At 61.2% G+C, this 55,077-nt stretch carries 56 protein-coding genes and 1 pseudogene (2 of these 57 cut by a window edge); 33 read left to right on the plus strand and 24 right to left on the minus strand.

Annotated elements, in window-relative coordinates:
• From ACZ5C7_RS12320 to ACZ5C7_RS12330, 3 genes are all read left to right on the plus strand, one after another.
• Nucleotides 1-726, plus strand: partial view of an oligosaccharyl transferase, archaeosortase A system-associated gene (locus ACZ5C7_RS12320; protein ID WP_464376603.1) — the 3' portion only. It extends 2,334 nt beyond the left edge of the window; 726 of the gene's 3,060 nt are visible here — the last part of the coding sequence; its start codon lies beyond the left edge, outside the window; it ends in the stop codon at nucleotides 724-726.
• A gap of 92 nt (nucleotides 727-818) precedes the next feature.
• Nucleotides 819-1,748 (plus strand): DUF368 domain-containing protein, encoded by a 930-nt coding sequence (locus ACZ5C7_RS12325; protein ID WP_464376604.1) that lies wholly within the window; start codon nucleotides 819-821, stop codon nucleotides 1,746-1,748.
• 234 nt (nucleotides 1,749-1,982) lie between these two features.
• A complete protein-coding gene (locus ACZ5C7_RS12330) occupies nucleotides 1,983-2,117 on the plus strand; it encodes a DUF7503 family protein (protein ID WP_464376605.1) in 135 nt (44 codons plus the stop codon).
• A 115-nt stretch (nucleotides 2,118-2,232) separates the two neighbouring features.
• On the opposite strand, the gene ACZ5C7_RS12335 is transcribed toward ACZ5C7_RS12330, so the two are convergent.
• From ACZ5C7_RS12335 to glpA, 5 genes are all read right to left on the minus strand, one after another.
• Nucleotides 2,233-4,314, minus strand: coding sequence for a hypothetical protein (locus ACZ5C7_RS12335; RefSeq protein WP_464376606.1), 2,082 nt, complete (start codon nucleotides 4,312-4,314; stop codon nucleotides 2,233-2,235).
• A 62-nt stretch (nucleotides 4,315-4,376) separates the two neighbouring features.
• Nucleotides 4,377-5,525 (minus strand): Cdc6/Cdc18 family protein, encoded by a 1,149-nt coding sequence (locus tag ACZ5C7_RS12340; protein WP_464376607.1) that lies wholly within the window; start codon nucleotides 5,523-5,525, stop codon nucleotides 4,377-4,379.
• Nucleotides 5,525-6,910, minus strand: a complete 1,386-nt coding sequence (locus tag ACZ5C7_RS12345) for an anaerobic glycerol-3-phosphate dehydrogenase subunit C (RefSeq protein WP_464376608.1) — start codon at nucleotides 6,908-6,910, stop codon at nucleotides 5,525-5,527. The genes ACZ5C7_RS12340 and ACZ5C7_RS12345 overlap by 1 nt, the downstream gene beginning before the upstream one ends.
• 109 nt (nucleotides 6,911-7,019) lie before the next feature.
• Nucleotides 7,020-8,378 carry a glycerol-3-phosphate dehydrogenase subunit GlpB gene (gene glpB, locus ACZ5C7_RS12350; protein WP_464378442.1) on the minus strand — a complete coding sequence of 453 codons (1,359 nt, stop codon included), beginning with the start codon at nucleotides 8,376-8,378 and terminating at the stop codon, nucleotides 7,020-7,022.
• 1 nt (nucleotide 8,379) lies between these two features.
• Complete coding sequence (gene glpA / locus ACZ5C7_RS12355; RefSeq protein ID WP_464376609.1) at nucleotides 8,380-10,227, minus strand: anaerobic glycerol-3-phosphate dehydrogenase subunit GlpA; 1,848 nt, start codon at nucleotides 10,225-10,227, stop codon at nucleotides 8,380-8,382.
• A 315-nt stretch (nucleotides 10,228-10,542) separates the two neighbouring features.
• Between glpA and glpK the strand changes: the two genes are divergently transcribed.
• The 8 genes from glpK to ACZ5C7_RS12395 all read left to right on the plus strand — a co-directional run bounded on the left by glpK (nucleotide 10,543) and on the right by ACZ5C7_RS12395 (nucleotide 18,494).
• A complete protein-coding gene (glpK, locus tag ACZ5C7_RS12360) occupies nucleotides 10,543-12,087 on the plus strand; it encodes a glycerol kinase GlpK (RefSeq protein ID WP_464376610.1) in 1,545 nt (514 codons plus the stop codon).
• Nucleotides 12,084-13,151 (plus strand): DUF7973 family transport facilitator, encoded by a 1,068-nt coding sequence (locus ACZ5C7_RS12365; protein ID WP_464376611.1) that lies wholly within the window; start codon nucleotides 12,084-12,086, stop codon nucleotides 13,149-13,151. The genes glpK and ACZ5C7_RS12365 overlap by 4 nt, the downstream gene beginning before the upstream one ends.
• 92 nt (nucleotides 13,152-13,243) lie before the next feature.
• Complete coding sequence (locus ACZ5C7_RS12370; RefSeq protein ID WP_464376612.1) at nucleotides 13,244-13,924, plus strand: HAD-IIB family hydrolase; 681 nt, start codon at nucleotides 13,244-13,246, stop codon at nucleotides 13,922-13,924.
• 435 nt (nucleotides 13,925-14,359) lie between these two features.
• Nucleotides 14,360-14,686 (plus strand): hypothetical protein, encoded by a 327-nt coding sequence (locus tag ACZ5C7_RS12375; protein ID WP_464376613.1) that lies wholly within the window; start codon nucleotides 14,360-14,362, stop codon nucleotides 14,684-14,686.
• A gap of 176 nt (nucleotides 14,687-14,862) precedes the next feature.
• On the plus strand, nucleotides 14,863-15,840 hold the full coding sequence (twy1, locus tag ACZ5C7_RS12380; RefSeq protein ID WP_464376614.1) for a 4-demethylwyosine synthase TYW1: 978 nt from the start codon (nucleotides 14,863-14,865) through the stop codon (nucleotides 15,838-15,840).
• A gap of 192 nt (nucleotides 15,841-16,032) precedes the next feature.
• Nucleotides 16,033-16,737, plus strand: coding sequence for a DUF120 domain-containing protein (locus tag ACZ5C7_RS12385; protein WP_464376615.1), 705 nt, complete (start codon nucleotides 16,033-16,035; stop codon nucleotides 16,735-16,737).
• Entirely contained in the window at nucleotides 16,737-17,432 is a 696-nt protein-coding gene (gene ribB / locus ACZ5C7_RS12390; RefSeq protein ID WP_464376616.1) for a 3,4-dihydroxy-2-butanone-4-phosphate synthase, read from the plus strand. The genes ACZ5C7_RS12385 and ribB overlap by 1 nt, the downstream gene beginning before the upstream one ends.
• A 132-nt stretch (nucleotides 17,433-17,564) precedes the next feature.
• Nucleotides 17,565-18,494 carry a branched-chain amino acid transaminase gene (locus ACZ5C7_RS12395; protein ID WP_464376617.1) on the plus strand — a complete coding sequence of 310 codons (930 nt, stop codon included), beginning with the start codon at nucleotides 17,565-17,567 and terminating at the stop codon, nucleotides 18,492-18,494.
• A 299-nt stretch (nucleotides 18,495-18,793) separates the two neighbouring features.
• On the opposite strand, the pseudogene ACZ5C7_RS12400 reads toward ACZ5C7_RS12395, so the two are convergent.
• A pseudogene (locus ACZ5C7_RS12400) lies at nucleotides 18,794-19,456 on the minus strand (DUF502 domain-containing protein); the annotation flags it as partial.
• A 109-nt stretch (nucleotides 19,457-19,565) separates the two neighbouring features.
• On the opposite strand from ACZ5C7_RS12400, the gene ACZ5C7_RS12405 reads away from it, so the two are divergent.
• From ACZ5C7_RS12405 to ACZ5C7_RS12415, 3 genes are all read left to right on the plus strand, one after another.
• Nucleotides 19,566-19,913 carry a hypothetical protein gene (locus ACZ5C7_RS12405; RefSeq protein WP_464376618.1) on the plus strand — a complete coding sequence of 116 codons (348 nt, stop codon included), beginning with the start codon at nucleotides 19,566-19,568 and terminating at the stop codon, nucleotides 19,911-19,913.
• A gap of 13 nt (nucleotides 19,914-19,926) precedes the next feature.
• A complete protein-coding gene (locus tag ACZ5C7_RS12410) occupies nucleotides 19,927-20,133 on the plus strand; it encodes a hypothetical protein (protein WP_464376619.1) in 207 nt (68 codons plus the stop codon).
• Between the two features lie 70 nt (nucleotides 20,134-20,203).
• Complete coding sequence (locus ACZ5C7_RS12415) at nucleotides 20,204-20,749, plus strand: CDP-2,3-bis-(O-geranylgeranyl)-sn-glycerol synthase (RefSeq protein ID WP_464376620.1); 546 nt, start codon at nucleotides 20,204-20,206, stop codon at nucleotides 20,747-20,749.
• Nucleotides 20,750-20,806: 57 nt separating this feature from the next.
• On the opposite strand, the gene ACZ5C7_RS12420 is transcribed toward ACZ5C7_RS12415, so the two are convergent.
• Nucleotides 20,807-21,436 (minus strand): aminopeptidase, encoded by a 630-nt coding sequence (locus tag ACZ5C7_RS12420; protein ID WP_464376621.1) that lies wholly within the window; start codon nucleotides 21,434-21,436, stop codon nucleotides 20,807-20,809.
• 181 nt (nucleotides 21,437-21,617) lie between these two features.
• On the opposite strand from ACZ5C7_RS12420, the gene ACZ5C7_RS12425 reads away from it, so the two are divergent.
• Nucleotides 21,618-22,052: an ArsR family transcriptional regulator gene (locus tag ACZ5C7_RS12425; RefSeq protein WP_464376622.1), complete on the plus strand. Its 435-nt coding sequence runs from the start codon at nucleotides 21,618-21,620 to the stop codon at nucleotides 22,050-22,052.
• A 30-nt stretch (nucleotides 22,053-22,082) separates the two neighbouring features.
• Here the strand turns inward: ACZ5C7_RS12425 and ACZ5C7_RS12430 are convergent, their stop codons facing one another.
• Nucleotides 22,083-23,054 (minus strand): alpha/beta hydrolase, encoded by a 972-nt coding sequence (locus ACZ5C7_RS12430; protein WP_464376623.1) that lies wholly within the window; start codon nucleotides 23,052-23,054, stop codon nucleotides 22,083-22,085.
• Nucleotides 23,055-23,184: 130 nt separating this feature from the next.
• Between ACZ5C7_RS12430 and pyrE the strand changes: the two genes are divergently transcribed.
• On the plus strand, nucleotides 23,185-23,709 hold the full coding sequence (gene pyrE / locus ACZ5C7_RS12435; RefSeq protein WP_464376624.1) for an orotate phosphoribosyltransferase: 525 nt from the start codon (nucleotides 23,185-23,187) through the stop codon (nucleotides 23,707-23,709).
• 137 nt (nucleotides 23,710-23,846) lie between these two features.
• Here the strand turns inward: pyrE and ACZ5C7_RS12440 are convergent, their stop codons facing one another.
• Complete coding sequence (locus tag ACZ5C7_RS12440) at nucleotides 23,847-24,140, minus strand: DUF7322 domain-containing protein (RefSeq protein ID WP_464376625.1); 294 nt, start codon at nucleotides 24,138-24,140, stop codon at nucleotides 23,847-23,849.
• A gap of 327 nt (nucleotides 24,141-24,467) precedes the next feature.
• Here ACZ5C7_RS12440 and thrS point away from each other — a divergent pair, with 327 nt between their 5' ends.
• From thrS to glmS, 3 genes are all read left to right on the plus strand, one after another.
• Nucleotides 24,468-26,423, plus strand: coding sequence for a threonine--tRNA ligase (thrS, locus tag ACZ5C7_RS12445; protein ID WP_464376626.1), 1,956 nt, complete (start codon nucleotides 24,468-24,470; stop codon nucleotides 26,421-26,423).
• A gap of 99 nt (nucleotides 26,424-26,522) precedes the next feature.
• Nucleotides 26,523-27,239, plus strand: coding sequence for a phosphoribosyltransferase family protein (locus ACZ5C7_RS12450; RefSeq protein WP_464376627.1), 717 nt, complete (start codon nucleotides 26,523-26,525; stop codon nucleotides 27,237-27,239).
• 222 nt (nucleotides 27,240-27,461) lie between these two features.
• On the plus strand, nucleotides 27,462-27,920 hold the full coding sequence (gene glmS, locus ACZ5C7_RS12455; RefSeq protein WP_464376628.1) for a methylaspartate mutase subunit S: 459 nt from the start codon (nucleotides 27,462-27,464) through the stop codon (nucleotides 27,918-27,920).
• A 126-nt stretch (nucleotides 27,921-28,046) separates the two neighbouring features.
• On the opposite strand, the gene ACZ5C7_RS12460 is transcribed toward glmS, so the two are convergent.
• From ACZ5C7_RS12460 to ACZ5C7_RS12470, 3 genes are all read right to left on the minus strand, one after another.
• The gene (locus tag ACZ5C7_RS12460; protein WP_464376629.1) at nucleotides 28,047-28,475 is read right to left on the minus strand and encodes an arsenate-mycothiol transferase ArsC; all 429 of its coding nucleotides are present in this window, start codon (nucleotides 28,473-28,475) and stop codon (nucleotides 28,047-28,049) included.
• Nucleotides 28,476-28,732: 257 nt separating this feature from the next.
• Nucleotides 28,733-29,167 (minus strand): universal stress protein, encoded by a 435-nt coding sequence (locus ACZ5C7_RS12465; protein ID WP_464376630.1) that lies wholly within the window; start codon nucleotides 29,165-29,167, stop codon nucleotides 28,733-28,735.
• Nucleotides 29,168-29,368: 201 nt separating this feature from the next.
• A complete protein-coding gene (locus ACZ5C7_RS12470; RefSeq protein ID WP_464376631.1) occupies nucleotides 29,369-29,959 on the minus strand; it encodes a 50S ribosomal protein L15e in 591 nt (196 codons plus the stop codon).
• Nucleotides 29,960-30,270: 311 nt separating this feature from the next.
• Between ACZ5C7_RS12470 and ACZ5C7_RS12475 the strand changes: the two genes are divergently transcribed.
• Nucleotides 30,271-30,477 carry a hypothetical protein gene (locus tag ACZ5C7_RS12475; protein ID WP_464376632.1) on the plus strand — a complete coding sequence of 69 codons (207 nt, stop codon included), beginning with the start codon at nucleotides 30,271-30,273 and terminating at the stop codon, nucleotides 30,475-30,477.
• A gap of 98 nt (nucleotides 30,478-30,575) precedes the next feature.
• Here ACZ5C7_RS12475 and ftsZ read toward each other — a convergent pair whose 3' ends face one another.
• The 3 genes from ftsZ to ACZ5C7_RS12490 form a co-directional block, all read right to left on the minus strand.
• Complete coding sequence (ftsZ, locus tag ACZ5C7_RS12480) at nucleotides 30,576-31,721, minus strand: cell division protein FtsZ (protein ID WP_283834430.1); 1,146 nt, start codon at nucleotides 31,719-31,721, stop codon at nucleotides 30,576-30,578.
• 156 nt (nucleotides 31,722-31,877) lie between these two features.
• Nucleotides 31,878-33,308: a D-aminoacyl-tRNA deacylase gene (locus ACZ5C7_RS12485; protein ID WP_464376633.1), complete on the minus strand. Its 1,431-nt coding sequence runs from the start codon at nucleotides 33,306-33,308 to the stop codon at nucleotides 31,878-31,880.
• Between the two features lie 29 nt (nucleotides 33,309-33,337).
• A complete protein-coding gene (locus tag ACZ5C7_RS12490; RefSeq protein ID WP_464376634.1) occupies nucleotides 33,338-34,288 on the minus strand; it encodes a calcium/sodium antiporter in 951 nt (316 codons plus the stop codon).
• A gap of 191 nt (nucleotides 34,289-34,479) precedes the next feature.
• On the opposite strand from ACZ5C7_RS12490, the gene ACZ5C7_RS12495 reads away from it, so the two are divergent.
• The 5 genes from ACZ5C7_RS12495 to ACZ5C7_RS12515 all read left to right on the plus strand — a co-directional run bounded on the left by ACZ5C7_RS12495 (nucleotide 34,480) and on the right by ACZ5C7_RS12515 (nucleotide 39,765).
• On the plus strand, nucleotides 34,480-35,280 hold the full coding sequence (locus ACZ5C7_RS12495) for a shikimate dehydrogenase (RefSeq protein WP_464376635.1): 801 nt from the start codon (nucleotides 34,480-34,482) through the stop codon (nucleotides 35,278-35,280).
• Nucleotides 35,281-35,340: 60 nt separating this feature from the next.
• Entirely contained in the window at nucleotides 35,341-36,249 is a 909-nt protein-coding gene (locus tag ACZ5C7_RS12500; RefSeq protein ID WP_464376636.1) for a DUF4332 domain-containing protein, read from the plus strand.
• A gap of 328 nt (nucleotides 36,250-36,577) precedes the next feature.
• Nucleotides 36,578-38,173, plus strand: coding sequence for an aminodeoxychorismate synthase, component I (gene pabB, locus ACZ5C7_RS12505; RefSeq protein ID WP_464378443.1), 1,596 nt, complete (start codon nucleotides 36,578-36,580; stop codon nucleotides 38,171-38,173).
• Nucleotides 38,166-38,882, plus strand: coding sequence for an anthranilate synthase component II (locus ACZ5C7_RS12510; RefSeq protein WP_464376637.1), 717 nt, complete (start codon nucleotides 38,166-38,168; stop codon nucleotides 38,880-38,882). Before pabB ends, ACZ5C7_RS12510 begins: the two co-directional genes overlap by 8 nt.
• A gap of 4 nt (nucleotides 38,883-38,886) precedes the next feature.
• Nucleotides 38,887-39,765 (plus strand): aminotransferase class IV, encoded by an 879-nt coding sequence (locus ACZ5C7_RS12515; protein ID WP_464376638.1) that lies wholly within the window; start codon nucleotides 38,887-38,889, stop codon nucleotides 39,763-39,765.
• A gap of 49 nt (nucleotides 39,766-39,814) precedes the next feature.
• Here ACZ5C7_RS12515 and ACZ5C7_RS12520 read toward each other — a convergent pair whose 3' ends face one another.
• Nucleotides 39,815-40,912 (minus strand): saccharopine dehydrogenase family protein, encoded by a 1,098-nt coding sequence (locus ACZ5C7_RS12520; RefSeq protein WP_464376639.1) that lies wholly within the window; start codon nucleotides 40,910-40,912, stop codon nucleotides 39,815-39,817.
• Between the two features lie 676 nt (nucleotides 40,913-41,588).
• On the opposite strand from ACZ5C7_RS12520, the gene trkA reads away from it, so the two are divergent.
• The 3 genes from trkA to ACZ5C7_RS12535 all read left to right on the plus strand — a co-directional run bounded on the left by trkA (nucleotide 41,589) and on the right by ACZ5C7_RS12535 (nucleotide 45,243).
• The gene (gene trkA, locus ACZ5C7_RS12525; protein WP_464376640.1) at nucleotides 41,589-42,923 is read left to right on the plus strand and encodes a Trk system potassium transporter TrkA; all 1,335 of its coding nucleotides are present in this window, start codon (nucleotides 41,589-41,591) and stop codon (nucleotides 42,921-42,923) included.
• The gene (locus ACZ5C7_RS12530) at nucleotides 42,923-44,461 is read left to right on the plus strand and encodes a TrkH family potassium uptake protein (protein WP_464376641.1); all 1,539 of its coding nucleotides are present in this window, start codon (nucleotides 42,923-42,925) and stop codon (nucleotides 44,459-44,461) included. The genes trkA and ACZ5C7_RS12530 overlap by 1 nt, the downstream gene beginning before the upstream one ends.
• Nucleotides 44,462-44,817: 356 nt before the next feature.
• A complete protein-coding gene (locus ACZ5C7_RS12535; protein WP_464376642.1) occupies nucleotides 44,818-45,243 on the plus strand; it encodes a Rieske (2Fe-2S) protein in 426 nt (141 codons plus the stop codon).
• Between the two features lie 88 nt (nucleotides 45,244-45,331).
• Here ACZ5C7_RS12535 and ACZ5C7_RS12540 read toward each other — a convergent pair whose 3' ends face one another.
• Nucleotides 45,332-45,703: a DUF7344 domain-containing protein gene (locus ACZ5C7_RS12540; protein WP_464376643.1), complete on the minus strand. Its 372-nt coding sequence runs from the start codon at nucleotides 45,701-45,703 to the stop codon at nucleotides 45,332-45,334.
• Between the two features lie 139 nt (nucleotides 45,704-45,842).
• Nucleotides 45,843-46,133, minus strand: a complete 291-nt coding sequence (locus ACZ5C7_RS12545) for a transcriptional regulator (RefSeq protein ID WP_464376644.1) — start codon at nucleotides 46,131-46,133, stop codon at nucleotides 45,843-45,845.
• A gap of 107 nt (nucleotides 46,134-46,240) precedes the next feature.
• Here ACZ5C7_RS12545 and ACZ5C7_RS12550 point away from each other — a divergent pair, with 107 nt between their 5' ends.
• Nucleotides 46,241-47,224: a sugar phosphate nucleotidyltransferase gene (locus ACZ5C7_RS12550; protein WP_464376645.1), complete on the plus strand. Its 984-nt coding sequence runs from the start codon at nucleotides 46,241-46,243 to the stop codon at nucleotides 47,222-47,224.
• A gap of 193 nt (nucleotides 47,225-47,417) precedes the next feature.
• Complete coding sequence (locus ACZ5C7_RS12555; RefSeq protein WP_464376646.1) at nucleotides 47,418-48,101, plus strand: SAM domain-containing protein; 684 nt, start codon at nucleotides 47,418-47,420, stop codon at nucleotides 48,099-48,101.
• Between the two features lie 77 nt (nucleotides 48,102-48,178).
• Here the strand turns inward: ACZ5C7_RS12555 and ACZ5C7_RS12560 are convergent, their stop codons facing one another.
• The 6 genes from ACZ5C7_RS12560 to ACZ5C7_RS12585 form a co-directional block, all read right to left on the minus strand.
• On the minus strand, nucleotides 48,179-49,120 hold the full coding sequence (locus ACZ5C7_RS12560; RefSeq protein WP_464376647.1) for a class I SAM-dependent methyltransferase: 942 nt from the start codon (nucleotides 49,118-49,120) through the stop codon (nucleotides 48,179-48,181).
• A gap of 21 nt (nucleotides 49,121-49,141) precedes the next feature.
• Nucleotides 49,142-50,266 (minus strand): glycosyltransferase family 4 protein, encoded by a 1,125-nt coding sequence (locus tag ACZ5C7_RS12565; RefSeq protein ID WP_464376648.1) that lies wholly within the window; start codon nucleotides 50,264-50,266, stop codon nucleotides 49,142-49,144.
• A 6-nt stretch (nucleotides 50,267-50,272) separates the two neighbouring features.
• Complete coding sequence (locus tag ACZ5C7_RS12570; RefSeq protein ID WP_464376649.1) at nucleotides 50,273-50,755, minus strand: 6-pyruvoyl trahydropterin synthase family protein; 483 nt, start codon at nucleotides 50,753-50,755, stop codon at nucleotides 50,273-50,275.
• A gap of 68 nt (nucleotides 50,756-50,823) precedes the next feature.
• On the minus strand, nucleotides 50,824-51,852 hold the full coding sequence (locus ACZ5C7_RS12575) for a zinc-dependent alcohol dehydrogenase (RefSeq protein WP_464376650.1): 1,029 nt from the start codon (nucleotides 51,850-51,852) through the stop codon (nucleotides 50,824-50,826).
• Nucleotides 51,853-52,044: 192 nt separating this feature from the next.
• Nucleotides 52,045-52,818: a CDP-alcohol phosphatidyltransferase family protein gene (locus ACZ5C7_RS12580; RefSeq protein WP_464376651.1), complete on the minus strand. Its 774-nt coding sequence runs from the start codon at nucleotides 52,816-52,818 to the stop codon at nucleotides 52,045-52,047.
• A gap of 38 nt (nucleotides 52,819-52,856) precedes the next feature.
• Nucleotides 52,857-53,252 carry a DUF7475 family protein gene (locus ACZ5C7_RS12585; protein ID WP_464376652.1) on the minus strand — a complete coding sequence of 132 codons (396 nt, stop codon included), beginning with the start codon at nucleotides 53,250-53,252 and terminating at the stop codon, nucleotides 52,857-52,859.
• Nucleotides 53,253-53,369: 117 nt separating this feature from the next.
• Here ACZ5C7_RS12585 and ACZ5C7_RS12590 point away from each other — a divergent pair, with 117 nt between their 5' ends.
• The 3 genes from ACZ5C7_RS12590 to ACZ5C7_RS12600 form a co-directional block, all read left to right on the plus strand.
• Complete coding sequence (locus ACZ5C7_RS12590; RefSeq protein ID WP_464376653.1) at nucleotides 53,370-53,825, plus strand: ferritin-like domain-containing protein; 456 nt, start codon at nucleotides 53,370-53,372, stop codon at nucleotides 53,823-53,825.
• A 259-nt stretch (nucleotides 53,826-54,084) separates the two neighbouring features.
• Nucleotides 54,085-54,378 (plus strand): DUF5779 family protein, encoded by a 294-nt coding sequence (locus tag ACZ5C7_RS12595; protein ID WP_283834402.1) that lies wholly within the window; start codon nucleotides 54,085-54,087, stop codon nucleotides 54,376-54,378.
• 271 nt (nucleotides 54,379-54,649) lie between these two features.
• A protein-coding gene (locus ACZ5C7_RS12600; RefSeq protein WP_464376654.1) for a methyl-accepting chemotaxis protein crosses the window boundary here: on the plus strand, nucleotides 54,650-55,077 show its start. Its footprint extends 559 nt past the window's final position; the window shows 428 of its 987 coding nt (coding positions 1-428); its start codon is at nucleotides 54,650-54,652; its stop codon lies beyond the right edge, outside the window.

Here is a 55,077-nt window from a genome sequence, read left to right on the forward strand (position 1 = left end):
GACAACGAACTCAATCAGATTCACCAGCAATCGCCGTACGACGTCGAGACCTTCGGCGGGCAGATCGGTTCCGGCGTCAAAACCTTCGAGCGCGTCGAAGGTGCGACGATCACCGGAAACATCGACGACGACGAGCTCGCCGGCGACGATAGCGCGATGATCACCGCGACGCTCGAGCTCGAGACCGAAGGCGAGCGAACCGTCGGCTACGCGCAGGAAGCCGATATCGAAGACGACGGAAGCTTCGAGCTGACGGTGCCGTACGCGACCGAAGAGGAACTCGACGTCGACGACGGCTACACCGACAGCAGCGTCGAGGCGCTCGACGACTACAACCTCACCGTGACGTCCACCGAAGGCAATCTGGATTACGTCCACCAGTACTACGGAGAAATCGACGTCTCCGAAACGGCTGTCGTCGAAGGCGGAGAAGTCGACGGCGTGGAATTCGAACCGGCCGAAGACGACGAGGACGGCGATCCAGCCGACGACGTAGAGGACGGCGAAGAAGCTGACGACGACGAAGAAGTTGACGACGAAGAAGGCGAGGACGCGGATGACGACCTTCCAGAAGAAGATGACGGCGACGAATCCGCAGGTGACGAAGACGAAACTGACGAGGCTGAAGCCGACGCCGAGGACGACGCCGAAGCCGACGCCGACGCCGAAGCCGGTGCAGAGGACGATGAAGCCGAGGACGACGAGACTGACGGTAACGAGGAGTAATCCCGGCCCGCGGTAGTTGATCCGCTTTTGCGTTTGACACGTCCGAAGGCGAGTGAGAACGCTTTTGCCGACACCTAGAATACCCTCGAGCGATGCGTGAATTTCTCCTCGTCTACTGCAAGGGGTTCTCGATGGGTGCGGCGGATGTCGTTCCGGGGGTTTCTGGCGCAACGATCGCGCTGATCGTCGGCATCTACGATCGGATGATCCGGGCGATCACGGCGATCGATCCGCGGGAGTTCGGTCCGGCGGCTCGCGTTCACACTCAGGAGGGACGCGAGGCGTTGCTCGAGTTGGTCGAGCGAACGGATGCGGTGTTTTTGCTAGCGCTCGGACTCGGTATCTCGACGGCGATCGTGGTTCTCTCCCGAGTGATGAATTACGCGGTGAACTCGTTACCGGTGCCAACCTACGGCTTTTTCTTCGGACTGATCGCCGCGTCGGCGATCGTCCTCTACGGGAATATCGAGACGTGGACGCCGAAGCGAGTCGGCGTCGGTGCGGTCGCAATCTTGATCGCGCTCGCCGTTACTGGGGTCACCGGAACTGATGCGTCTCACGGCCTACCGATGGTATTCCTCGCAGGTGCCGTCGCGATCTGTGCGATGGTGTTGCCCGGTGTGTCGGGTGCTTTCTTCCTCCTCATCCTCGGCCAGTACGAGTACATGACCGGCGTGTTGAGCACGTTCGTCGACGGCGTCCTCGGACTGGTCAACGGCGAGTCGCTCGCACCCGTCGTCGATGCTGGCGGTATCGTCGCCGTCTTCGGTGTCGGTGCCGTCATCGGTCTGTTTTCGATGGCTCACCTCGTTCGCCACGCGCTTGATCGGTACCGCGCCGCGACGCTCGTCTTTCTCGTCAGTTTGATGGTCGGAGCGCTTCGACTGCCGCTCGAGGAGGTGCTGACTAACCTCGGCGAGACGACTGCTGGATCGCCAACCGCCGCTGTGCTCGCCGCGGTAATCGGCGGATTCGCGGTACTGCTCGTCGATCGGCACACTGACGACCTCGAGTATTCGTGAACGAAGCGACGAGGTAGCTTACTACTCTCTGTTGTGCGAGCGCGCCCGATTCACTCGTTTCCCTCGCATTCGAAGTACGAATCTGATGGAAATGAGGCGAGGCAATCGCCTCTCTGCTGGCATTTGTCTTCTCGCAACGCGCTGAACTTATATTTTTAGGGATGTATTTTACATAAAAAATCTCTGGTAACATAAGATAAATTTATTACCAATGGTAACTATGTACAGAATGCAATGTCCGCAACAGAATCCATGAAAAGTTACCTCGCATCGCACCCACGAATGATCGGCGCGCTGTTCACGCTCGTGTTGTTCCTCAGCCAGGTTGGGACGGTGGCCGCTGGAACGTACACGCAAGTTGGTCCGTAATACTTCAGTATAACAAACAATTTGAGAAGTGCAGATGTTTCGTTGCCGGTTCAGAAGTTCCTGTGGATCTTTCTATACTCTCGCCAATTCCATATAAGCCGTAATAATATCGCCTTCAGTTAATCGGGAGCGGCCCAATACCGTCATTCCACCGTAAGTCGCCGTCGATTAGAACGGGTAATTCCGTCCAGGTGAGGTATTCTTCTAACGGCGGTTTTTCAACTCTTGAAGCTGGTGGATGGCCAGGACTCAGGTGCAAATCATCGACAACTTCGAGAGAAGATGCTGTTACCGATCCGAGTTTGAATTCCTTCGTCGAATACGACCGTAATGCGAACCCGAACTCGGAATCGTCGTGTTCTTCGAGCGTAATAATCGATGGAGCACCGCCCTCCGTTTGAGCGATATCTACGGACCCGTCGCCGACGATGAGGTACTCGTCACCGAGCGTCGAGTTCTCTCGCGTGATTTCGAGCGCGCCTCGGAGAGAAAACCCTCGGTTGAGCAATCGAGCCATCATTTCGCCAGTTTCGACGGCATACTCATTTATGACATCGTTATACGTACTCACGCCGCCGTATGCGCCACGTTGAGTGAGTGCAAGTCCCTGTTCGTACGAGCGACAGGCGTTCAGGAAGAAAACCCCGACATCAACCGACTCGAGTGTTCTCACGTCGAGATCCCCGTCAAGGCATTTGATGCCATCCTCGGTGGCGTGGCCAATGTAATGGACGAAATCGTACCCACCGTCAGTCAACAGCTCTGCGAGCCGATCCGTACTGACACCGAACTCGGAGTCGATATCGAATGGAAGCGTTTCGCGGTTCCCGTAGGTTTGATCCAGAAAGTCATGTTCGTCTGTCATCCGTGCATCGTTACAGACGAGTAAAATTTCGATCGATTCGCGTAGTGACCCGCGAGATAATTGACTACGGTATGCCTCGATCGACGCTTTTGAGGCACTGACTGGAATATCCTCACCGAACCACGCGTGTTCGATGGATTCCTCGGTGACGGCTGGTGCAATGAAGGATTCGCCGCTCCTAGACAGGTCTGGATTTTCAGTCCTGTACTCGCTCGCCGAACGGACGAATTGAGTGTTTGTCGGATCCTGATGGGGTATTCCCTGTCTCGAATTTCCTCGAGTTTCCCGGACGATTCCAAGCTCGTTGACGATAAACGGAAGCAGTTCGACGTTAGAAGGGGTAGATGGGAGATGGGCGGTCAGTGGCCATCGGGGGATATACTGTTCGATCCAGTTGTACGGAATATCGAGATACCGTTCGAGTTGTTCGGACAGGGACAGCGAGTATGTTTCGGCGAGATCGAATGGAATCTCTCCCTCCAGCGTCGTTCGCTCGTGAAGTTTGTTTCCGAAAATCCCCTCAGTTCGGGTCAAACAGTCGAGGAAGAAAACCTGTTTTAACAGTTGAGCGAACTCGTCTTCTAATTCGCGCTCCGGTCCGAGTGAATAGTTGAACTCGTTTGTTTCCAGTGTAGGCTCGGATCCTGGCCGAACTGTTGCTCCGAGATAGAACGCGAGCGGGGCGGCGTAGAACAAGTTCCGGTAGTCCGGTGGAACGGTTATACAAATGTCGTGGTCGGGTTGTTCGATCCCGTCCGGTATCTGTAGTTCGTCTCCGAGTTTGATGAGTGGAGGGTGTCCTCGGAGTGTTGGCCATGCCCGCTCTGGACTCGTCGTTTTCAACGCTGAAGGAAACGCAGACACCGCTTTCATCATCGGTTCTATCTCACGGGGAGTCGTGATCGTCTCGGCAGGGTGTTCGTGGAGGGATCTCATACCGAGCCCGACGGCCGTTTCGGTATCGATGGATATTCGAATCGACTTCATTCCCACTTGTATCGTTGCCGAGCAATCAAGTTGCACGTACAGTCTAATTGGTCCACTCAGACCGACGAACTGCGTCCCGTCACCGAAACTGATCGAATCACCCGCGTCTAAATTCTGTTTTGCTCGACCCGTTTCATCGTGAGTTGTGACAGAATAGAGTTGATCAAAAACGAGTTCGGTAGTTTCAAATTTACAAGATTTGTCTACGGGAAAATGAAAATTTTCCGTCGGTACTGGTGTTGGAGAGATAGGTTTGGAGGTCTTAATCTGTAGTCGCCTTTGCTCGATCGAATCATATACTTCGAGCCCGGTTGGTTCTGTCGTGTCTTCAAATTCAATACTCATGCTACCTCTTCACTATCTATCAAATGTATGCAGACTACAAAAAATAACCGCTAGTTGTGCCGTCATCGCGCCGTGACGAGTGACCGAAACGCGATGGGGGAAAACCGCGGTTCGACCGTGCTCGGACGACGCCCGGATCCCGTCGACGTCAGTCCAACACGCTCGAGAACTCCCCGATCGGCGAGTTCGTACAGGAATCGCGTGGCCGTACTGGCGGTTACATCTGACTCCGATTCGATAGCGTGTGCGACCTCGCGAATCGGCTCTGATCCGTCCGAAACGGACAACAGATCGAGTAGTACCTGTTGACGGCTACTTGACAATGCTAGCGCTCGATCGATATGGATACCGTCTCTTGGCACGTCCACCATCGCCGCCTCGAGGTTCAGATCCCGGATCTGCGTTGCGTCGTCTTCGTTTGCGAGGACCGCTGCGACGAACAGGGCCGCGAGCGCATCGTGAGCGTTTCCGTCCGCCCAATCGGCGAGGTTGCGGATCGAATCGTGATCCACCGCGCTGGCGGCGAGTCCGGCCGATGCCCGATCGGCCAGTATATCGACGAGTTCGTGCCGGTGATACGCCGGAACTGTTATCGTCGAACCGTGCCAGTCGTCGGGCTCGCACGTGCCGACCACGGCGGTTCCGACGTGGTCGCTGACGGGTTCGAGCAGTTCGAGTACGCGATCGTACTCGAGGGTTTCGGGCTCGTCGTGGTGATCAATGGCGACGACCGCGCGGTGGTTGGGTCGGTCGAGTTTCGCCACAAAGCGTTCTCGAAGTTCGTCGGTTCCAATTCCGCTTTCGGGAACCGCCTCGTCGGTGACCGTCGAAAGGGCTTCGCGATAGAACGCGAACGGCGTCTTGACCCGACGGCCGTCGATATAGAGGAACCACGTCGTCGGTCCGGTTCGCTCCATTCGCGTCGACGTTCCGATTACCCGGCCGGAGTCGCCGAAGGTGTCGTTCAGTTCCGCGAACAACGCTGTAACGACCGCGGAGGTCCCCGACCCCGCCGGCCCGACGACTGCGACCGGTGGCGGTAACTCGCCGTCGAACACCGGCTCGAGAACGTCCAGACAGCGCTCGAGGACGGAGCCCCGACCGACGGGTTCCGGCGAGTGGACGGCGGGGCTGAGATACGCTCGATCGACGACGAGCTGGCCGCCGTTGTGTGCGGACTGTCTTCTGGCGACGCGTTCGTGCAGATCCATTACGCCGCTTCTCCTCCGCCCGCTTGGGCCCCTTCGGAGTCGACCAGCGCCGCCGAAAGCACCTCGAGCGGGTGTTTGATCTCGTAGCCGGTCCCGTGTTCCATCTGCATCGCACAGGTCGGACACTCCGTCATCCCGGACTCGGCGTCGGCTCCCTCCATGTGCTCGAACATCTCCTCGCCGATTTTCATCGACGTTTCGTAGTTCTCCTCCTTCCAGCCGTAGGTGCCGGAGATGCCCGAACACGAGTCTCCGACGTCGTGTGCGTCGACGCCGTCGATGGCTGAGAGCACTTCGACGGTCTGGCCGTCGAGGCCCTGATTTCGTGCATGACACGGTGCGTGGTAGGCAAAGTTCGACGTGTCGACGCTCGCGGTCTCGAGTTCGCTCTCGAGGTCCTCGTGAATCCGGAGGAACTCGAGGGCCTCCCAGGTGTGTTCGGCGACCGTTTCGGTGTCCTCGAAGTCGAAGAGTTCGGGGTACTCCTGGCGGAGCGACATCGAACACGACGTACAGGAGGCGATGATGTCAGCGCCGTCTTTGATCGCCGAGGCGAGTTCCTCGACGTTCGTCTCGGCGGCGCGTTCGGCGTCGCCGAGCATTCCGTTCGCGTACATCGGGGTCCCCGAACACCGTTGCTCCGGAACCAGCACCTCGTAGCCGAAGTGTTCGAACACCCGAACCATCGCCTTCCCGACCTCGGGCGTGTTGTAGTTCGAGTAACAGCCGTGGAAGTACGCGACGCGTTTGCTTTCGTCGGCGCTCGAGTCGTCTCGTCGCTCCCTGGCGTCTCGAGCGTTCTCCCTCGAGGCCTCGTTCCTGCCTCGTTTTTCCCACCACTCGCGGAACGTCTCCGTCGCGAACGACGGAAACTCCCGTTCGCTCGTGATCCCCAGTAGCTTCTCGTTTATGACCTGTGTCACTGTCAACCCCATCACGAAGTTTGTGAGGCGGGGTACTTTACTTCCGATGCGAGCCATCGCTCCGTAGTTCGAGAGGAGCCGATTTCGCCAGTATTCCCGAGAGAATTTGCTCATGTTCTCCTCGACATACTCGCCTCGAGCGGTGTTGTGCATCTGCGAGAGGGGTACTTCGGAGGGGCAGGCGTTATCACAGCGCATGCAGTTCGAACACTTCATCACCGATTCGTCGATGTCGTGGTCGTCCTGTCGCTTGAGCCGCCATTGCTCCGGTCCCTGAAACTTCGGCCCGGGGAACTCGTCGTCGACCTCGGCGACGGGACAGTTCGTATCGCAGGTCGAGCACTTGTAACAGTCGTCGGCCCCCGGTCGGAGATCCATCTCCTCGGAGTCCGGAAATATCTGTACTGGTTCGAACTCGTCGCTTCCCGATCCGTCGTCCGTTGGCTGTTGTGCATCGCTCATCGAATCACCGTCGTGTGTCCGTCGGTCGCCGACGACTGTGGCCGGCGTTTGGTTCGTCGGTTCCGTTGGCCGCACCGCTCGAACGACTCGTTCGTTGATCGAAGTACCATCATTCGCTCGCCTCCCGGCCCGCACGGCTCCCGGCGGCGTATCCGGTCGCCAGCGAAACTCCGCTGGCGGATTTTTCCGCGGCGGCGTCGAACCCGCCCAGTATCGCGCCCGCGGCCCGGAGGTTCGAAAACTCGACCTCGCCTGACGTTGCCCCGTCGATTCTCTCGACCGGTCGTAACTTCCGATCGACCGAGACCCCAAATTGAGCGAAGGGCTGTTCGCCGAAGGCGTCCTCGACGAACCAGTCGTAGCGATCCGCGCTGTGGGCAACGTGACAGTCGAAAATCGGTTCGTAGACTCGATCCCGATCCGATTGGACGCCTTTGCCGACCAGTCCGCCCGTCGCGAGCACGTACTGGTCTGCGTGGTAGGGGACTCGCTGTCCCTTCCGATCGACGATCACGTGATCAATTTTCGGGTCGGATCTCGACTCGCCGTCGGACGCGGCTTCGTAATCGACGACGGGAACGCCCGTCGTTACCCGAACCCCCGCCTCCTCGAGTGCGTCGTACAGCAGTTCCTCGAGTCGAACGCCGGGGAGGCTCGGCGGCCCCATGGGGACCTCGAAGACGTCGACGCCGAGTCGTTCCTCGAGATCGCGGCGAACGGTGTTCGCGTGTTCGTCTCCCAGAATCGCCGGGAGTCCGACCCGAGATTCGTCCTCGAGTTCCCTCCCGATCGCGTGAGCGAGCGCTGCCCGCGCTGGACCGTCTCCGGCACCCGTATCGACCGGTTCGTCCCGCTCGAGGATGTGTGCGTACCGAGTGATTTTCGCATCCGACCGCTTAATTCCGGGGAACGAAAGCGTAACGCCTCGGCTCTCGAAGGGGACCCCGGCCGCCTGGAGGTGGTCCGAAGCAAGCGGAGCGTCGAAGTCGGGGAGGGTCTCGAAGCCGACCAGGAGGGCGTCTCGAGGGTCGCTCGCGATGCCCGCGGCGGTCGTCGTCGGATACCGCGCGGTCGGCTTGACGGTGCCGCCATGAGTCGGAACGAGCGCGTTCGCGTCGGTGTGTTCGCCCGCGTAGGCGTCGCCGGTTATCGAATCGAAAAACAACAGGGCCTCGCGAACCGTCTCGAGGCCGACTCGTTGGTACGGATGGCCGTCGGGGAGGGACGGGATGGTCTCGAACGGGTCGACCAGCGGTTCGTTCGTTTCAGACTCCTCCCGTCCGCCGTCAGTCTCGGCGACGCCCGCTGGCAGATAGCCCAGCACGTCGATGAGGCCGCTGGCGTGACGGAGCGTGCTCTGTTTGTAACTGACGAGGCGAACCGTCGCGTCGTGTTCGGCCGCCGAAAGCGCGGCCGTCGCACCGGCCAGTCCGCCGCCGATGACGAGCACGTCGTCTTCGATCGCCATTTCAGCGATCGCCCCCTTCTGTGCGGCGGTTGCCCTCGTTGGTGTAGCGGCCGCCGCCGTCGGTGTCGCAGTCACCACCGTCGGTGTATCGGTCGCCCCCGTTGGCGTGGCGGTCACCCCCATCGGTGTACGCGGAGTCGCCCGAAACACCGCCGGGACCGCTACTTGAGGTCCCCGTATCCGGCCCGCTGTCGAACGCGCCGTAGGCAACCTGCTCGTCGTTACCCGCCGGATCCCTATCTCGGTTCATCGTCGTCGCGTGCAGGGAGTAGTTGAGCATCGCCTGGGAGAGTTGCTCTCCCCAGAGGGCGTGGCGTTCGCCCTTCCAGCGTTCCTGAAAGAGTTCGTCGAGGGCCGCCCGGGTCGTCTCCTCGTCGTACTCGGGGTGGAGCTCGCAGGCCATCTGCTGGCAGCAAAAGCCGCCCTGACAGTTCCCCATCGAGGCTCGAGTCCGGATTCGAACGGCGTTGAGGTCCGAGCCGGATTGGGTTATCGCGTCCTGTATCTCCGCTCGCGTCACGCCTTCGCAGTTACAGATCACCGGGTTTGGATCGTCGGTCTCGAGAACGTCCGCGGACCGACTTCCGAGTCGCTGTTTGCTCCGACGGGCGACCGGCGACCGGAGGCCGAAGTCGTCCATCGCGTCCTCGAGTTCCGCGTGGTTCTCGCTACCCGGAAGCGCCTCGTCGGCGGTGTCACAGGAAGCGCGTACGCCGAGTTTTTCGCAGACGTGATCGGAGATTTCCTCGGCCATCGCCCGGTAGGTGGTGAACTTACCGCCGACGATGGTCGACATGCCGGAAACGCCGTCCCTGTCGGCGTGATCGAGCAGGAAGAAGTCCCGCGTGATGTCCGTCGGATCCTGCGTTCCGGTACCCGGCGGCTCGTAGAGCGGTCGAACGCCCCAGAACGAGCGGATCGTTCGCGATCCCTCGAGTATCGGGAGCAGTTCCGAGAGCGTGTCGATCATCATGTCGACCTCCCAGTCTTCTTCGGGGTAGTCGTCGGGATCGTCGACTTCCTCGTCGGTCGTCCCCAGAATTGCCGTCGTCTCGTGGGGGACGACGATGTCCGCGTCTCCCTTCGGTCGGCACCGGTTGATGACGGTGTCGACTTGCCGCACGTTCATGATCGTCATCACACCCTTGGAGGGCCGAACCGCGACCTCGAGGTTCGCCATCTCGCCGATCTGTCCGGCCCACGCGCCGGTCGCGTTGACGACGTAGTCGGCCGTGATCTCCTCGGTCGTTCCGGGGGAGCTGTGAACCCGTTTTCCGGGTCCCGAGTCGTGTTTCACCTCGACGCCGTAGATGTCGTCGCCGTCCCGGAGAAGGTCGACGACTTCGGCGTGCGTTTCGACGCGCGCGCCGTGTCTTTCGGCGTCGAGCGCGTTCGCGACGCAGAGCCTGAACGGATCCACGGCCCCGTCCGGAACTTTGATCGCGCGTTTGACGTCGCTCGCGAGATACGGCTCGACCTCGCGGGCTTCTCGACCCGAGAGAACTTCCGCGGGGATACCGCACTCGCGACACCCCTCGAGTTTTTCTCGAAAGTACTCGTCGGGATCCTCCGGTCGCTGGACGAACAGGCCGTCGGTCATCTCGACGCAGTGGCCCGCGATGTCTTGCAAGATTTCGTTTTCTTCGATACACTCCGTCGCGCTGGCCTGATCCGAAACCGCGTACCGGCCCCCGCTGTGTAAGAGTCCGTGCATTCGACCGGTCGTTCCGCCGGTCAGATTTCCTCGCTCGACGAGGGTTACCTCGAGTCCGCGCCGAGCCAGATCCCTGGCGATCCCACAGCCGGTCGAGCCGCCGCCGAGAACGAGAACCGCCGTATTGCGTGCCATCCCTTCACCAACAAGTTGGGCCGGGGCCTCTTTATTTTATCGACGCTCCGGTACCGCCCATAACGAACTTCGTAGGTGCGATAGATTCGCGATAGCTTTCGAAGTCGAAACACGCCTGGATCGATACCGCGAGAACTATCCTCCGAATAAAATCGGCTTATAGCCCATTAACGGGGTTTAGCAGGTGTGTAAATCCGTTGTCGACTACCGAACGAACAGTATGTACGGAAACATTTATCACGATCGTAGATATTGTTTACCAGTAACACGCGATCGGCAGTAAACAAATCGCGTGCCGATTCAGGGTGACAACAAGTGACAGACTCAACATACGTCGGCGCAGTCGATCAGGGGACGACCGGGACACGGTTTATCGTCTTTGACCACGGCGGACAGGTCGTTACGAACGCATACGAGAAACACGAACAGATCTATCCGGAACCCGGCTGGGTCGAACACGACCCGATGGAAATCTGGGAAACGACCAAGAGCGTCATTACCACGGCACTCGGCCAAGCGGGGATCAGTCCGGAGCAACTCGAGGCCATCGGCGTGACGAACCAGCGAGAGACGACGGTCCTCTGGAACGCCGACTCCGGCAAACCGGTTCACAACGCCATCGTCTGGCAGGACCGCCGAACCACGGATCGTGTCGAGCAACTCGAGGAAGACGGCATGGTCGAGGAAATCCGCACGAAAACCGGTCTCGAGGCAGACGCCTACTTCTCCGCGACGAAAGCCGAGTGGCTCCTCGAGAACGCGGATCCGATCAAACTCGAGCGAAGCCGGCCGGAAGACATCCGCGACCGGGCCGAAAACGGCGAAGTGCTGTTCGGAACGATCGATAGCTGGCTCATTTACAACCTCACCGGGAATCACGTGACCGAGGTCACGAACGCCTCGCGCACGATGCTGTACAACATTCACGACCTCGAGTGGGACGATGACCTCCTCGCGGAGTTCGACGTGCCACGCGAGATGTTGCCCGAGGTCCGGCCCTCGAGCGACGACGAGACGTACGGAACGACGGATCCCGACGGATTCCTCGAGGCGGAGATTCCGGTCGCCGGCGCGCTCGGCGACCAGCAGGCCGCCCTCTTCGGCCAGACGTGTTTCGAGGCGGGCGAAGCGAAGAACACCTACGGCACGGGCTCGTTCTTCCTGATGAACACCGGTAGCGAAGCGGTCGAGAGCGACCACGGGCTGCTCACGACGATCGGCTTCCAGCGCTCGGGCGAACCCGTCCAGTACGCGCTCGAGGGGTCGATCTTTATCACCGGCGCGGCGATTGAGTGGCTCGAGGACATCTCCCTGATCGACGATCCCTCTGAAACCGCCGAACTCGCACGGAGCGTCGACTCCACTGACGGCGTCTACGTCGTGCCCGCGTTCACGGGACTGGGCGCGCCTCACTGGGATCAGCGCGCGCGTGGAACCATCCTCGGAATGACCCGCGGAACGCGAAAGGAACACATCGTCCGGGCGACCCTCGAGTCGATCGCCTACCAGACCAGAGACGTCGCGGAGGCGATGGAGGCCGATTCGGGGATCGAAATGACCTCGTTGAAAGTCGACGGCGGCGCGGTGAAGAACAACTACCTCTGTCAGCTCCAGTCGGATATCATCGGCTCGGAGATTTCGCGACCGGTCGTCGACGAGACGACGGCGCTCGGATCGGCTTACGCGGCCGGGCTCGCCGTCGGCTACTGGAGCGACGTCGAGGGCCTTCGGGACAACTGGCAAATCGATAGGCAGTTCGAACCAGAGATGGACGCCGAGGACGCCGACGACATGTACAGCCGATGGTCCGACGCTGTTGACCGGTCGCTCGATTGGGCGACGGACGGTGTGGATGAATGATCGACGCGCTGTTCGATCTCGCGAACATGATCGCCGCCCTCGGTGGCGGTGCGTTCGGCGCGGCGTTCGGTCCGCTTCCGGCGTTCGTCTTCACCGGCTTCATGGTGATCGCCGGCGAGGCGTCCGCGCTCGCTGGCGGCGACGGGATGATCACCGACCAGATCGCCTTCGGACCTGCGTTCTCTCCGGCGGTCAGTTTCGCCGGCGGCGTGGCGGCGACGGCCTACGCCGCGAGACGGGGCTACATGGACGGCTTCCCGAGCGATTATCATCAGGCGAAAAACATCTCTCAGGCGCTCGGAACGAAGCCTGACGTGCTCGTCGTCGGTGCCGCATTCGGCTTGCTCGGCTGGTGGTTACAGGTGGCCTCTGACACGCTCGCGCTACCCTACGATCCCATCGCGATGGGTGTCGTGCTCTCGGCGATCTTCCACCGATTGATCCTGGGCTACAGCATCATCGGAACTGTTCGCGGGAGCAATATCCTCGATATGAGCCCGTTCGAGCGCGGAGAGCGACGAACGGCCACGGACGGCGGAGAAGTCATCGCCGCAGATGAACCAGCCAACGGCGCCGCGAAAACGGCCACGGAGCCCGGACGGTTCGCCGTCGAACCGTGGCTCCCACACCAGTACCAGTGGGGCCACGTCGCGACCATCGGTGCGTTCGCCGGCATCCTCGGTGGGTGGATCGCCATCGCAAGTCAGAGCCCGTTCCTGGCGTTCGGGATCAGCGCGGCGTCGCTTTTGTTCCTCAACCTCGGAATCGAGAAGGTGCCGGTAACCCATCACATCACGCTACCCGCCGGAACGGCTGCACTCGCCGTGATGGCCAGCGGAGACGCGGTTATCGCCGGGCTCGGCCAATCGGGTGCGCTGATCGTCGCGCTGATCTTCGGCGTGCTCTGTGCGCTGTTCGGCGAACTCTTCCAGCGCGTCTTCTTCGCTCACGGCGACACCCACGTCGACCCGCCAGCGGCCGCGATCGTCTTCGGGACGCTGCTGGTCGCGGTTCTGTACTTCGCGGGGGTCTTCCCCGACGCGTCGTGGGTCCCGACGTTCTAGAACCCTTCTAATTTTCGAACGTTCTTGCTTCGAGGGTGACCGGAATCGTGCTATCGTGAGCTACTATATGTGCCACACTCCTTTTGACGGGTATGAAACGCGACCCGCCGCTCGTCCTCGACATCGATGGCACGCTGACCCGTCCCGAAGGCTGGGGAATCGACCCCCGGATTTTCGACCCGCTTCTCGAGTGGGAGGCTCCCGTCGTCATCGCAACCGGGAAGGCGTTCCCCTACCCCGTTGCACTCTGTCACTTCGCCGGCATTCCGGAACTGGTCGTCGCCGAAAACGGCGGCGTGGTCTACACCGGCGACGACGTCTTCTTCACCGCCGACCGCGAGGCCGCGGAAGCTGTGGCCGCGGAATACCAAGCTGCGGGCTACGATCTCGGCTGGGGTCCCGAGGACACCGTCAATCGCTGGCGGGAAACCGAAATCGCGGTCCAGCACGATCAGCCGGTCGATCCCCTCCGAGAGATCGCCGGCGAGTACGGACTCGAGGTCGTCGACACCGGCTACGCCTACCACGTCAAAGATTCAGCGCCGAACAAAGGCGACGGCGTTCGAACCATCGCCGAACGCACGAATTTCGATTTCGAGCAAGCTGTCGCCATCGGCGACTCCGAAAACGACGTCTCGACGTTCGAGGTCGTCGACAAATCGTTCGCCGTGGCCAACGCCGACGACGCCGCTCGAGCAGCCGCAGACGAAGTGCTCGAGGAAGCCCACGCGGATGGAACGTTGGAGGTGCTCGAGCGGATTCGGTCCGCGTAAACCGCTTTTTGCACGACTGATTCCGAGCCCGACTGCTTCTCGGTCAGATTGATTTTCGAAGCCGACGTAATGACGTCGAAAGAGACGCCGAACACTCGAGTAATACGTTATTGAACGCGATCACTCCGAGATTGACTCGTTGGAACGATCGAAACAGCGACGAATAGTTGAATATGCGAACGGTTCGAGCCGCGATGACGTGTTCGTCGCGCGAGTGAACGGCCCCGCTCGAGCGCGCGATGAGTGCTCGAGAGAGCGTAGTAGTTCCATGTGCAGGATGGGACAACGACCCATTGATAACCGTGTGGGATTCGGCGGATGCAGGCGTTAGCAAGCGCTCTCCGGCCGAAACAGTCAATATTCATTGAATATATTTACAACGAACACCTTCTGAATCAAAGGCTATATTTACGCGCCATCCAGTACGTTGATTCGATGATGTGGCAAGACTTCGTGTTCATGCTCGGAAGCTCACTTTCGATCGTTTTCCTCGCGCCAACGTTGCGTGACGTAAGCGCTCGTGTCCCGCTGGGAACGAGCCTGCCGTCGATGCTCGTCGGTCTCGCGTACGCGTTTACCTTCTCCACGCTCGGGATGACGTTCTCGGCGATGGGCGCGGCCGCGACGACGATCATGTGGTCGTTAATCGCGACGTATCGCTCGCCCGGCGACACCTCGCCAGTGACTGGATCGGTTACCAAAGCGACCGTGTTCGCTCGAGACGTCTGGCACGAGGCGAAACACCGCAGTCTCATGCCATAAGACAGCAATAGGCTATTGATTGGCAAGGTGGATGCGTTCGGCGACAATCGTATTTTCCAGCCCGGAAACGACGGCCGTTTCTCGGGTCTTTCACCCCACTCCCCTCGAGTGACAACCACCTCACATCCCCGCGCTGTCACCACACGTCTTTTGTCTCGCCACTGCGATGCTCGTCTATGAGCGATTCAGACGAGACCTTGCAGGTCTCCGACCCCGACTACCACAGCGAGAACCACACGGCCGCCCAGACGTGTGGTTGGACCGCGAACGCCCTGCGCGGGGAGGGCAAGTGTTACAAGAACATCTACTACGGTATCGAGTCCCACCGGTGTATCCAGATGACGCCCGTCGTCCGCTGTAACGAACGTTGTGTCTTTTGCTGGCGCGACCACGCGGGCCACGCCTACGAACTCGACGGCGTCGAGTGGGACGACCCCGAGGCCGTCGTCGACGCGTCGATTTCCCTCCAGAAGAAGCTCCTTTCGGGCTTTGGCGGTAACGAAAAGGTCCCCGACGACGTGTTCGAGCAGGCGATGGAACCGCGCCACGTCGCGATTTCCCTCGACGGCGAACCGTCGTTGTATCCCTACCTGGCGGAACTCATAGAGGAGTTCCACGAGCGGGATATCACCACGTTCCTGGTCTCGAACGGCACCCGTCCGGAGGTCATCCGGGAATGCGACCCGACGCAGTTGTACATCAGCGTCGACGCCCCCGAGCGCCACACCTTCGATCAGGTCGTCAAGGCGATGGAAGAGGACGCCTGGGAGAAGCTCCTCGAGACGATGGACGTTCTCGCCGAGAAAGACGAGACTCGAACGGTGCTCCGGACGACGCTGATCAACGGCGAGAACATGCACAGTCCGGATCTCTACGCGGCGTACTATCAGCGAGCGGATCCGGACTTTATCGAACTCAAATCCTACATGCACGTCGGCCACTCTCGAGGCCGACTCGATCGCTCGTCGATGCCCGACCACGAGGACGTCGTCGAGTTCGCCGAGGAGGTCAAAACGTACATGCCGGAGTTTACGGAGTGCAAAGACGTTCCCGCCTCGAACGTCGCGTTGCTCTCGAAGACGAAGGACACCTGGGTGCCAAAGCTGAAGAAAGATAGCGAGTTCTGGGCGGACGACCCGGTCGTCGGCGACTAATCAGCTGGTACCGACCGATTCGCTACGAGTGAGCCGATCCCCGCTCGGGCGGACCGTTCTCGCATCGGTGACTTTTTGCCCGCAGTGTCCAAGCATCTGGTACTGCGGATAAACGCCAACAAAATCCATCACAGTTTTGAGATGCGTTCCACATCCGGTATGCTTATACGTCGCCCAATCGAAGCCGCTGGTATGTCACTGACAACCGAGTCCGCCGTCGGGCACGACGAACTCGCCGTGCTCAAGCTTCTTGCCCTCGAAGGTGGGCTCTCCGGCGACGTGAAAATCTCCTGTTCTGCACTTGCCGATCGGCTCGGCGCGTCGAATCAGACTGCCTCGCGACGGCTGCAACGACTCGAGAGCGGCGGGCTCCTCGAACGTGAAACGGTGAGCGACGGCCAGTGGGTGGAGATCACCGACGACGGCGAAGGGATGCTCCGTGCGGAGTACGAAGAGTATCGTCGCGTCTTCGAGACGGGTGCGGAGATCGAACTCGAGGGAACTATCACCGGCGGGATGGGGGAAGGTCGCCACTACATCTCGCTGCCGGGATACAAGCGTCAGTTCGAAGACCGACTCGGGTACGATCCGTTCCCGGGGACGCTCAACGTCGATCTTCGCGAAGACAGCGTTCGCCGCCGAAGCGCGATGTCTTCGCTCGAGCCGGTTCCGATCGACGGCTGGGAGGACGACGAGCGAACCTACGGCCCGGCGGTCTGCTATCCGGCAACGGTCGAGACGGCCGACGGCGACACCTACGAGAACGCTCACACGATCGCGCCGGAACGAACGCACCACGACGACGACCAGCTCGAAGTCATCGCACCCGACAAGCTCCGCGAGGAACTCGGCCTCGAGGACGACGATCACGTGACCGTGTACGTGGGTGATCACTGATGCGGACGGAAACGGGATCGGGAACGGATGCTCGAGAAGCGACGACCGGCGAAAGCGAGTTCCGGCGTGCACTCGAGTCGCTCCGGTCGGGAGAGCCGGTTCTCGTTCACGACGCGGCGGATCGGGAAGGCGAGACGGATCTGATCTATCACGCCGACGCCGTGACTCCGGATGCCGTCGCCCGGATGCGAAACGACGCTGGCGGACTCGTCTGCGTCGCCCTCTCTCACGACGTCGCCGAGACGTTCGACCTGCCGTTTTACACCGAGGAAGTCGATCACCCCGCGGCGGCCGATCACGAACTCGGCTACGACGAACGAGCCTCGTTCTCCTTTACCGTCAACCATCGAGATACCTACACGGGAATTACGGACGACGACCGCTCGAGGACGATCCAGGCGCTCGGCGAGGCCGCCGCCGACCCCGCGACGCTCGACTTCGCCGAAGAATTTCGCATTCCCGGTCACGTTCACCTCCTCAAAGGCGCTCCCGACCTCCTCGAGCAACGGGAAGGCCACACCGAACTCGGTCTGGCGCTCGCAGATGCCGCCGAGTTGCCGCCGGCGGTCGTCGTCTGTGAGATGCTCGACGACGAGACGGGTGCGGAACTGACACCCGCTGACGCCCGTGCGTACGCCGACCGCTACGGCTTCGCGTATCTCGAGGGCCGGGACGTTCTCGAACGATTAACCTAGTTCGTCACTGCCCAGCTTATCGATCGATCCTGATTTTCCTCCGAATCTGCTTGCCGGTTTTGAAACCCGCTGACGAGTCGCCACCGACCGAAACCGCGAACGTTCATTACGGAGGGTTCCGTCTCCCTGCATATGGGATTCGACGAGATGGACGTCGACACGATCTGGATGGACGGCGAGTTTGTCGACTGGGACGACGCACAGATTCACGTGCTGACACACGGCCTTCACTACGGCAGTGGCGTCTTCGAGGGAGCACGCTGTTATGACACCGAGGAAGGGCCTGCAATTTTCCGCTGGGACGAACACTTAGAGCGGCTCTATCAGTCGTGTAAACCCTACGAGATGGAGATCGATCACACGCGCGAGGAACTTACCGAAGCGACTGTCGAACTCATCCAGCGCCAGGAGCTTCCCTCGTGTTACATCCGCCCGATCGCGTTCTACGGGTACAATTCACTGGGCGTGAGTCCCGAAGACTGCCCGACCAGAACCGCGGTCGCCGTCTGGCCGTGGGGAGCGTACCTCGGCGAAGACGCCCTCGAAAACGGCATCGAAGTGATGATATCCTCGTGGCGAAAACACGCCTCGAGCCAGATTCCGACGAACGCGAAGACGACGGGGCTGTACGTCAACAGCATGCTCGCCGGCGAGGAAGCCCGCCGTAACGGCTACGCCGAAGCGATCGTCCTCAACAAGGAAGGGGCCGTCGCCGAGGGGCCGGGCGAGAACCTCTTTATGGTTCGTGACGGCGAGATCTTCACGCCGGGGCTTTCGGAATCGATTCTCGACGGCATCACGCGCGATACGGTTATCACGCTCGCCGAAGATCTCGGCTACACCGTCCACGACAACGTCTCGATCTCTCGAGGGGAGCTCAACACGGCGGACGAACTGTTCTTTACCGGCTCCGCCGCGGAAGTGACCCCGATTCGGAAAGTCGATAACGTCGTTATCGGAAGCGGCTCTCGAGGCCCCGTGACGGAGGAACTGCAGGCCAAATTCTTCGAAGTTGTCGAGCGCCGGACCGACGAGTACGACGAGTGGTTCGACTACATCTAGTCGTCTATCGCCAGTCTACGTATCAGATATCGGGAACGCTCGACGGCAATAATTAGCACTGATCTGGCTATTTACTGCTCTGACTACTCACTAGATTGTGGCGAGCCGTCGCTATCTCCGGATTCTGTTTGATCGTCAGTAACAGCATCTTTAACCTCCGAGGTCTGTTCACTGACAGTTCCCTTGACCTCCGAAGCCTGTTCACTGACGGTCTCTTTGACCTCCGAGGTTTGTTCGCTCACGGTTTCCTTGACTTCCGACGTCTGCTCGTTGACCGATTTTTTGACTTCCGACATTCGTTCGTCGACGACGTCGATGGGGACGCCTGCGTCGATACTACGATCTTTCTCGGCGTCACCGAACCCGGCGCTCAGCACTCGAGTGAGCGCGTCTTCGACGTCTTCGTCGAGTTCCGTCAAGCGGTCCGGCTCGACTTCGATGACGAAGCCAGTCGTGATGTTCGGAGAGGTCGGCAAAAAGAGCACGATGCGACCGTCGTCGGTCTCCTTTCCGGTCTTGAATGCCGTCATCCGAAGCCCGTCCCACGTCTCGAGTTTGACCGGTTTCTGGAGCGATTCTTGTTCGCCGAAGGCAGTTTCTGCGGCCATCTTCGAGGCGTTGTAGACGACCCGCATCACCGGGACGCGGTTCGCGATATCGTCGACGATTCGTTCGAACAGTCCGCCGACGGTGGTTCGCATGAGATAACCGACCGAGAACGTCAAGATCGTAAAGACGGTCAACACGACGAGGACGCGAAGCAACTGGGCGAGCTGTTCGCGGGTCTGTACGGCCTCCGCGCTGTCGCCCGGAATCAACGGCTCGAGGGCGGACGGCTCGAGAATCAGTCCGGGAACGAGCCCGGCGATAAGACCGTAAATCCAATAGATGACATAGAGCGTGACGAGGATCGGGCCGAGAACGATGAGCCCGCTCGCGAAGTCCCGTTTCCACGAAGCCATGTAGTGAAGCTCACACTAGGGGATTAAGAGCCCTTCCCTTTGCCGACCGAGCGGGAATCGAGGGTGCGCGGAGCCAACGCTTATGTTATCGAACAGACATACGTCTCGTATGTACAGCGCACTCGTCGCGATCATTTCGTGTCTTTTTCTCCTCGCCGGTATCGTCGGCGTGTACGAGACGCGGTTGTACGATGCTGCAGATCTCGCTGAGGCACCGCGTCTCTTCGTTCTGTACTCCCTCACAATGGGACTCGTCGGCCTCGCGGGCGCGGCATGTCTGTTGTGGCTGCTCAGCGGGCGGAGTCTGGACGCGGGGGTGTTCACGCCGATCGTCATCCTTTCTGCGTTACCCACCGTCGTTCAGTATTGGATGCACCGCAAGATGGGACGGGACTCGAGTCCGTTGCCCGACCACGTGAGCACCCGGCTCCACGAGCGATACGGCGACGGGAGCTGAGGGATGCCCGAATATGGGGAAGTCAGAACCCAAGAATCCCACGATCGTCGCGATCGAACTCGTTTTGCTCGCGCTCGCCCCGCCGCTCGTGTTCGGGCTGGGTGTCGCTGCGGTGGGCGGGTGGGACACGTTCGTCGCGGGCGCACTCGTCGGCGGGATCGTCGGCATTTCCGCGGCCTCGATCCGTCGCGAACTTCACGGAATGGACGGCGGAGATTAACGTCGAAGTGAGCGTCGTGTCTCGAGACGAATCACCAGCGGTTAAGACACGCTGGTTCCTTCCGGGAAATATGGGTATACTCGAGACAGTTGCTATCGCGTTCTGGGTCATGTTGCCCGCTTACGTTCCGAACAACGTTGCCGTGTTAGCCGGCGGCGGACGGCCGATCGACGGCGGCCGAACCTGGGGTGACAAACGCGTTCTGGGGGACGGCAAATCCTGGCGCGGGACGGCCGCCGGCGTGATCGCTGGGATCGCACTTGCGGGGATTCTAACGTTCTTTGCGTCCGATGTTAGCAGTGCGGTCGGGTTCGACCTACCGGAGTTCACCCCGCTCGCCGCGCTCGGACTCGCCGGCGGTGCGATGCTCGGCGACATCCTCGCCTCGTTCGCGAAACGGCGGACGGGACGCCAGCGCGGGGCGATGTTCCCCGGCGTCGACCAGCTCGATTTTGTCGTCGTCTCGCTACCGCTGACGGCGTTGCTCGCACCCGAGTGGTTCTTCGACTGGTTCACTCTGGGCGTTATTCTCGTCGTCGTCGTCCTCACGCCGGTGCTTCACGTGACGACGAACATGATCGCGTACAAACTGGAACTGAAGAACGAACCCTGGTAGCCTCGAGCGAACGATCGGATATCGTCTGAGTCCTCTTTTCGACACTGGTTGTCGGGGTTATTCGGGCGTCGCGGGAATCTCCCTCACTGCATCCGGAAGGTCTTCAGGGGCCGACCACGGAATAACGCGATCACTGGCGGCCTCCTCGAGTGCGGCGAGATGGGACGCGGCCATGCCGTTATCGTACTGTTCGCGTCGTTTCGATTCCGTTTCGTAGACGCGCTTTAGCAACCAGAGAACGTCCCGGATGCGAGACTGCTGGTGGTATAGGTATCCGAGCTCCCAGACGTGTCCGCCGTCGTAATCCTCGAGGACGCCGACGACGTGGGTCGCCATTCCAGAGAGGATATCGAACGCCGGGGCCCACAGTTCCAGTTCCTCGCCGGTGAAGCCGAAATCCTCGAGTCGGAACGCGGTCGCCGACCGGCGCTCCTCGAGTAGGTCACAGACTGTCCGTCGCCGTTTTCCCGGGCCGTCGTCGCCACCGCGTCCGATCACTAGATACCGCCGGTCGGCGCGTCTGATGTCCGCAAACCGTTCCCCGTGGAGGCGGTTTTTGAGCCGTTCGTGCTGGGCCGGTGTCGGAGAAAGCGTGTTTCCGCCCGCCTCGGCTAACTCACCGGGTTCAACGCCGTCGATATACCCGTCGTCGGGGTCCGTCGGCGGAGCGTCATCAGGGTTCGACATACGCCGACAACGAACGAAGAATAAATCAATGTTCCGATCAGTTGGGTTACCACCTGGGTTAGTATTTAGGAACCGATTGAGCGCCTCCCGAGAACCATTCTCGAATTACTCGAGAAATACTTGACAAACAGTCGGTCTCAGCAACCAAGTGTTTATGCCGGATGAACCAGTAGTAGTCGGTATGCACCCGCAAACGACGCAGCCCAACGGCGGTGGCGGGAACGTAGGACCGGGGACGGAGTTCAACACGTGGAAGGCGCTCCAGAAGGCCACGGACAAAAGCCGCGCGAATCTCATCGCCGACGTGATCGGCCACCCGAAGGGCGCTCCGAGCGTCGACGAACTCGATTACATGAATCCGAGCCTCGAGAAAGACGCCATCAGAAATCACCTGAAAACCCTTCAGAGCGTCGGCGTCGTCGAAGTACTCGAGATCGAAGCGGGGGAACGAACTCGAGGGTTTCCCTACAAGTTCTACCGAATCACGGACGACGCACGGGAGCTGTTCGACGAGAACGGGTTGTTCCCGCGGGACCCGTGGCGACGACAGTACGATCGCGTCGAAAAGACGGGGGAGATCGAAGAACTGCAGGAGATGCCGCGTCCGAACCCGTAGCCCACTCTATTCGCGTTCGTTTCACCGGTTTTACTCGTTCGTCTCCACTCTCGAGCGGAGATCCGCGATCGCGTCGTCGTAGGCTTCGTGTGCCCGCTCGAAGTTCGTCGGCTCCTGGATCATTCCGAAGAAGCCGTGGATCATGTCGTCGTAGTTGTGGTAGGTGACGGGAACGCCCGCTCCCTCGAGCCGATCGGCGTATGCCGCGCCGTCGTCGCGAAGTGGATCGAACCCGGCGGTGAGGATCGTCGCCGGCGGGAGCCCCGAGAGATCGGCCGCGAGCCGCGGGGCGGCGTAGACGTTCCCCCGTTGAATTTCGTTCTCGAAGTAGTGGTCCTCGAACCACGTCATCTCGTCTGCGGTCAGGAAGTAGCCGTCGCCGTTTTCCTCGTAGGAATCCGTCTCGGTGATGTCTCCCGTCGCGGGGTAGACGAGCAGTTGCGCGGCAACGTCAGGGCCGTTCTGATCGCGTGCGAGCAGCGCCGTTCCCGCGGCGAGGTTTCCGCCGGCGCTGTCGCCCGCGAGAACGATTCGTGACGAGTCTGCCTCGAGGTCGGGAGCGGCGTCTGCGGCCCACTCGAGGGCGGCGTAACAGTCCCGCAGTCCGGCGGGGAACGGGTGTTCCGGCGCGAGTCGGTAATCGACGCTGACGACGGGATAACCGGATTCCGCGGCGAGCTTTCGACAGGTTCCGTCGTGGGTGTCGATGCTGCCGATGACCCACCCGCCACCGTGGAAGTACAGGAGCAGCGGCCGATCGGATTCGGGCTCGTCGCTCGGCTCGTAGATTCTGATCGGGAGGTCGCCGCCGGGGCCGTCGATACTGCGGTTCTCGATCGACGCGAGTTCGATCGGCGAGTCGCCGCGATCGATCATGTCCTCGAAGAGCCCTCGAGCAGCCTTCGGCGAGAGATCGCTAAAGTCCGGCGCGTCGATCGATTCGTAGACCTCGAGAAACGCCTGGACGTCGGGATGGGGCTCGTCGGCGCGGGACGGTGTCATTGTTCGACATACTTGGCTCCGAGATAAAAAACTACGTCCGCCGGAAGTACGGTCGTTCTGGTCGTCGAATCGACGACAAAAGCGGGCGCGTTCCACACCGCTTATTTCGCCTCGGGTCACTGCTTCGAGCATGACCAATCAGGACCTCATCGAGTCGCTCAGCGCGGCCGATGCAGTTCGGTTCGGCGAGTTCGAACTTTCCCACGGCGGAACCAGCGAGTACTACGTCGACAAGTACCTCTTCGAAACCGATCCCGACTGTCTCGAGGCCATCGCCGAGGCCTTCGCGGACCGACTCGATGAGGACGACAAACTCGGCGGCGTCGCGCTCGGAGGCGTGCCACTGGCCGCTGCGACCAGCGTTGCCGGGGGCGTTCCCTACGTCATCGCGCGCAAGCAACGAAAGGACTACGGAACCGCGAATCTGGTCGAGGGCCGACTCGAGGAGGGGGAGGAAGTAGTCGTCGTCGAGGATATCGTCACGACTGGAACGAGTCTCGTCGACGCCGTCGAGGCGCTCCGGGAGGCGGGAGCGACGGTCGAACGGGCGCTCGTCGTCGTCGACCGCGAGGAAGGAGGTCGGGAGAACGTCGAAGGGGCGGGCGTGGAGATGGAATCGCTCGTGACCGCGAGCGAGTTGCTGGAGTCTCGATGATTGCGTTGGAATCCCGCTGATCGCGTTGGAAGCCCGATAATCGTGTTGGGGTCTCGACACACGTGGTATCGCCCCGTGATCGACGGGAACAAACCGCTCAACACCAGAAAGCTGGATTCACTCCTCGGCTCCCCAGTTTATTCTTTATGGCTGTAATACCGGTACACCGCGAGCGCGAACGCGAGGACGCCGACGACGGCGAGCCCGCCGCCGACGAGCACCTGCCCTTGGATTGCCAAAAGCATCAACCCGAGACTTCCCGCCAGTAGGCCAGCCTGGACGAGCACCAAAATATAGACGAACGTCATCAGCCGCTCCCGAGGAATGTTCTGAATGTCCTCCTCGAACGCGGCGTCGTCAGACGACGACTCGTCCCCGAGCGGAAACGAATCCTCGTCGTCCTCCTCGAACGGGAACGGATCGAACACCATGGGTGAACGGAGTGTCCGAGCCCTGAAAACAGTTCAGCCTACGCTGGCTCGTAACAACGAGGTATCCGTCGACGGCCACCGTCGTAACCGCTCTCCGGAGCTTTCGAGGGCCCGTTCGCCGCTTCACCATCACAACGCTTTTAACCTACTCGAGACTACGCGTAATCACGATGGTAGGTGTCCGTTTTACAGGGCCGTTCGCCCGCTTTTAACACTCACCTACCGTTCGTCGTCTCGAATTCGGTCGTTCGACGAACGGCGCGTGCGCGACACCACCGGACTTCTCGACGGAGTCCCACCACTTACTCATAAGACACAGCCACAGCCATGTCAGAACCAGACTCACAAGCGGAATCACAGGAACAGATCGTCGTCGTCCTCCCGGACGGCTCGGAGCTCGAGGTCGACGCCGGCGCAACGGTCGAAGACTGCGCCTACGAGATCGGTCCCGGACTCGGACGGGATACCGTCGCCGGGAAACTCGACGGCGACCTCGTCGCGAAAGAAGCACCCGCCTACGACGGCGCGGCACTCGAGATCATCACGGAGGGATCGGACGAATCCCTGCGAGTCATGCGCCACTCGGCGGCTCATTGCCTCGCACAGGCGGTCGAACGTCTCTACGACGACCCGAAACTCGCGATCGGGCCGCCGACGGACGACGGCTTCTACTACGACTTCGACGACCTCGATATCGACGAATCGGATCTGGAAGCGATCGAGGCGGAGATAGAGGAGATCATCGAAGAGGACTACGAGATCGAACGCGAGGAGGTCTCGATCGAGGACGCCGAGCAACGACTCGCCGACGAGCCGTACAAACTCGAACTCCTCTCCGAACTCGCCGCCGAGGGCGAGCAAGTAACCTTCTACAGCCAGGGCGAGTGGGAGGACCTCTGTGCCGGCCCCCACGTCGAGTCGACCGGTGAAATCGGAGCCGTAAAACTCCTCGAGATCGCCGGCGCGTACTGGCGCGGCGACGAGGACAACACGATGCAAACGCGCATCTACGGCACGGCCTTCGAAGACCAGTCGGACCTCGAGGACTACCTCAATCGCCTCGAGGAAGCCGAGGAGCGAGACCACCGCAAGATCGGCAACGAAATGGATCTGTTCTCGATCCAGGACGTTACGGGTCCCGGTCTCCCGCTGTATCACCCGCCGGGAAAGACGGTCCTCCGGGAACTCGAGTCCTTCGTCGAGGAGCTGAACGAGGACGCGGGCTACGACTACGTCGAGACGCCTCACGTGTTCAAGACGGACCTCTGGCACCGCTCGGGTCACTACGAGAACTACGAGGACGACATGTTCATCTTCGACGTCGGCGACGACGAGTTCGGTTTGAAGCCGATGAACTGTCCCGGCCACGCCGCGATTTTCCAGGATCACTCCTGGAGTTATCGGGACATGCCGGTTCGGTACGCGGAAAACGGGAAGGTGTACCGGAAGGAACAGCGGGGCGAACTCTCCGGGCTCTCCCGCGTCTGGGCCTTTACCATCGACGACGGCCACCTGTTCGTCAAGCCCCAGGGGATCGAACACGAGGTCGAGACGATCATCAACATGATCACGGACGTCCTCGAGACGTTCGACTTAGAGTTCGAGATGGCGCTCGCGACGCGACCCGAGAAGAGCGTCGGGAGCGACGAGATCTGGGAGAAGGCCGAATCTCAGCTTCGATCGGTGCTCGAGAAGCGAAACCTCGAGTACGACGTCGAGGAGGGCGACGGGGCGTTCTACGGACCGAAGATCGACTTCGCGTTCGAGGATGCCATCGGCCGCAACTGGGACGGGCCGACGGTCCAACTCGACTTCAACATGCCCGAGCGCTTCGACCTCTCCTACGTCGGCGAGGACAACGAAGAGCACCGCCCGGTCATGATCCACCGCGCACTCTACGGCTCTTACGAACGGTTCTTCATGATGCTCATCGAGCACTACGAGGGGAACTTCCCGTTCTGGCTCGCGCCGGAACAGATCCGCGTGCTCCCGATTTCGGATTCGAACCTCGGTTACGCCCACCGCGTCGCCAACGAGTTCGAGGCGTTCCGCGTCGAGGTCGACGACCGAGATTCGACCCTCGAGCGGAAGATTCGCGCGTCCCACGACGACCGCGTGCCCTACCAGATCATCGTCGGCGACAACGAGGAAGACGACGGCACGATTTCGGTGCGAGACCGATTCGAGGACCAGAAGTACGACGTCGAAATCGACGCGTTCCGAGCGCACCTCGAGACCGAGCGCGACGAGAAACGACCGGAACCCGACTTCCTCGAGGAGTAAGCTGCTGGAACCGAACACAGCCACTCCTCACATCTTCGTGCTGATTCTCCCGTTCGGCTCTTTCGAAATATCCATGGTTGTGGGATCGTGCATATCTATATGAACAGAGCTGAGAAAGCAGCCCTCCAGTTGCGCGCCGTCGACGTGTTGTGCATGCTCAAGGAAACCCGCACCTACGACGAACTCGAGGCCAAGACCGGCCTTCCGGCGGGCGATCTCAACCGGTACGTCAACGGGCACGTGCTTCCGGGAACCGACCGCGCTCGAGCGGTCGTCGAGGACCTCGGCAAGGAGGCCCTCGCCGAGGAGCTCGAGGCGCGGATCCAGGTCGACGGCGAAGGATACGTCGATAACTCCGGCGTCGTCTTCGATCAGCCGTTTTTGAACCTCGCGGCCCCCGTCGTCGCGGACAGCTTCGGCTTCGATCGACCGGATGTCGTCCTCACGGCCGCAACTGACGGCATCACGCTCGCGGCATCGCTCGCGAGCTACTACGGAACGCGGTGTGCGTACGCGAAGAAACGAAAGGAGACGGCCGTCGAGGAGTTCATCGAGGCTCGCGAGCGGCTCGATTCGGGAATCGAGATCACTTACTACCTGCCCGAATCATCGATCGGCGAGGGGGAATCCGTCCTCGTCGTCGACGATCTTATCCGCTCGGGAGAGACGCAGGAACTCCTCCTCGATATCGTCGAAACGGCGGACGCGAACGTCGCCGGCGTCTTTGCACTGATCGCGGCCGGCAACGACGGTATCGAACGCGCCCGCGGACGGACCGATTCGGTCGTCGACGCACTCACAACCGTTCAGGCCTGAGCGTGGCCGAACGGCAGCGGAGCGCCCGCTCAAGTCGATCCGCTGGAATTTAACATTCACAACCGTTTAGGCCGAACGGTGTTGTACCCCAAGAATCAGTATGAACTTTCAGTATATTCTCTGAGAAATGACCTCTGATCTCCGAAATACGCCGTACGTGAGTATATGACATGATGAATCATTAGGTTTATGTGCGTCCCCGCTGACCATCGAAGTACGACAATGACGAAGACAGTTATCCTCGGCGTGATCGGCTCCGACGCACACGTCGTCGGCATTACGATCCTCGAGCAGGCGCTGAACGCGGCCGGATTCGACGTCGTCAACCTCGGCGTCCAGAGCTCCCAGCAGGAGTTCGTCGACGCCGCGACGGATCACGACGCCGAAGCTGTACTCGTCTCCTCGCTTTACGGCCACGCCGAACAGGACTGTCAGGGATTCCACGAACGGGTCGCGGACGCGGACCTCGAGGACGTGACGACCTACATCGGCGGCAACCTCTCGGTCGGTCAGAACGACTTCGAGGAAACCGAAGAGAAGTTCCGCGCAATGGGCTTCGATCGCGTCTTCAACTCCGAGACGGACCCGGAGGATGCAATCGAAGCGCTCCGAGCGGATTTGGATATTCGGCCGCCGGAGTCCGAATCCGAGCGTGAAGGGACGCAGACCGTTTCAGTGTAGTGTCCTAACGCACCGGGTTAAGACACGAAAAGGAGATTCGCTCGTCTCCGACGCGGTTACGTTTTCGCCGGCTTCCGTCACGCTCCTCGATCACTCTCCGTCATCGATCAGGCGTCGGGTATTACGCTAGCTCAGCTCGGCTTCCTCGAGTTCGTCGAACAACCCTTCGACCCGTCCTCGAACCTCGTCGCGAATCTCGTGGACCGCCTCGAGCTCTCGTCCGTGAGGGTCCGTCAAATCCCAGTCGCGAACGTCCGTCTCGGCGTCGATCTCGAGGGTCGAACAGCCCATGGTCGCGACGTACGCACACGATTCGAGTTCCGCCTCGGAGATTTCCCGGGGTTTACGATCCGTAAGGTCGATACTATCCTCACTCATCGCCTCGAGAACGATATCGTGAACGGAGTCGGCCGGGTGGGTTCCGCCGGATCGGATCTCGATGTCGTCCTCGAGATTCCGTCGCTCGCGCTCGCGTTCCGCGTACGCGGTCGCCATCTGACTTCGACCGGCGTTCTGGACGCAGACGAATCCGATTCGAACTGGATCTGCGGACATGGTCGACCGCAGGGAGTCGACCACCGTAATCGTTCGTATGAGTCCTACTGTGTGAAACGTAGTCGTCTTGACGTCGATCGCGACGGATCGAACGAGATCGCGCGAACGGTTATTTTTTCGATAGTTCCTCAGATATTAGTGGTTGACGAGGTATCCGGTGTCGCCGAAACGTCCGTGCAGCCGTCGAACCTTTCGGCCGGCCGGTCCGTTGTCCGATGATGGGGCGATTCTGCTCTGCGGTTGGATCTGCTCTGCGGTTACCTGACGATCGTTACCGGAACGGGCGATCGGCGGGCGACCGTCTCGGCGACGCTTCCGAGGAGGATCCGACTCGCACCGGTTCGGCCGTGGCTGCCGACGATGATCTGATCGGCCTCGTGTTCCTCGACGTAGTCGACGATGGAGCGTGAGATACCGCCGATGACGCGGTCCGTGTCGATCTCGACGCCGCGTTCGGCGGCGAGTTCGGTCGCGTTTTCTAAGATCTGGTCGGCCTGATTCTCGTGGTGCTGTTGGATCTGGTCGTAGTTGGCCATCGCGCCGCCTTCCATGCCGGTCGCCGCGTAGAAGTCCCCCGGATCGAGGACGTGCAGCGCCGTAATATCGGCGTCGGGGAACTCTGCGACGGCGAACTCGAGTGCGTCCGTCGAGCGATCCGAGTTGTCAACTGGAACGACAATCCGTTTGCTCATACGCGAAAATACGGTCGGGAACAAAATAAGTGTCTGCCCGATTCCCGGCTAGTTGTCTTTCTCGGTGTCTCTATGTATCTTGCGTGGCATCGAGATACGGCTCGAGTGAAACCGCTGCGGCCGTTGGGTGGTGTCGGGCACTCGAGAGACAGAACTCTCTCGAGACGACGTGTCGAAATCGAGAAAACGTAAATCGACGGCTTACTTCGCGTCGGTGCTACCGCCGTTGTTCGACGGTCGAACGTTCTCTGCGCCCTTACCACGGGTGTGAAGTCCGCGGTTCGATTTACCCGCGTTGGTGAGGCCACGGAACGCACGGTTGGTGTGGTTGTCGTTGCAGATCCAGCCGAGGTCGTCGTCGTTCTCGATGGCGGGGTGGTTCGGATCGACGAGGATCACTTCGAACCACTTCTGGCTGCCGTCTTCCCCGACCCAGTAGCTGTTGAGCACCCGCATGTTGGGGTACTTCCGGGAGACGCGTTCTTCACCCATGCGCTGGATGTTCTTGCGTCGACCGATCCGGTTGACACCCTGTCGTTTCGTTCGGCGACCGGCTTTGTGTCGCTGCTTCCGAGCGGTTCCTTTGCGGACTGAGACGCGCGTGACGATGATCCCCTGTTTGGCCTTGTAGCCGAGTTCGCGCGCCTTGTCCAGTCGCGTCGGGCGATCGATGCGCTCGATTGCGCCCTGGTCGCGCCAGTCCTGTTTTCGCTGCCACTGCAGTTCGCCGAGCTTTCCGTCGCCCGGACTTTTCCATGCCTCCTTGATGTGGGAGTAAAAGCTTCGTGCCATTGTCTGTATCTGCGGGCGTTTCCTGGTTCAGAACCCAGCGAGAGGACCTCGTGTGTTCCACATCCCGACCTGTGACGTTCGTCGAACAGGTGCCCGCTGTCGCCCGCGGACCAGCGAGTCACTTGCAACTATCCAACTTGCGAGTATAAGAGCTTCGAAGCGCCACGCCTCGAGTCGTGGGCTCGAGGCACACGCACCAGCCCGTCCGGGAGGTGAATCCGTAGTTCGAACTTTCATTCCGCGCTTCGAGCCGCTCTACGCTCCCCAGAGACACCAAAGTACATATACATGTCTGTGAAAAACAAGATGCAATGACGACTGAACCCGAGCGGCAAAAAGACATCCTCCTCATGCTCTTTGCCGTGCAGTTCTCCCTGCTCGTCCTCGTGCTGGCGGCGTGGATGTGGCCCCTATTGTTATTTCCAGTTCTGCTCACGTTTCACGTGATGAAAGCCGAATATACCCGTCGACTCGAGGAATATCACGGCCGAGCCGAAGCCGATCCGGCCGACGATTAAGCGACCGGTTCATATCGGCTCGAGACCGAAACGACGAAGCCGCAACTACGTTACTCGGTTCTGGATGCACGCTGTAAACCGAATCCGATTTCGAAGAATCAGTCGACGAAGTCGATATCTTCTTCTTCTGCACTCGCACCCTGTGGCTGGACGGATTCGCCGTTGGGTTGTCCGTAGATCTGTGGCGATTCGACGCCGGTCACGACGATCATGGTTCGCATGCTGCCCTCGAGGCTCTCGTCGATCGAGGTCCCCCAAATGATGCGCGCGTCGGGATCGATCCGGTCGTAGATCTCCTCGACGACACCTTCCGCCTCTTCGATGGACATGTCGTTGCCACCGGTGACGTTAACGAGCGCGGAGCTGGCGCCCGAAATGTCGACGTCGAGAAGCGGCGAGCGGAGGGCGGTCTTGACCGAGTCTTCGGCCTTGGCTTCGGAGTCGGATTCGCCGAGTCCGATCATCGCGACGCCGCCCCGTTCCATCACGGTGCGAACGTCGGCGAAGTCCAGGTTGACGAGACCGGGTTTCGTGATGAGTTCCGTGATGCCCTTGACCGAGCGCATCAGGACCTCGTCGCTGACCTTGAACGCCTGTTTGACCGGCAGTTTGCCGACCGAATCGAGCAGGCGGTCGTTCGGAACGACGATGACCGTATCGGAAACGTCTCGAAGTCGCTCGAGGCCCGCTTCGGCGTTCGTTCGCCGAACCTCGCCTTCGGCCGTAAACGGAGTCGTGACGATCGAAATCGTGAGCGCGCCGGATTCGCGGGCCGCTTTCGCGACAACGGGGGCTGAGCCGGTCCCCGTGCCGCCGCCGAGTCCCGCCGTGACGAACACCATATCGGAGCCGTCGATCGCGTCGTAGATATCCTGTTGGCTCTCGAGGGCGGCCTCCTCGCCGACCTGCGGGAGTGAGCCTGCCCCGCGGCCGCCGGTCTTTTGCTCGCCCATCAGGATCTTCGTGTCGGCTTCGATTTCGACGAGATGCTGGACATCCGTGTTCGCGGCGACCAGCTTCGCGCCGTGAATTCCCTCTTCCCCCATCCGGTTGACGGTGTTTCCGCCGGCACCGCCACAGCCGACGACTGTGATATCAGTCTGGAGATCGTCGAGTACGTCGAGTAGTTCGTCGTCGGTCATCGTCCCCGAAGTATTGCCGTCGACCGCTTCGGCCTCGTCGGGGAGGTGCTCAGGCTCCCCCTCCTCGGCCTCGTCGATGGCATCGTCGATTATAGAGTCCATCCTTGCCCTTGACTTAACGATGGAGCATAATTACCTTTCCCCTACACGTCAGACGACTGTCTGACACGGTAATACCCTATTACGTCTCGGATCGCTGATCCCGAAAATCCCGTCTCAGTCGCGCTGTAAGATGATCTTACCGTCGTAGTAATCGATTTACACTGGAAACCGACGTATCCGATCAGTCCGAACGTCTTCAGGATTGATAGCTTTTCCGTCGACGGTGACAGTGGACCCGTTCGCGAGCGCGCCGAACTTCGGTCCCTCGGGGACGCCCGCTTCGGCTGCGAGGGCCGGATCGAACGCTCGTTCCTCGGCGACGACGGCGTCGCCCTCGAGTCGAACCCGTTCGTACTTCTCCGCTAAGACGTCCGCGAGCGCTTCGATCAGCGACGGCGGAACCGTCTCCGAGGGAAACGCCGCGGTCGATCCGACTCGACTGCCCCCGTTCTCGGTCGTGAACGCGATGGCGTTCGCCTCCACGCTCTCGCGGACCCGATCGGGGTCGATCCCTTCCGCGGTGTCGAGTAATTCCGTCGGAAGCCCAACCGCTGAAAACGCCTCAGCGGCCGCCCCGCTATCCTCGAGATTCACTCGTTCGTCACCGAATCTGGTTCCCTCGTCGACGACACCAAGTTCCGATTCGATTGCGCGGACGAGTTCGAGCGGCCGGTCGCCGACCTCTCGGAGCCAGGTTTCACTCACGATTTCGTAGCCGAGGTCCTCGATGACGACCTCGAGCGCTGGCCACGTTCCTTCGATGACGGCCAATTCGGCTCCGCTGGTTTCGAAGGCGGCGTCGATCACGTTGCGGTGTTCCTCGGGAGCGCCCATGGCCTCGAGTGCCCACTCCGAGGCGATGTGGCCGACCGCCCACGACGTTTCCTCGACGATGCGCTGGTATCGCGGCACATAGTGATTGCCGCCGAACCCCACGACCTGTCTTTCGCGGTGTGGTTCGACGGCACGATTTTTGCGACCTCCCAGCTCGAGGATAGCGCGGGCGACTGCTCGGGCTCCGTCGGGATCATCCCACTGCGGTTCGTCGCTGCCGAGCTCGGCGAACAACGAGGGACAGCCGACGTCCGTCGGACCGTGGTGTGTACACTCCATTCCAACCTCGTAGTTCTCGGGTGCGTGTTCGTCGAACGCCTCGAGGAGCCACGCGTGGGCGTTCGGACACGTTTCTGCGAGCGCGTGGTCCTCGCCGCCGTACTCCGCGGGGCCGAAGTTGCCGGTGAAGTGTGCGGTCAACAACGCACCCGTGTCTCCGGCGTGTTTGGAGGCGAACACCAGCAGATCGGGGTCGCAATCGAAGACGTCGACGGGCTGCTCGAGATCCAGATGGCGCTCCTCGAACGAACGGAGTTCGAAATCCTCGGTACGGTAGTAGGTACCGCCGCCGTCGGCGTCCGGCCGCGAGTCGTCCTCGAGGGTCTCCCACTCTCCCTCCTCGCGGAGAAACGAGCAGATGTGAGTCGACGCGCGGTCGGCCCGGCTTTCGACGATAGCGATCACGGCACGTGATCGGTCGGGCTCGATTGAATACGTGACGCTTTCGGTCCCCGTGTGGTGCAACTTCTCCATCGGCGGAATCGTCCGAAATCGTCGAGGCCTCACGGAAGCAGCAGATAGACGAAGATCCCGTACCCGACGACCAGCGCGCCGCCGTCGAGCCGCGACAGTCGTCGACCGTACCCCATCATCGCGACCAGCACGAGGGTGAATGCGACCAGAATCGGAAACTCGAACAGGAGCGTGCTTTCGGAGACCTGAATCGGCGTGATAAGGGCGAGAATACCAAGTACGGCCAGGATATTGTATATGTTCGAGCCGACGACGTTTCCGATCGCGAACTCCGTTTCGCCGCGGACTGCGCCAACGACGGAGGCGGCGAGCTCCGGAAGTGACGTTCCGAGCGCGAGTACCGTCAGTCCGATAACGAGATCCGAGAAGCCGAACGCGGACATGAGGTCTGTCCCGCCGGAGACCAGCCAGCGGGAGCCGACGACGAGTGCGACCAGGCCGCCGAGTACGTACGCGACATCCGAGAGTTCGATTCCGTCGCCGGCGTCGGGATCGTCGACAAGCGGTGCTGGATCGGCTCTCGACGAGTAGACGAGATAGGCGGTAAAGCCGACGAGCGCGGCGAGCAGTATCGCCCCCTCGAGGCGACCGATCACGCCGTCGACCCCCATAACGACGAGCAAGAACGCGGCGAACACCATGAACGGAACGTGTCGCTTCATGGCGACTTCGCTGATCGACAGCGGGTGGATCAGCGCCGAAACGCCCAGGACGAGCCCGATGTTGGCGATGTTCGAGCCGAGAACGGTTCCGAGACCGATATCCGTCGAGACATCGAGCGCGCCGGTCATCGCGACGGACAGTTCGGGCGCGGTCGTTGCAAACGCGATGACGGTGACGCCAACGGTCGCCGCCCGGAGACCGATTCCGAGCGCGAGACGCCCCGCGCCGGCCACGAGCAACTCCGCTCCACCGTAGAGGGCAACGATACCCGCGACGAGGAGCGCGATCGCGACGAGGATTTCCGAGCCGACGGGCATTGGCCCCGAATACTCGAGAGCGGCGTATAAGCTGCCCGGAACGAACGATGGGTAGTCGCCTCGGGGTGGTGATCAGCCGTCAGCGATGCAATTCGTGTGCGACGGCCAGCCCACCGAAACGTTCTCGCGTCGGATCCGGTATTGACGACCGAAGTCACACCGGTTATATTCCCGCCGTCACGAGCGTTGGTATGCACGTGTTTGGCATCATCGGAAACCCCATCGGGCACTCGCTCTCGCCGCCGATGCACGAAGCGGCGTACGACGAACTCGGACTCGACGGACGGTACGTAACCTTCGAACCGGATCCAGCGGATCTCGAGGCCGCAGTTAACGGTGCGGATGCACTCGGCATCAACGGCATGAACGTCACGATCCCGTTCAAACAGGACGTTCTCGGAATCGTCGACGCGGGCGACCTCGCAACGCGCATCGGCGCGGTCAACACGATCGACTTCTCGGGACCGACGCCGACGGGTCACAACACCGACGCGGTCGGGGCGATTAGAGCGCTTCGGGATCACGATGTCGCACTCGAGGGTGCAACCGCCGTCGTCGTCGGCGCTGGTGGCGCGGGGCGCGCGATCGCGTTCGGGCTCGCCGATGCGGGCGCGACCGTCGAGATCGCGAATCGAACCGAGTCGACGGCCCACGAACTCGCCGAGGTCGTTCCGGACGCGACGGGTCACGGCCTCGAGTCGCTCGAGGAGTTACTCGCCGACGCCGATATCGTGGTTAACGCGACGAGCGTCGGCATGGAAACGGACGAGACACCGATTCCGGCCGACGCGCTTCACGGCGACCTCGCGGTGATGGACGCGGTCTACCGGCCGCTCGAGACGAGACTCCTCCGCGACGCCGCGGCGGTCGGCGCGACGACGATCGACGGGGCGTGGATGCTCCTCTATCAGGGCGTCGAAGCGCTCGAGATCTGGACCGGCGAGGACGCCCCCGTCGAAGCGATGAACGAGGCGCTTCGTAACCGTCTCTAGCCCCCTTTCCTGTCTCCGGATCGAACGGGTTTAAGTGAGCGAATCAACAATGTTCGGTTAATGGGAATCCTTCAGAAGCTGAAGTCGGTACTCGGTCTCGGTGACTCGGGATCGGAATCGGCTCGTTCTCGAGACGTCGGGGTCACCGTCGAACGCGAGCGGACCCAGGACGAGACGGACGAGGACGGCGCTACCGATGCCGCAGCACCCGAATCCGACGAGGACACCGCAGCGGCCGGCACCGCGGCCTCGAGTTCGACCGGTTCGATGACCCAATCGACAGACTCGACCGAGGAGGCGGCCGAACCGGCCGAAGCGACCGGACCGACGGACACCGACGCAACGCCGACGACCGAGAAGACACCCGAACAGGGCGAACAGAGCCCCACACCGGATACCGATGACGGCTCCGAAATCGTCGAAGACGACGACGGGCTATCGGACGATGAGGACGATTCCGAGACCGTCGAAGACGACGAGACGGCGATCGACGACGGAGTGTCGGACGACACAGACGAGGCGCCATCCGATGACGGGGAACCGGACGACTCCGAACCTGTCGAATCCGACGAGGAGGCCGCAGCGGCCGGCACTGCGGCCTCGAGTTCGACCGATTCGATGACTCAATCGCCGGATTCGACGGCGGAAGCCGCGGAGCCCGCCGAGGCGGCCGGTCCGACCGACGCAGACGCGAAACCGTCGGCCGACAAGACACCGGCGGAAGACGGCCAGCCCGACGACTCCGAACCCGGTGACGAGGTCGAACAAGCGGCGTCGGAGTCCACTGTTGATGGCGAACCGACCGACTCGATTAAAGGAATCGGCCCAGCCTACGCGGACCGACTCACTGAGGCGGGCGTCGAAACCGTCGAAGAGCTCGCGGAGGCCGACGCGGCGGAACTGGCCGACGAGACGGAAATTTCGGAGACGCGACTGCAGGGCTGGATCGACAGAGCGCAGGTTCGTTGACGATTCGACACCGCCAGGCCCGACATCGATCGGACTCAACGGGCTCGAGACCACGCGATCCGCCCCGGCGGAAAGCGAGGACGTTTCTCGAGGCCACGCGATGTATCTTCGACCGCGCGATGGTTCACAATCGGTCGCGCTCGCACCTCTATTCCACGACGGTTCGCGTTTTCTTCGCTCCGCGTTGGTTTCCATTTTCTTGGCCGTGGCCCGCTCCGAAACCGCAAGATCATTACTTTGCTCACTCGTTCCCTGTCGTATGACCGAGCCGCGGATCGTGACGACGCTCGAGTCCGTTCGAGAGACCGTCCGGTCCGAACTGCGACGGATGAATCACTCCGGGACGAGCGGCCCGCTCGAGACCGTAGGCGTTGAGGACGGCGTTCGCGTTCCGATCGAAGTTCGCGTTTCCGTCGACGACCCGTTTCTGGCGTACCGACGAGCGCGGGGAGGGTCCGGCGGCGCGTTCCTCGAAACGACCGGCGGACAGCCGGGGTGGGGATACTTCGGCGTCGATCCGGTCGACCGACTTACCGTTAGCCCGAAGGCCGCGATTCGAGGCGGCGGCAACGATCAGTCATCGTCTCCCGCGCTCGCCGCTCTCGAGGGGCTTCTCGATGGAGAGGGTCTCGTTCGCGGCGACTGTACGATACCCTATCCCTGCGGAGCGATCGGCTGGCTCTCCTACGACATCGTCCGCGAACTCGAGGAGCTTCCCGAATCCGCCGTCGACGACCGGGGGCTTCCGCGACTCGAGGTGGAACGCTTCGACCGCCTCGCCGCCTGGGAGGAACCGACCGAGGGCGAGGTCACGCTTCGCGTAACCGCCTGTCCGAAAATCGATCTCGACGGCGATATCGAATCCGGCGGAAAAACGGTCGCGGACGATGCCATCGAGTCCGCGTACGAACGCGGTCTGACCCGTGCGCTGGAACTCGCACAGGATGCACTCGAGGGCGAGATCGATCCACTCGAGCCGCCCGTCTCGAGGTCGGAGGCGACCTTCGAGAGCGATTGCGGCCGCGAGACCTTCGCCGATCGGGTGCGTCGAGTGAAAGAATACGTCCACGACGGCGACACCTTTCAGGCGAACATCTCGCAGCGACTCACCGCCCCCGCCGCGGTCCACCCCGTCGCGGCCTACGACGCGCTCCGGCGCGTAAATCCGGCACCGTACTCCTGTCTGCTCGAGTTCCGCGCCGCGGATTTGGTGAGCGCGAGCCCCGAACTCTTGCTCGAGCGCGAGGACTCGTTCGTCCGGACCGAGCCCATCGCCGGCACCCGCCCTCGGGGCGAAACCGCTGCGGAGGATCGGGCGCTCGAGGCGGACATCCTCAGCGACGAGAAAGAACGCGCCGAGCACGCGATGTTGGTCGACCTCGAGCGAAACGATCTCGGGAAGGTCTGTGCCTACGGCTCCGTCGACGTCGAGGAGTACCGTCGGGTCGATCGGTACTCCGAGGTCATGCACCTCGTCTCGGACGTCACCGGACGGCTTCGGGAGGGCGAATCGCTCGCCGACGCGATCGCGGCGGTCTTCCCGGGCGGCACGATCACCGGAGCTCCCAAGCCCCGAACAATGGCGATCATCGACGAACTCGAGGCGACCCGACGGGGCCCTTACACGGGAAGCGTGGGTATCTTCGGCTTCGACGGCCGCGCCACGCTGAACATCGTGATCCGAACGCTCGTTCGCCACGAAGACGAGTATCACCTCCGCGTCGGGGCCGGTATCGTCGAGGATTCGGTTCCAGATCGGGAGTACGACGAAACGCTCGATAAGGCTCGAGCCCTGTTGACCGCCGTCGACGAGGCCCTCGGAGAGCGAGCCGCGATGGGACTCGAGGGCGGTGACGGAGACGGGGGAGAAGCGTCCGCGGGGCGCGAGGCCCGAACGTCCACGGAAGGTGATCGCGATGAGTGACGGAACGACGATTCTCGTCGTCGATAACTACGACTCGTTCGCCTACAACCTCGTCCAGTACGTCGGCGAAGTCGCCGACGAGGTCGTCGTCCGGCGCAACGACGAGATCGACCTCGAGGACGTTTCGACGCTCGACCCCACCGGGATTGTCGTTTCGCCGGGGCCGGGAACGCCCGAGGAGGCTGGGATTTCTATTCCGCTGTTTGCGGAGACCGGATATCCGATCCTCGGCGTTTGTCTGGGTCATCAGGCGCTCTGTGCGGCCAACGGATCGGCGGTCGTCCACGCGCCGAACGTGGTACACGGGAAACCCTCGGTCGTCACCCACGACGGGGACGGGATCTTCGCGGGCGTCCCCGAACCGTTTCAGGTCGGCCGGTACCACTCGCTGGCGGTCGAACGTGCGGAACTACCCGATGCGCTCGAGGAGACCGCCAGCACGGCCGACGAGCGCGAGGTGTTGATGGGCGTTCGCCATCGAGCGAAACCCCAAATCGGGGTCCAGTTTCATCCCGAGAGCATCCTCACACGAGGGGCTGAGGGGACTGATTCGGATACTGCGAACGAACGACCCGATGACGGGGACCCACGCACTCGAGGCGAATCGATCTCGCTCGAGGTCGGCAAACGATTGATCCGGAACTTCTGTGCGCTGGCGGCCGAGGCTGGCGACGATCAACCAGAATCAAACGCCCGCAACTCGAGGTGACACTATGTCCGAAACTCCCGGTGAACTACGCTATCACGTCGACGGCGAACTCGTCCCCGCCTCGGAGGCGACCGTTCGCGTCGACGACCGCGGCTTTCGCTACGGCGACGCCGCCTTCGAGACCCTACGGGCCTACGGCGGGACGATCTTCGAGTGGGACGCACACGCGGACCGCCTCGAGAAAACCTGCGAAACGCTCGATTTGGATCACGGGCTCTCGAGGGCGGAGCTCCGATCGCGGATCGACGAGACGCTGGCGGAAAACGACCTCGAGGACGCCTACGTCAGGCTGTCGATCACCCGCGGCATTCAGCCCGGGAAGCTCACGCCCGACCCCGACGTCGACCCGACGGTCGTCGTCTACGTCGGATCGCTTCCGCGGGGCGGCCTCGACGGTAAATCAGTCTGGGATGGCCCGGCGGTTCTCGAGACGGTCGATACCCGACGGATTTCCAACGAGGCGATGCCAGCCTCGGCGAAGACCCACAACTACCTCAACGGGATTTTGGCGCGACAGGAACTCGAGAAAGGTGACGAGGCGCTCCTCTGTGACGGGGAGGGATACGTCGCCGAAGGTGCGACGAGTAACGTTTTCTTCGTCGACGACGGCGTCTTGTACACTCCAACGACCGACGGTCCCGTTCTCCCGGGGATCACGCGACGCGTCGTCCTCGAGTGCGCGACCGATACTGGAATCCCCGTCGAGGAGGGGCAGTATCGACCCGAGCGACTCCGGGACGCCGACGACGCGTTTTTGACGAATACGACGTGGGAACTGCGTCCCGTCGCTTCGATCGACGGGATAGCCGTCGACGGCGACGATCGGATTCGTGAGACGCTCTCGAGGGCGTACGACGAACGGGTCGAGAACGAGTGTTACTGACGGTCTGACCTGTTCGCAACGCGTTCACAAGCGTCTACAGAACCTGCGTTCAGTTCTGTGCATCCACGACCGCCGGAGACGCGAGCAGTTCCCGTTCGGTTCCCGACAGCTCGAGGACGAACTCTGAACCGAACGCGTTCGCCGGCGTCTGGGCTCCCGACGGAGCCGATCCCTCGAGGACCCGTTTCGCGGCATCGACGGCCGAGTTGGCAGTTAGAGCGTACGGATTTGGCGTCCGAATTCGGCCCCTGACACTCTGTTCGCCGTCGCGGACCTCGCCCCAGACGACGGTCTCGCCCGTCTCGAGTCTGGACTCGCTGGGTCCGTCGAGCAACGTGTCGAGTACCGGGTTCGCGACCGCTTGCACCGGATCGCTCTCGAGCAACCAGCCGGCCGAATCGAGCACCGATATCGCCGGGCCGACCCAGGACGGCATCGCGGCGTAGACTTCGACGTTCTCGATGCCGGTCGTCTGTGCGGCGGTGACCACGTCTCCGAGCGGGATCGTGATCGCGTGTTCGGGGCCGTCGCCGAAGTCAATTTCCCGGCTCCGAAAGCCGACCGGAACTCGGACGAGCCGTCCCCTTTTTCGGACGACGTTGGTGGTTCCGGCTCCGCTGAAGAGCGTCTTCGCCGTTCCGCGCGACACGTCGGTCGGCAGGGGAACCTCGCGGCCCGAGTCCATTCCCTGCACGCCGATCGCGAGCTCGTTCGCGCTCGGAAGCTGCTCCGCGAGAAACGCGGCCAGACAGTCCGAGGGCACGACGTCGAAACCGACCCCCGGAAGCAGGGTGACCCCCGCGTCTCGAGCGCGGTCGTCTCGACGTCGAATCCGCTCGAAGACGCGGAACTCGCCCGTGATGTCCAGATAGTCCGTTCCCGTCTCGAGACACGCCTCGATCAGCGGCTCGGCCGTTTCGACGAACGGCCCCGCGCAGTTCAGGACGGCGTCAAAATCGGTGAGTTGAGACGCAACATCGTCTTCGAGGGAGAACGTTCGTCCCTCGAGTCCGTGTTCGTCGGCCTGTGCGCTCACCTCCTTGCCGTCCCGCCCGGCGACAGTCGGTGATTCTCCCCCCGAAACGGCCTCTTGGACGATCAGCCGACCCGTGTATCCGTAGGAGCCGTAGATGAGGAGCCTCTCCATAGGCTGTTGTGGGTGGGACGTATGTTAAATCTAAGTCAGACAATTCGTACGATATGCTCACAGTGTCGGAGACGACCGGTTCGCTTCGAACGATCTCCACTGAGGTGTCGAAGAGAGCTCAATCGATCCTCGCCGACGAACCGAACTCTTCGTTTGGTCCTTGAAATTCCCGCAATTGAGTGTACAATACGATTTGCGATTCGAAACGGGTTTAGAGGTGATCTTGTCTCCACAAAGTTGATTTTACGATCAGGATGGTAGTCAATACATTTATTTTGGTGACGAAACAGAGGTGCTTATATGTGCGGTATTTCGGAATCCAAAAATAACGGGCTCTCCCGATACGCCCGACGAGGTGTCAGCTGCGATGGCTGACCGAGACCCCGCTCGCGGTTTTGGATTCTTGGCAGCCTATACGTTCGGTTACACTGTCTCGGAGGACGAACCCGTTTGTATCGGTACGGCGGGTGCGAGCACAGTTGTCCGGGCCCTTTACGGAGCGATACCGCAGCAGATCGCCAAACAGAGCGATGGCACAGTACTAATGGCTCGCGGAGGGGATAGAGCGCCACGAACGTTCCGTCAGGCCATAATACAGCGGTTAGAGAGGTGACTGATCAATGGCTCAAAATACTCAGAGCGATCGTCCAACTATGCTAGCTCGAGGGTGGTTTCGGTGCGCGTGATCGTCGTCGGCGCTGGTGAAGTCGGGTGGTCGATCGCCAGCAATCTCGCACCCTCCAACGACGTGATCGTGATCGATCGTGACGACCGGGTTGTTGAAGATCTAACATACTCGCACGATGTCCTCGCCATCCACGGAGACGGGACGACGATAGAGACGCTTCGCGAAGCAGACGTCGAGCGAGCTGATTTAGTGATCGCCTGCACCGATAGCGACGAGTCAAACGTCGTTATCTGCGGGAGCGTCAAGACGGCCACCGACGCCTTCACCATTGCTCGTGTCAGGCGTCGGACCTTACTCGAAACATGGGAGGGATCCCAGGGCGGATTCGGCGTCGACTTCATGGTCTGTACGGATCTGCTGACCGCCCAGACGATTTTCCGCATTTCAGGACTTCCTGCGTCACAAGACGTCGATACGTTCATCGGTGGACTCGTCCGTACGGCGGAGTTCGAGATTGCCACAGACAGTCCTATCGCCAATCAATCCGTCCACGAAGCCGATCAGTACGACTCGCTGACGTTCGCGGCGATCTTCCGCGACGACGACATGATCGTCGTCACCGGTGAGACGGTAATCCAGTCGGGTGACCGTGTCGTTGTTATCGGAAGCGCCGATTCAGTAACTACCTTCGCAGACGATATCACAACGGATGATCGGGCCGACAGTGACGAGATCGTCATCGTTGGGGCGAGCGAGATTGGATACCAAGCGGCTCGAGAGTTCGAAAATCACGGCTACCATCCGAGACTGATCGAGCAAGATACCGATCGCGCTCGCGACGTCGCAGAAGACCTTCCTCACACGATGGTTCTCGAGAGTGACGCAACTGATATCGAGTTTCTCGAGCGAGAGCACATCAACGAAGCCGATATCGTGATCTCCTCACTCGGTAGCGACGAAAAGAATCTACTCGTCTCGCTACTGGCTCGACGGCTCGGCGTCGATCGCACTATCGCCGTCATCGAGAATCTCGAATACGCCGAGTTGTTCGAAACCGTCGGCATCGACGTGGCGATCAACCCTCGAGAAGAAACGTCCGAGGAGATCGTTCGGTTTACACGGACGAACCGGACCGAGAAGGTCGCCATGCTCGAACACGATCGCGCGGAAGTGATCGAAATAGAAGCGACTCTCGACGGCGATATCACCGGGCAGCAAATTCAGGATTCGATGGCTGACCTTCCGGACAGCGTCGTCATCGGTGCGATCTCGCGAGGCGGTGAACTCGTAACACCCCGTGGAACGACAGTCATCAAACCGGGAGATCATATTGTTGTATTTGTCGACTCAGAAGTTCTTGATGAGGTTGTAGAGGCGATCTGATGCGCCATTATTTCCGGGTCGACTGGCGTGCCGGCTTGAGTCTCGTTGGGACGCTCCTTGCCTTTCTCTCGCTCGCGTTCGTTATTCCGATAGTCGTTGCGTTAGCATACGGCGGTGAAGACCTCTGGGTGTTCGTCGTGTCGATGGTGTTCACTGCCGGGTTCGGTCTGGCACTTCGACGGTTCGACCCCAATCCCACTCCGGGTGCTCGAGAGGCGTTCTTTGTGGTTGCGTTCACGTGGTTGTTCGCGGCGATCTTCGGTGCGATTCCGTACGTCTTGGCTGGGAACGGGACGATTGCACATCCCGTCAACGCGTTGTTCGAGAGCATGAGTGGATTCACGACCACCGGGGCGACGGTGATGGATGACATTTCGTTCGATACCCATTCCCGGCCGATCATGATGTGGCGGCAACTGTCTCAGTGGTTGGGGGGAATGGGAATCATCGTTCTCGCCGTTGCCATCCTCTCGCAGATGGCTGTCGGTGGTGCCCAGTTGATGAAAGCCGAAGTGCCTGGTCCGGGAATTTCGAAACTTACCCCCCACATCGCCGAAACTGCCCGCGTGCTGTGGATCGCCTATATCGGGTTTACCGTCCTCTTGATCGCGTTACTATATACCCTCCATCTTGCAGGCCTCGCGCCGAATATGGACCTATACAACGCGTTTGCCCACGGATTTACGACGCTTCCAACTGGAGGTTTTTCCCCGGAAGCCCGGAGCATCGAGGCCTTCTCGCCGATCGTTCAGTGGCTCATCATCCCGTTCATGTTCATCGCTGGCGTCAACTTCGTGCTGTGGTGGTACGTCATCTCGGGAGATCCCTGGGTTATACTGCGCGACAACGAATTCCGGTTCTATTTCGGTGCTGTAACCGTGTTTTCACTCGTCGGAACCGTTCTCCTCTTTTTCGACGCAGCCCTTCAAACTACAGAAACTGGCCAGATTGGCGGAAACATAGAACGATCGGCTCGGTACGCTGCGTTTCAGATCGCGTCGTTAACCAATTCGACGGGCTATGCGAATATGGACTTCGACGCATGGGGCAATCCGGCGAAAGCGCTACTGTTGTTCGTGATGTTCCTCGGCGGGTCAGCTGGTTCGACCGGTGGCGGAATCAAAATTCTTCGTTGGCTGGTGATTATCAAATCACTACGACGTGAGATTTTCACGACGATCCATCCGGAAGCGGTTCGGCCCGTCCGAATGAACGGAAAAACACTCGACGAGGAAGCGATCCGTGGAATTTACGCGTTCACACTGCTATTTCTCATACTGTTTTTTGTTGGGTTCCTGTTGCTTGCTGCTGATACATCTCGAACGGCAGACTTCGATCCGCACACGCTGGACCTTCTAACAGCGTCCATTGCAACGCTCGGCAACATCGGACCGGGCTTCGGTGTCGTTGGCCCAATGGGAGGGTACAACGAGTTCCCGATGAGCTCGAAGCTCCTCATGATTCTCTATATGTGGATCGGCCGTCTCGAGATTTTTCCGGTGTTAGTTTTGCTCACAGCCGCGTACTGGCGATCCTGAAGGGACTCGAGTTCATCCGATTCGGGTAGGTCCTGGTCATCGGCTTGATACACTGTCGTCGACTTGTGCGGAGAGCAAACGACCGGCGAGGGCGTTTCGTGAATCGCTCCGAAGCCCCAGAAGACGGTTCTCAGTGACGATCGAATCCGATTCAACCCGTCGGAGATCGGTTTTTAACAGAAGAAGGTAACAGTGATCATCTCCAGTGTACGGACTTCGCTGTCGGATTTGTCACGTAATGCTCAACGTTCGGCCGGTCGTGTTGTCGGAGACCGCCCGAACGCGCCGGTTCGCTCCCGCGTCTCTCGAAACGAGGTCCGTAACGTTCACCACGATCCGATAAAAACCGATAGCTGATGGATCCGACACGCCGTATCGCAGCACTCGAGGCTGTTCCCGACGAGTCGACGTACGTATTTCGCGTCGTTGAGACCGACGGCGGTGCGAACGAGGTCCGGGAGGCGATACTCGTCCGGCAAAACGGTGGAATCGAGTGCTGGCTAAACTACTGTCAGCACTTTACGCACATCAAACTCGACAAGGGATCGGGGGCGTCGATGCGAAACGGCGAGATCATCTGCGAAAACCACGGCGCGTACTTCGAGGCGGATTCCGGCGTGTGTACGTTCGGACCCTGCGAGGGTGCTCACCTTCCCGACCTCGAGGTTTCCGTGGACGAGGGCGATGTCTATCTCACGGACAATTCGTACGACTTTCTGGGCCCCGGCCCGATTCCGGAGGACGAAGTCGATCGTGCCTCGACGTCAAACGTCGAGTTCTGATCGAGTCGTCGCTACGGCTCTCAAGAAGTTGGTGGCGAGTACTCTGGGAGGCAGTCATCACATTTGAACCGACGGTCGGCTACCAAGCTCACTCCGAGTATCGAAGCGGCCCCGGCGAAACGAGATCCCGATCCTGATTGTACTCGACCAGATCGACCTCGACGAGCCGCGGAAGGTGGTCGTGGTACAGCGAAATGTAGACGTTAGCTACCTTCTGGGCGGAGAGTTCCGAGACCGGCTGTCCGGCTTCTCGCTTCGCGACTTCCTCCGCCGCGTCGGGGAGTGTAATGGATTCGCCGTAGTTTTGCATCACCTCGAGGAAGAGTCGCCGTCGCTGATCGGCGAGCAGTTCGAGGGCGTCGTCGACTGTCCCCGATTGTGCTTCCTGTGAGTCGAGCCAGTCGAGTGTAGCCAGGACGAACCCGGCACAGTCGGACGTTGAGTGGGCTGGCGTAGTCATGGATTCCTCGAGCCGCAGCGGGTCACGTACAGCTTCTAGCCTGCACACTAAATATTAGTGTCGAAACGATACCATCTCCGTTCGGTTCTCCACACTGTCTCGAAATTGACAGCGTCGTTCGAGGCTGCGCGTGGAGTGTTCATTCGATAATGAACGTCGGTTCGGCTATCGACTCGCTCTTGCAGGAGGGACACCGCGACGGAAGGTTGAGCAGGTCGTCGTAGTCGTCGAACCCGCAGTCGCGACACGTCGGCGGTGCCACGAGAAACTCCTCGCCGTTGCCGTCGACCGATCGAGCGACGTGTTCGGCGTGTCGAACGATCGAATGCGGCGTCAGATCGAGGCGAACAGCCAGTTCGCTTGGCGTCGCAGCCTCTTCTCGGAGCGCGTCAGCGAGACGCTGTCGAGTCGTTTCGTCTGCCTCTCGCATGGGTGTCATGAATGCCCGGGACGGCTTACGTGTTCGTATTCGATCAACGCGCGATCGAAACCGCAGAAAGGGTAAGTGACTTACATCCAGCCGGTGAAATCCGTGCCATGAAGGCCGTCGTCCTTGCAGGCGGGTACGCCACCCGGATGTGGCCGATCACGAAACATCGGCCCAAGATGTTCCTCCCCATCGGCGACTCCACCGTCATCGATCGGATTTTTCAGTCGCTCGAGAGCGACGATCGGATCGACGAGGTCTACGTCAGCACGAACGAACGGTTCGCAGCCGATTTCGAGACCCATCTCGCCGAGAGCGAGTTCGAAAAGCCCCGCCTCTCCATCGAAGACACCAGCGAAGAAGCCGACAAGTTCGGCGTCGTCGGCGCGCTCGCCCAACTCGTCGAACGGGAGGAAGTCGACGACGACCTGCTCGTCATCGCCGGCGACAACCTGATCAGCTTCGACGTTTCCGACTTCCTCGATTACTTCGAACGAAAGGGGACGCCGACGCTCGCCGCCTACGACGTCGGCTCGCGGGAGAAGGCCTCCTCCTACGGACTGGTCGAACTCGAGGGCGATCGAGTCGTGGACTTTCAGGAAAAGCCCGACGATCCCAAGAGTACGCTCGTCTCGATCGCGTGCTATGCGTTCCCGCAGGATTCGCTCTCGCTCCTCGGGACGTACCTCGAGGACGGCAACAACCCCGACGAACCAGGCTGGTTCGTCCAGTGGCTCCAAAATCGGGAGCGAACTCACGCATACACGTTCGAGGATGCGTGGTACGACATCGGAACGCCTGAGAGTTATCTCGACGCCGTCGCCTGGCACCTCGACGGGAAGTCGATGATCGCCGATACGGCCACCCTCGAGAACGCGACGATCGGCGATAACGTCCACGTGATGGACGGCGCGACGCTCGAGGAGACGAGTCTCGACCACGCGGTCATCTTCCCCGACGCCACCGTTCGAAACGGCGACATTCGCCGGTCGATTATCGACGAGGGGACCCACCTCGAGAACTTAGACCTCGCTGGGGCACTCATCGGCGCGCACACGACGATAACGAATCACGCTCCGGACGGTCTCGAGTGATTTCGGTAGGTCTCGAACAGGCTCGGAGGCCTTGAGTAGGGCACCGAAAGCTCTCGAACGGGCTCTGAAAGGCCTCGAACAGGACCCGATTCGCTCCGTGCTTCGACGGTTGATCTCTTCGGGTTCTCCACCTCCGACTTGAGTTCGCCGACAGGACTATTTAGGTTCGAACGACATTTTTACGAGCGAATATATGAGTCCCGTCGAAGCGGTCCTCGAGCGACGCGCGGAAGGGATACCGTATGACGCGCTCGCAGACGATTTTCTGGAATTCGATCGGTTCACGGGGTCGAAGCCGCTACTGTTGGTCGCGGAGGCCGCCGCTTCGACGACCGGCCAGAGCTTCGCCGGGGGGATTCGGCCGACCGTCGAACGGTTTCGCGAGACGTTCGTCGACAGCGGCCGGCTCGAGACCCTGTCCGATCTCGCATCGCTCACGCTCGAGGACGAGGACCTCGTCGAAGCGTTCGGAGCACAGCGAAAGCGCCACGTATTGCTCGAGATCGCCGATCGACTCGAACGCCGCTCAGAGGATGGTGACCTCGAATCGTTACGGGAGTGGGCGGCCGGGGTGAATATCTACCGGTACGAAGCCGATCCGATCGGCGGTATCTCCGGCGTCGGCCCCTCGAGCGTGCAGTACCTCCGGATCCTCGCCGGCGTCGACACGGTCAAACCGGGCCCTGCGGTCGAGGCGTTTCTGGAATCGATCGCCGCAGAACTCGACTCGTCGCCGCTGGACGCGTCGAGTCCGCTCCGCGCGATCGCATCCTGTGAGTGGCTGGCGATGAAGACGTCGTTTCGTCGCCTCGAGATCGACCGAATCGCGTGGTGGTTGGGGGCGACCGACGCCGAGCGGATCGCAGTCGACGAGTGATTTTCTCCGGGTACCGCGGAGTTCCGTCTCGTCTACAATCGAGCCATTCACAGCCGGGCCATTCATACTCGAGCCATTCATAGCCGAGCCAATACGTCCAGGTGGCGCGCGATCAGGCTGAGTTCGCCTCGCTCGAGTTGGGATAGCCGCGTCTCGACCCACCGGCTGCGTTCCGTCGGTGGGAGCGTCGTCTCCGGATACGCCGCCAGCGCCCCGTCGATCGTCTCGAGAAGCTCTCGGAGGAACGCCTTTTCGTCGGCCGAATACGCGCCGTCGTGCGGTCGGACGATCCAGTCGGATCCGCCGACCTCGAGGAGGTCGAACTCGCTCCCGGGTCGATCGAGGGCCGCGAACAGTTCCCGACCCGCTTGACTGCTTCCCGGTCGATCTCGAATCTCGTCCATGTGCCGATCGTACAGCTCCGCGAACCGCTCGTCGAGCGGATCGGGGGGCGAAAACGTCGTCGTCCCGTCGTAGGTGATCGGCGCGTACAACAGTCCGCCGTTTCGAAGTAGGTCCGGAATGCGACCCAGCGCGTACTCGAGGTCGACGACGTCGAAAACTGCGCTCGCGATGACGGCGTCTGCCTCGAACCGGTCGTCTTCTCGGTCGCCAGTTTCGAACGCGTCGCCCACCTCGAGGTGAACCTCGAGCGTTCGATCGCTACGCCGTTCGTCGGTCGATTGGGCAACCACGCCCGAACGTCTCCGCTCGATCTCGTACCCGGCTTCTTCGAGCCACGTCGGCAGGTGTTCTCGAGCGTACTCGACGTTCCGTTCGTCGAGGTCGACCAATCGATAGGAGACCGATGGCGGCAACGCATCCCGCTCTGCGAGTCGCGCGACCATGGTCCCGATCCCGCCGCCGATCTCGAGGATGCGAACCGGCTCGCCCGAGCGCCCGTTCGAACCCGCGAGGTCCGCGAGGCTATCGGCGAACGCCGACCAGACTCGGTCGTTCAGCGCGCGGTCGTCGACGGTTCGTTTGTGCTCGAGGAACGCTTGTAATGACTGTGTCATAGTTTCAGCATCGCAATTATCTCAGAGTTGTGACTCCGAATCGACGTTCGACCGCGGAGCCGATCCGCGTCCGGACCGTCCCGACCCCGGAGCCTGTTCGACCAAGAACGACCGAACTCGAGCCGTCGTCTCTCGCCACGTGGGATGGTCCGCGGCGGTCTCCAACGCAGACGTTCCCAGCCCCGAGAGGCGCTCTCTGTCGTTCTCGAGTCGTTCGACTATCGATCCGATCGCCGCGGGGTCGTCAGGATCGACGAGAAACCCGTTCACGCCGTGATCGACGAACTCGTCGGCTCCGCCGACCGCGCTGGCGATCGGCACGACGCCGTACTCCATCGCCTCGAGCGAGACCATCCCGAACCCCTCGTAGCGCGCCGGAACCGCGAGGACGTGGCTTCGCTCGAGGACAGCTTCGAGTTTGGCATCCGCCACCTCGCCGACGACGGTTACTCGGTCTTCGACGCCGAGTTTCTGAACCTCGGCGAGCACCGAGCGGGCGTAGGCCGGATCCTCCTCGAGGCTTCCGACGACGGTCAACCGCCACTCACAATCGGCCCGCGAAAGCGCGGAAACCACCGCTTTGGCCCGCTTTCGCGGAATCACGTTGCCGACGAACGCGACCCGAATCGGCTCGTCAGTTTCGGCGGCTCGCCGTCGAACCACCGTCCGAGAGACGGCTGTCCCCTCGACGCGGCCACCCGGCGGGGCGACGATCGACGGAAGGTCCGCGAGTGCTCTCGTCCGATCGCGCGTATCGCGGCTCGTACAGACCGCCGCGTCGACCGTCTCGAGATACCGGCCCTCTACGGTTCGATAGAGCGGAGTACGGATCCCCTTCGACTCCTCCGAGCGGAGCAAGTGGACGATCGAGACGATCGAGTTCGGCCGCTCGAGTCGCGGATTGCAGAGCGCGAGCGACGGGTGACACAGCTCGTCCTGCAGGAGGAGATCGTACGGGCGGTCCAGTCTCTCACGGAGCGATCGGGAAAGGCCGTCGCCGACGGTTCGGAGATACGAGCGCCGCGAGAGCGATAGTACGTCGACGTGGTCTCCGCTCTCCTCGAGCGCCGAGACGAGTTTTCTGTCGTACCGATAGCCGCCCGACGTTTGCTCGAGATCACCGTAGACGACCAGTCCGACGTGCACGCGCCATCAGCTCCGGTCGGCTACTGTCGGGGTTGATTCGCTCGCTTTCGGAGCCGTTTCACGCTCGTTCGAGTCCGCTTTGCGATCCGCTGTCGACGAATTGGATCCCGCCTCCAGTTCTCGTTCGTGACTGACCGTCGCGATATCGTCTTCGCCCATCGATATTCGAAGTCGAGTCGCGGTCGCCGGCTCGAGGGACTCGAGGACTCGGTCGCCGAAGATTCGCGAGAAGTGTTCGACGCTCGGGTTGTGACCATCGAACGGCTCGAGTTCGTTCAGCGTTCGATCGTGGAATCGACCGACTGCGGCGTCGACCGCGTCGTTCAAATCGTCGATGTCGACGAGATAGCCGTGTTCGTCGAGCCTCGGCCCGGCGAAGGTTACCGTCACCGCGTACTGGTGGGAGTGAAGCGTTCCCTCCGGGCCTGCGTTCGCCACCGTCAGGCTGTGTTGGGCGACGAACGATCGGCTGACCGAAACCTCGTACATGGAGTCGCCTACAGTGACCGGAATCATAAACGGTCGCCCCGCCTGCTATGAGCGAAATAGACTGCGTATTAGCTGTAGCTCAACAGCACCTGAATCGCTTCCTCCGGCCGTTCTTCGAGCAATCGATACGCCTCGTCGGCTCGCTCGAGCGCCAATCGGTGCGTGAACAGCCCGTCGAGGTCGAATTCCTCGAGCCAGTTCCAGGCGACGGCACGGCGGCGCTCGCGCGACCAGCGCCCGTCGTGTCTCGGCGGGATCGTACTCACCTGACTGCTTCGAACGTCGATCCGATCGCGGTGGAACCGCCCGCCGAGATCGAGCGTCACCGGTTTGGTACCGTACCACGAGCCGACGATCACCCGGCCGTCGAACCCCGTCGTCGCGATCGCATCGTCGAGGGCGACCGGGCTGCCCGAGAGTTCGTAGGTGAGATCCGCCCGCCCGCCGGCGACAGACTCAAAGACGTTCGGGATCTCGCTTCCGTCCGCCTCCTCAGCAGGCACTTCGAGCGCGCGATCGGCCCCCAGTTCTCGAGCGAGCACTCGACGAGTTTCGTATCGATCGACGGCGACGAGCGTCTCGATCGGCGTCCGCGCGAGCAGGGCCGTCGTCAGGAGGCCGACGATGCCCTGGCCGAAGACGGCGACGCGTTCGCCGATCACGGGTTCGCCGTCGAGGAGAAACGAGACCGCTGACTCCACGTTCGCGAAGAGGGCGGCCTCGCGTGCGCTCACGCCCTCGGGGATCTCGAGTAGCGACCCGGGTTCGGCGACGAAGTGACTCTCGTGTGGATTGTACGCGAAGACGCGACGCTCGAGCCACTCCTCGGAGACGTCGCGACCGACGGCGGTTACCCGGCCGACGGCGGCGTAGCCGTAGGAGAGCGGAAAGGAAAAATCGCCATCGAGGGCGTCGATCGACTCGTCGGCCGGGAGTTCGCTCGGAGCGTCACCGCGGTAGATGAGCCCCTCAGTGCCCGCGCTGATCCCCGACAGGGTGGTTCGAACGCGAACCTCGTCCGGGCCGGGGTCGGGGATCGGACGGGATCGAACCTCGACTGCTCGAGGAGCGGTGAACACGAGTCGGCGTGCGGTCATCGGTGGATGAGCCTCATCAGGACTTTCCTCTCCGTCCCTCGCTTCCCCGCCGAAGAATACGTCGGTAGCGATCTATCACGGTAACTCTCTCATTTCTCCGGGTCTACTTTGGTAGGGATTCGTTACGGGCGGAATCTATTCGAGTCGGACGGTTGTGGCTCTCCCGAGGCAAGCGATCGTGCGGTGCTCGAGTCAGTCGGCTCCCGTCGTCGGCCGCCCGGTGACGAGCACCCAATCGACGGCGAAGTTGAGCAAGAACGGGATCGCCACGACGGTGGTGAGCGCCGTCGAGACGCGCTCGTCTACGATCGGGAGAAACGCGATCCAGATCGCGAGCAACGTGAGCGCGGAGAGCGGCGCTCTGGCCCGGTTCGGCGGTAACTGCCGAACTTGCCGACCCCGATGGTGTCGCCACCAGAGGGCGAGTGCGAACGCGTATCGCGCGATTCCGACCACGATGAAGGCGATCGGCGCCGTCCCCGCGGTGACGACTGCCGCCGCACCCACAAGCGTCGTCAGCGCGTCGACCTCGGTGTCGAGGCGACTGCCGAGTTCGGTAACCGATCCCATCGCGCGGGCGATCGCTCCGTCGACGCCGTCGAGGACCACGGCGATTCCGAACAGCGCGCTCGGCACCCAAGCCATCCCCTCTGTCGTGGGCCCGATGGCGAGGAATCCGACCAACACCGCGAGCGCTCCGGCACGCGCGATCGTGATCCACGATGCGAGGGTGATCCGCTGGTGACCGACCCGTCGGTGCGTTCGTTCGATCACGGACCCCACTACGAGTAACTCGAGTCCGAAGACGAGGACGACCCAGCCGAGAAACTCGAGCGTGAGAACGGTCGACCAGACGATACTGACGGTCGACAGCGCCGTTGCGACCATGAGCGTACTGCCGAGAACGGTCGTTAGCCAGCGCCGAAGCGGCGTCGCCGGGCTGGCTTTCGGGATGGGTTCGATCACGGTGGGTGTGAGACTGCTGGCGAGTGTGGCGGGAGTACTCAGGGCGATTGTGTCGTTCGATCACGATCGTCGCCACGGAGCAAGAGGAAGACGAGTAGCGCGATCAACAGTAGCTGTGCGATCTTGTCGACGGCTTCGCCGCTCGAGATCTCGCCCAATCCGGATGGCCGGTTGAACGCGTACCAGAGGACGATCTGCGCACCGACGAAGGGAATTCCGAGGAGGTACAGCATGCGCCGTCGAATCCCGAGCAGAAAGAGGAGCAGCGCGCCGAAGAAGCCGAGACCGGCGAGGACGAAAGCGACGGCCATCGGTTCCGGTAGAAACGCGATTCCGAGGGCGAGGTGGATGCCGCCGCTCAGGACGACGAGCGCGACCGCGGCCCACTCTATCGGCGTTACCCCCGCTCGCTCGAGACCGTCGGGGAGAGTCATACCGGCCATAGACGATCCATACCGCCCCCATCCACGACGCGAGAAAAGCCTCTTTGGGTGGGCCCCCGAAATCCTGCTGGTAGTTCTTTAATCCCCCTCGTGGTAGGCCCCGGCGCAATGTCATCAGACGACGTTACAACCCTGCTCACGGAAGCGTACCTCGACGAACTCGAGACGGTGATGAATTACTTGACCAACGCCATCGTACTCGACGGCGTTCACGCCGAGGAAGTCAAGACGAGCCTCGAGGAGGACGTCGACGAAGAACTCGAGCACGCTCGGCTCCTCGGACAGCGGCTGAAACAGCTCGATCAGTCGCCGCCGGGTTCCGAGCAGTTCGAGCCCCACCAGTCCTCGCTCCAGCCGCCGGCGGATACGACGGACGTCCAATCGGTTATCGACGGCGTGCTCGAGGCCGAAGACGACGCGATCGAGACGTACCGGTCGTTGCTCGAGGCCGCCGAAGAAGCGAACGATCCGGTAACGGAAGATGTCGCCGTCACGATTTTGACCGACGAGGAAGCACACCACTCAGAGTTCCGCGGATTCAAAAAGGAGTTTCCGATGGACTGATACGGCCGGTTGTACCCGGTAACCGATGATCGCCGGACCGGGTCGATTGTAGCCGGCAACCAGTGGTTGCTGTACCGGGCGATTGTAGCCGGTAACCAGTGGTTGCTGTACCGGGCGATTGTAGCCGGTAAGAGACGATAACCGACCGTATGGGCGCGATTCGAGACCGATACCGCTCGGCCGGAAACGAGTGATGGCCGGTCGCGATAGCCGCGGTACGTGGGGAACGTTTTTCTCGTCGCGCTTCGACCCAGCGCACATGAGCGATTTCGATCTCGACCTGATGGCAGTCGAGGACCACATCGACGAAGAGTTCGAGCTCGAGGGGAGTATCGTCCTCGGGGTTCTCGACGGTAGTACCGATCCGAACACGTGGCTCGAGGGCGTTGCCAACGGCAACGTATTAGTGCTTCGCGGTGAGGGCGACATCAACGAACTGGCTTCCGGCTTCGCGCGAGATGTCAAAGAATCCGGCGGGAATCTGGTTCACTTCCGCGGATTCCTGATCGTGACGCCTCCCGGAATCGACGTGGATACGAGCCGCCTCGGATAGGGAGAGCGAGAACGATCTTCGAGCCGGCAGTACCGCGAGCGTTGGTACTCGACACCGATATCGGTCGCACCCGTGATCGTTATCGGGGTGTTTCGAGTCAAACAGGGAACGCTATGGCTCGGTAGTACATCTCCCTCTTATTCTAATATAGTTTCCAACAAGTGCTATTGATGGTGTGATATCGCAGAATGTGAAGCTGTTGGGGACACATCACTTCATTTGATTAGTTTGCCAGAATATATTTATGATTTGGAACGGTCTTTATATTTGAATGTCGTTTGATACGCACGAGGGTGATGATGAAGCAGGTGATATTACCAAAGACCTTGAAACTGACATCGATACGGTTGCTGAAACGGATATCAGTTCGGATACCGACCTCGAGGCTGCTACGGGGATGGAGGCCTCGATTGAGGCACTGACCGAAAGTACGGTCGAAATCGGTGATCGACTCGAGGAGATCCACGACGAGGCGACAGCACAGTACGACGCGAACATGGAGGTCGCAAACGAAGCGTCCAATTTGTCCGCGTCCGTCGAGGAAATCGCCTCGTCGTCCGAAGAAGTCGCGGCCGCGAGCGAGAAAGCCCAGGATCTCGCCGAAACGGGCCAGGAGTCGGCCACCGATCTCGTGACTGCGATGGAAGAGATCCAGGAGGCCGCAGATGTCGTCTCCCAGGATGTCAAGGCGATTCAGCG

Source organism: Halostagnicola alkaliphila, from assembly GCF_055379965.1.

What these genes read in the sequence shown, in the direction of transcription:
- ACZ5C7_RS12465 (WP_464376630.1), bottom strand. Translation starts at nt 29,167, where the DNA reads ATGAGCAAACGGATTGTCGTTCCAGTTGACAACTCGGATCGCTCGACG.
- ACZ5C7_RS12550 (WP_464376645.1), top strand. Translation starts at nt 46,241, where the DNA reads ATGAAGGCCGTCGTCCTTGCAGGCGGGTACGCCACCCGGATGTGGCCG.
- ACZ5C7_RS12440 (WP_464376625.1), bottom strand. Translation starts at nt 24,140, where the DNA reads ATGGTGTTCGATCCGTTCCCGTTCGAGGAGGACGACGAGGATTCGTTT.
- twy1 (WP_464376614.1), top strand. Translation starts at nt 14,863, where the DNA reads ATGAGCGATTCAGACGAGACCTTGCAGGTCTCCGACCCCGACTACCAC.
- ACZ5C7_RS12490 (WP_464376634.1), bottom strand. Translation starts at nt 34,288, where the DNA reads ATGCCCGTCGGCTCGGAAATCCTCGTCGCGATCGCGCTCCTCGTCGCG.
- ACZ5C7_RS12510 (WP_464376637.1), top strand. Translation starts at nt 38,166, where the DNA reads ATGAGTGACGGAACGACGATTCTCGTCGTCGATAACTACGACTCGTTC.
- ACZ5C7_RS12545 (WP_464376644.1), bottom strand. Translation starts at nt 46,133, where the DNA reads ATGCGAGAGGCAGACGAAACGACTCGACAGCGTCTCGCTGACGCGCTC.
- ACZ5C7_RS12495 (WP_464376635.1), top strand. Translation starts at nt 34,480, where the DNA reads ATGCACGTGTTTGGCATCATCGGAAACCCCATCGGGCACTCGCTCTCG.
- ACZ5C7_RS12460 (WP_464376629.1), bottom strand. Translation starts at nt 28,475, where the DNA reads ATGTCCGCAGATCCAGTTCGAATCGGATTCGTCTGCGTCCAGAACGCC.
- ACZ5C7_RS12365 (WP_464376611.1), top strand. Translation starts at nt 12,084, where the DNA reads ATGATCGACGCGCTGTTCGATCTCGCGAACATGATCGCCGCCCTCGGT.
- thrS (WP_464376626.1), top strand. Translation starts at nt 24,468, where the DNA reads ATGTCAGAACCAGACTCACAAGCGGAATCACAGGAACAGATCGTCGTC.
- ftsZ (WP_283834430.1), bottom strand. Translation starts at nt 31,721, where the DNA reads ATGGACTCTATAATCGACGATGCCATCGACGAGGCCGAGGAGGGGGAG.
- ribB (WP_464376616.1), top strand. Translation starts at nt 16,737, where the DNA reads ATGCGGACGGAAACGGGATCGGGAACGGATGCTCGAGAAGCGACGACC.
- ACZ5C7_RS12500 (WP_464376636.1), top strand. Translation starts at nt 35,341, where the DNA reads ATGGGAATCCTTCAGAAGCTGAAGTCGGTACTCGGTCTCGGTGACTCG.
- ACZ5C7_RS12395 (WP_464376617.1), top strand. Translation starts at nt 17,565, where the DNA reads ATGGGATTCGACGAGATGGACGTCGACACGATCTGGATGGACGGCGAG.
- ACZ5C7_RS12425 (WP_464376622.1), top strand. Translation starts at nt 21,618, where the DNA reads ATGCACCCGCAAACGACGCAGCCCAACGGCGGTGGCGGGAACGTAGGA.
- ACZ5C7_RS12325 (WP_464376604.1), top strand. Translation starts at nt 819, where the DNA reads ATGCGTGAATTTCTCCTCGTCTACTGCAAGGGGTTCTCGATGGGTGCG.
- ACZ5C7_RS12575 (WP_464376650.1), bottom strand. Translation starts at nt 51,852, where the DNA reads ATGACCGCACGCCGACTCGTGTTCACCGCTCCTCGAGCAGTCGAGGTT.
- ACZ5C7_RS12530 (WP_464376641.1), top strand. Translation starts at nt 42,923, where the DNA reads ATGCGCCATTATTTCCGGGTCGACTGGCGTGCCGGCTTGAGTCTCGTT.
- glpB (WP_464378442.1), bottom strand. Translation starts at nt 8,378, where the DNA reads ATGGCGATCGAAGACGACGTGCTCGTCATCGGCGGCGGACTGGCCGGT.
- ACZ5C7_RS12535 (WP_464376642.1), top strand. Translation starts at nt 44,818, where the DNA reads ATGGATCCGACACGCCGTATCGCAGCACTCGAGGCTGTTCCCGACGAG.
- ACZ5C7_RS12515 (WP_464376638.1), top strand. Translation starts at nt 38,887, where the DNA reads ATGTCCGAAACTCCCGGTGAACTACGCTATCACGTCGACGGCGAACTC.
- pyrE (WP_464376624.1), top strand. Translation starts at nt 23,185, where the DNA reads ATGACCAATCAGGACCTCATCGAGTCGCTCAGCGCGGCCGATGCAGTT.
- ACZ5C7_RS12585 (WP_464376652.1), bottom strand. Translation starts at nt 53,252, where the DNA reads ATGACTCTCCCCGACGGTCTCGAGCGAGCGGGGGTAACGCCGATAGAG.
- ACZ5C7_RS12330 (WP_464376605.1), top strand. Translation starts at nt 1,983, where the DNA reads ATGTCCGCAACAGAATCCATGAAAAGTTACCTCGCATCGCACCCACGA.
- ACZ5C7_RS12385 (WP_464376615.1), top strand. Translation starts at nt 16,033, where the DNA reads ATGTCACTGACAACCGAGTCCGCCGTCGGGCACGACGAACTCGCCGTG.
- ACZ5C7_RS12485 (WP_464376633.1), bottom strand. Translation starts at nt 33,308, where the DNA reads ATGGAGAAGTTGCACCACACGGGGACCGAAAGCGTCACGTATTCAATC.
- ACZ5C7_RS12375 (WP_464376613.1), top strand. Translation starts at nt 14,360, where the DNA reads ATGATGTGGCAAGACTTCGTGTTCATGCTCGGAAGCTCACTTTCGATC.
- ACZ5C7_RS12335 (WP_464376606.1), bottom strand. Translation starts at nt 4,314, where the DNA reads ATGAGTATTGAATTTGAAGACACGACAGAACCAACCGGGCTCGAAGTA.
- pabB (WP_464378443.1), top strand. Translation starts at nt 36,578, where the DNA reads ATGAATCACTCCGGGACGAGCGGCCCGCTCGAGACCGTAGGCGTTGAG.
- ACZ5C7_RS12555 (WP_464376646.1), top strand. Translation starts at nt 47,418, where the DNA reads ATGAGTCCCGTCGAAGCGGTCCTCGAGCGACGCGCGGAAGGGATACCG.
- ACZ5C7_RS12345 (WP_464376608.1), bottom strand. Translation starts at nt 6,910, where the DNA reads ATGAGCGATGCACAACAGCCAACGGACGACGGATCGGGAAGCGACGAG.
- ACZ5C7_RS12475 (WP_464376632.1), top strand. Translation starts at nt 30,271, where the DNA reads ATGACGACTGAACCCGAGCGGCAAAAAGACATCCTCCTCATGCTCTTT.
- ACZ5C7_RS12340 (WP_464376607.1), bottom strand. Translation starts at nt 5,525, where the DNA reads ATGGATCTGCACGAACGCGTCGCCAGAAGACAGTCCGCACACAACGGC.
- ACZ5C7_RS12595 (WP_283834402.1), top strand. Translation starts at nt 54,085, where the DNA reads ATGAGCGATTTCGATCTCGACCTGATGGCAGTCGAGGACCACATCGAC.
- ACZ5C7_RS12470 (WP_464376631.1), bottom strand. Translation starts at nt 29,959, where the DNA reads ATGGCACGAAGCTTTTACTCCCACATCAAGGAGGCATGGAAAAGTCCG.
- ACZ5C7_RS12520 (WP_464376639.1), bottom strand. Translation starts at nt 40,912, where the DNA reads ATGGAGAGGCTCCTCATCTACGGCTCCTACGGATACACGGGTCGGCTG.
- glmS (WP_464376628.1), top strand. Translation starts at nt 27,462, where the DNA reads ATGACGAAGACAGTTATCCTCGGCGTGATCGGCTCCGACGCACACGTC.
- ACZ5C7_RS12420 (WP_464376621.1), bottom strand. Translation starts at nt 21,436, where the DNA reads ATGTCGAACCCTGATGACGCTCCGCCGACGGACCCCGACGACGGGTAT.
- glpA (WP_464376609.1), bottom strand. Translation starts at nt 10,227, where the DNA reads ATGGCACGCAATACGGCGGTTCTCGTTCTCGGCGGCGGCTCGACCGGC.
- ACZ5C7_RS12570 (WP_464376649.1), bottom strand. Translation starts at nt 50,755, where the DNA reads ATGTACGAGGTTTCGGTCAGCCGATCGTTCGTCGCCCAACACAGCCTG.
- ACZ5C7_RS12405 (WP_464376618.1), top strand. Translation starts at nt 19,566, where the DNA reads ATGTACAGCGCACTCGTCGCGATCATTTCGTGTCTTTTTCTCCTCGCC.
- ACZ5C7_RS12410 (WP_464376619.1), top strand. Translation starts at nt 19,927, where the DNA reads ATGGGGAAGTCAGAACCCAAGAATCCCACGATCGTCGCGATCGAACTC.
- ACZ5C7_RS12450 (WP_464376627.1), top strand. Translation starts at nt 26,523, where the DNA reads ATGAACAGAGCTGAGAAAGCAGCCCTCCAGTTGCGCGCCGTCGACGTG.
- ACZ5C7_RS12415 (WP_464376620.1), top strand. Translation starts at nt 20,204, where the DNA reads ATGGGTATACTCGAGACAGTTGCTATCGCGTTCTGGGTCATGTTGCCC.
- ACZ5C7_RS12370 (WP_464376612.1), top strand. Translation starts at nt 13,244, where the DNA reads ATGAAACGCGACCCGCCGCTCGTCCTCGACATCGATGGCACGCTGACC.
- ACZ5C7_RS12560 (WP_464376647.1), bottom strand. Translation starts at nt 49,120, where the DNA reads ATGACACAGTCATTACAAGCGTTCCTCGAGCACAAACGAACCGTCGAC.
- ACZ5C7_RS12540 (WP_464376643.1), bottom strand. Translation starts at nt 45,703, where the DNA reads ATGACTACGCCAGCCCACTCAACGTCCGACTGTGCCGGGTTCGTCCTG.
- ACZ5C7_RS12430 (WP_464376623.1), bottom strand. Translation starts at nt 23,054, where the DNA reads ATGACACCGTCCCGCGCCGACGAGCCCCATCCCGACGTCCAGGCGTTT.
- ACZ5C7_RS12590 (WP_464376653.1), top strand. Translation starts at nt 53,370, where the DNA reads ATGTCATCAGACGACGTTACAACCCTGCTCACGGAAGCGTACCTCGAC.